Genomic DNA, 57,671 nt, shown 5'->3' on the forward strand with positions numbered 1-57,671 from the left:
GCCGGCGGTTGGGTTCAGCAGTTTGGCGCCGGTCAGGGTGCTGAGGTTGATCTGGTTCGAGTTCAGCGTCGTGATCGTCATGGTGGCGCCCTGCCAGCCCAGCGCGGTGGCGTAGAGGACCTTGTTGTCCTGGCTGCGGGTGAAGCGGACGTCGTGCGGTTTGCCGGCCACCGGCCCGCTGAACGCTCCTCCGCCCATCTTGGTGGGCCCCTCGCCATAACTGGTCCAGGAGCGGGTCGCGTAGACCGCCTCTCCGAACCGGCCGAGCCAGTCGCCCATGGCGAGCAGGATGGACTGCTGCCCGGAGGGGATGGTGCCGTCGGCCATCGGAGCGATGTTCAGCAGCATGCTGCCGCCCTTGCTGACCCGGTCGATCAGCGAGTGGAGCAGTGCCTGCGTCGAGTAGTAGCCGATGCCTTCCGTGTAGCACCAGCTGGAGGAGGAGATGCTGTCGTCGGTCAGCCAGTAGGGGGTGAGCAGCCCTGCCGGGCCGCCGCGCTCGAAGTCGAAGACCTCGCCTTTGTTGTCGAGGCCGTCCTTGTAGGTCGCGGCAACGTCCTTGTTCCACGAGACCGCCTGGTTGTAGTAGTGCGCGAGGAACTGGAGCCGGTAGGGCTCCTGCACCAAACTCAGGTCGAAGTCCTGCCAGACCAGGTCCGGCTGGTAGCCGTCGATGACCTCGACCAACTTGTCGTACCAGAGCTTGTTCTCCGCGGCCGGGCCCTGCTGGCCGAAGAGGACGCGCAGCGCCGGGTCCGACTGGTTCGGCACGTGGTCGTAGAAACCGTTGAAGTGGTAGGCGTGGTGCAGCGAGGCCATGAACTTCAGCCCCTGCCCGCGGATGGCCCGCGCGTGCAGCCCCACCAGGTCGAGTCTGGGACCGTGCTGGACCGAGTTCCACGGGTTGGCGCGGCTGTTCCACATGGAGAAACCGTCGTGGTGCTCGGCGACCGGCCCGGCGAACCTGGCGCCCGCGGCCTTGAACAGCCGCGCCCAGGCGTCCGGATCCCAATTGCCGCCCTGGGAGGCCGGTTTGGGGGCGAACTGGACGTGGTTGCCGGCCTTGTCGCGGGCACCGTCGATGAAGTTGTTGTACGGCCACACCGAGGGGTCGCCGTAGGTGGCGATGTGGTGCTTGTTCTCGTTCGAGCCGCCGATGTACATGTTGCGCGGATACCACTCGTTCCCGAACGCCGGAACGCTGAAGACGCCCCAGTGGTAGTAGATGCCGAACTTGGCGTCCTGGAACCAGGCCGGGGCCGGTGGGTGCTGGTCCACGGAGGACCAGCTCGCGCTGTAGCTCTTGGGGCCTTCGGTCGCGGCGGCCTCGGGGGCGAACCTCAGCAGCCCGAAAGCCGTGGCCGCGCCGGCCGCCGCCAGCAGTCGGCGCCTGCTGAGGGGCAGGGACGAGGAAGACATGTGGGGCCTCTCGGGGGAATTGACGGAGGTGGTACGGGAGTTGGTGACCGTCGGCCGGTCACCGGATCAGTCGCGCGTCCACTTCTGGTTGCTGCTGCCGTTGCAGGTCCACAGTTGTACGGGGGTGCCGTTGGCGGTCGCGGCGCCGGTGACGTCCAGGCACAGGCCGGACTGGGCGTTGGTGAGGGTGCCGTTGGAGTTGAGGTTCCACTGCTGGTTGCTCTGGCCGTTGCAGGGCCAGGTGATGACCTTGGTGCCGGGTGTGGTGCCCTGGTGGGAGGCGTCCAGGCACAGGCGGCTGTTGCCCTCGTACACGGTGAGCTGGTGGGAGGAGGTCTGGGACCATGCCTGGTTCGCCTGGCCATTGCAGTCCCAGATCTGAGTCTGCGTCCCCGCCGTCGTGGACGAGTTCGGCACATCCAGACACCGGCCCGCACCCGCCGCGCGCAACGCGCCCATCGTGCCACCTCCACTGCCCACCCCGTAACCGGCAGCGGTGATGGCTGCCTGGACGGCGCTCTCGGTGGCGTCGGAGGGGTAACCCGCTGTCATGGCGCCTTCGAAGAACTCGCCCACGCCATTGGGACTGTTGTCACCCCCGGTGCCGAGCAGGACCGAGCTGTCGACCTTCATCGGCGAGTAGCCGTTCGGCAAGGGGCCGGAGAAGGTGGTGGTCAGACCGCCGCTGGTTCCGTTGCCGTATTTGAGAGTGAAGTTGCTGGTGCCGTTGTTCTTCAGCCACGCGCTGACGAAGGGGGCGTGCACACCGGGGTTGTTGGGATCCTTGTTGGAGCCGGTGTTGGTGTGGAACATGCCGTTCTCCAGGTCGGCCTCGACCCATGGGCCGCTGCCGGTGCATCCGCCGAACCAGCAGGCGTTGCCCCAGTAGATGGCGTTCATGGTGGCGTTGCCGGTGTCGGTGTGGGAGTTCTCACCGCTGCCGTAGTCGAAGCAGCACCACTGGTTCGTGTAGTTCGACGACGTCACCATGTAGATGCCTTCGGGCTGGGAACCGGTGGCCACGCCGCTCGCGTGGTCGAGCCGGTAGCCGACGCCGGGGGTGACCTTGACCCCGAAGACCTGGTGGCCGGCCGCGGTCACCGGCAGGGCCATGGCGTCGGCCCCGATGTCAAAACCGTTGGGGCCGGGGCCCTTCCAGTAGCCGCCCCAGGAGATCGGCAGGTCGTTGTGCCTGGCGCTCTGGTCGTAGATCTTCGTGATCGTGCACGACGTGCCCGAACAGAACGAGACCTGGGACGCGGAGTCGGCGTACCCGCCCGCGCTGAGCACATCGATGTCGCGGTAGCCGCGATCGGAGGCTCGCTGGATCTGGTACAGCGCCCCGTTGTAGGACGCGAAGAGCGCCCTGGTGGTGGAATGCGCCGTCACACAGGGCGTGCCGCCCGCGGCATAGATGTCACACGGAAGCGACGCACCGGCCGCGGCGGCGTTCGCGGAGTGGGCCGCCGGGAGGTGGATGGCGGCCGAGTCGGTGTGCGCGGTCGTGGCGAACGCCGGTGTGCAGAACGCGGCCACGACCATCGCCAGGACGGCGAGGATCACGGCCGTGCATCGCCTTCGCCGGTGTCGCGTTGCAGGCTTGTGCATGAAGACCTCCTCTGTGGTGGTGCCGCCACGCGGCGACACCACATCTGCCGTTGGGCGACGGGAGGGGGCCCGGCTGTCCGCGGGTGGGGCCCACCGAGGCGGAGGATGGGCACTCATCGCAGGGCCCACTGCTGGTTGCCGCTGCCGTTGCAGGTCCACAGTTCGGCGAGGGTTCCGTCGGCGGTGGCCGCTCCGGTGACGTCCAGGCAGAGGCCGGACTGGGCGCCGGTGACCGTGCCGTTGGAATTCAGCGTCCACTGCTGGTTGCTCTGGCCGTTGCACGGCCAGATCTCCACCTTCGTCCCGGCGGTGGTCTGGTTGTTGTAGGCGTCCAGGCACATCTGGCCGCTTCCGGAGTAGACGGCGAGCTGGTTGGACGTGGAGCGCGTCCATGTCTGGTTGGCCCCGCCGTTGCAGCTCCAGATCTGCACCTGGGTGCCGGCGGTCGTGGTGGAGTTCGGTACGTCCAGGCACTTGTCCGCACCCACCGCGTGCAAAGCACCGGTCACGCTGGTGCCGCCGCCGCCGCTGGTGCCGCCCGCGACCCGGTACATCACCGTGCCGTGGGCCGGCACCGAGGCGCTGATCGTGGCCGAGGTGGTCGACGCCGCCCCCGACCACAGGTCGGTCAGCGTGTAGACGGACGCCCCGCTCTTTCCGATGGCGGCCGCGGTGGTGGTGATGGTCGCCGTCGAGCCCGTCTCGTTGAACAGCGCCACCGAGACGTCCCCGTTGGCGAGCGGCTTGGCCAGCACGTCCAGGCCGCCCGAGGACGACACCATGGTGCCCTGTCTGCCCAGGGCGTCCTGGTCGACCGCGATCACCCGGGAGTTGGTCAGCGTGGACAACGTGTCCGCACCGGCCGAGGCGATGTTGGTGCCGGCGATCAGCGGCGCGGCCATCTCCGCCCACAGGCTGAACTCACTGCGGCTCTCGGTGGCCGTCAGCGAGCCGTTGCCGACCTCCAGCATGTCCGGGTCGTTCCAGTGGCCGGGGCCCGCGTACGAGGCGAGTCCCACGTTGCTGTGGAAGATCGACAGCATGCTGGAGAAACTCGCACTGATGTCGCCGGTGGTACGCCAGCTGTTGCCCACGCCCGCGCCCCAGGTCCACACGTTCTCCTGCCCCCAGTTGCACAGGCTGTACAGGATCGGCCGGTTCGTGGCCGCCAGGGCGTCCCGCATCGTGGTGTACCGGCTCTGCGCCGGCACCCCGTTGTTGTTGCAGTTGTCGTACTTCAGGTAGTCCACGGCCCACGACGCGAACGACTTCGCGTCCGTGGCCTCGTGCCCCAGGCTGCCCGGATACCCCGCACAGGTCGCGGTGCCCGCGTCCTCGTAGATCCCCAGCTTCAGTCCCAGCGAGTGCACATAGTCCGCGGTGCCCTTGATGCCGTCGGGGAACTTGGCGGGATCCGGTACCAGGTGGCCACCGGAATCGCGGTTGTGCGTCATCCAGCAGTCGTCGATGTTGACGTACGCATAGCCCGCCGCCTGCATGCCGTTGGTGTGCATCGCCTGCGCGGTGGACTTGATCAGCGCCTCGGACACGTTGCAGCCGTACGCGTTCCAGTCGTTGAAGCCCATCTGCGGGGTCTGCGCCAGAGCGTTGTTCAACGCGGCGGCGGGCTGCGCCACGGCGGGGGAGAGGAACGGGGCGGTCACCGCGAGGAGCGCGACCGAGAAGGTGAGTGCCAGCGTCCTGCGTATGACCGGCCGCGACAGCGGGGGCAATAGGCGTCTTGCTCTCACGAAGATCATGGCCATGCCATCTACTCCCTGGACGGGTCTCGGGGCGGTCCTTCGGGTGTGTGGAGCCTGCCGGCGCTCGCGGTGGCGCCCCCGCCGGGCGGTGGCGGCGGACGCGGTGGCCGTTCTCGTCCTGCCGCAGCGATCCGGCGGGCGGCGCGCGCGTCGGCGCCGACTACCTCACTTGAGGTTCCAGTGCTGGTTGGCGCCGCCGCTGGAGTCCCAGACCTGGACCGGGGCCCCGTTGGCGCTCTGTCCGCCGGGGACCTCAAGCGCCCGGCCGGAAGCGACGTTGGTCAAGGTGTACGAACCATCGCCGTTCCGACTCGCCTGCCAGTGCTGGTTGGCACCACCGTTGGCGTCCCAGATCTCCATCCGAGTGCCGTTGCCCGTCTGGCCACCCGGCTCGTCCAGAACGCGTCCACTGGCGATGTTCGTGAACGTGTAGGAGCCGTCGCCGTTCTGACTCGCCCGCCACTGCTGATTCGCGGCACTGCCATTGGCGTCCCAGATCTGCAAGGACGTGCCGTTCGCCGTCTGTCCGGCCGGCGCGTCCAACACCCGCCCCGCGGCGACATCGCTCAGCGAGTACACGGTGCCCGAGACGATGCCGCCGGAGTTCCCCGTACTCCCGCCGAGCGCGGACAGGACCGCGCCATAGGCCGCCTTCTTGTTGCCGTTGTTGTCGAACAGCAACGGGTTCTCTCCCGTCCGCCATGAGTCGCTGTCCCTGATTCCCCACGCGGTGATGCCGGTGCAGCGGGCGACGTTCATGCATGCCTGGACGGTGTTGGCGTAGGCGGTCGGTGATGCCTGGGCGATGTCGAGTTCGGTGATCTGGACGTCGACGCCGAGGGCGGCGAAGTTGGCCAGGGTGGTGCGGAAGCTTGCGGGCGGGCCGCCGGCGCCGAAGTGGCTCTGGAATCCGACGCAGTCGATGGGTACGCCGCGCGACTTGAAGTCCTTGACCATGTTGTAGACGCCCTGGGTTTTGGCGTCCGACCAGTTCTCGATGTTGTAGTCGTTGTAGCAGAGTTTGGCCGAGGAGTCGGCGGAGCGGGCGGTGCGGAAGGATTCCTCGATGAAGCCGTTGCCCAGCACGTTCTGGAACACCGAGCTGCGGTGCTGGCCGCTGCCGTCGTCGGCGAAGGCCTCGTTGACGACGTCCCAGGCGTAGATCTTGCCCTTGTAGTGGGTCATCTCCGTGGTGATGTGGTTGTCCATCACACCGCGCAGGGTGTTCGCGTCGCCTATGGAACTGACCCAGGACGGAAGCTGCGAGTGCCACACCAGGGTGTGGCCGCGCATGCGCTGGCCGTGCGCCGTGGCGTGGTTGACGATCTGGTCGGCGGGGCCGAAGTTGAAGTTGCCGCGGGACGGTTCGGTGGTGTCCCACTTCATCTCGTTCTCCGGGGTGATCATGTTGAATTCCCGGTCGAGAATCGTCGAATACGTCGAGTCACCGAGCTTCCCGGCAGCCACGGCCGTGCCGAAATAGCGGCCGCTGCCGGCCGCTGCCGCGCCCAGCGTGCCGGATGCGGCGTGTGCGGCGGGGCTCGCCGGACCGGTCAGGGCGAGTACCGTGCCGGCCACCAAACCGGTGGACAAGCTCAGTGCCTTGTGGAGACGGGGCTCCTTGTTGGGCCAGGACATGAAGGATCGCTCTCCTCGTGTGTGTGGGGGATGGGGGCACCGGTCACGAGACGGTGCTGCGGTCGAGTCGTGTTACGGAGCTGACCGGCACATTGGTCCACTGTTGGTTGGTTCCGCCGTTGCAGTCCCACAGGACCAGTTGCGTACCGTCGGTGGTGGACGCACCGGGGTCGTCGAGGCAGCGGCCGGAGACCGGATTGCGGTAACCGCCGTTGTACGCCTGCCATTGCTGGTTGGTTCCGCCGTTGCAGTCCCAGATCTCGATCTTGGTGCCGTTGGCGGTACCACCGCCCGTGGCGTCGAGGCACTTGCCGAGCGCCCGCAGGGTGCCGTCGGAGCGCGCGGACCACCACTGCGCGTCGGCGCCGTTGCAGGACCAGATCTGCGCGGCTGTCCCGTTGGCGCTGTTGCCGCCGTTGACGTCCAGGCACTTCCCCGCGACCCCGGAATGCACAGGCCCGCCCGCGGAGACCGGCGGCTTGATCCAGCCTGCCGCGTCCGCGGCCTGGACCCCGGCGTTGAAGGCGTCCGCCATCTTGGTGTAGCCGCTGTCGTTGGGGTGCAAGGGGTCGGACAGGTCCGCGGTGGTCAGCGCGCTCATGTCCACCAGGCGTACGTGCTTGCCGGCAGCCTGCTCGGCCTGAACGATGCCGGGCAGCTTGGCGTTGAACGCGGGGCGGGTGGCCTCCTCGGTGCTGCTGGTGGAGACGATCACGGTGCCGACAAGGACGGTCGCGTCAGAGGCGTCGGCCGTGATCTGGTCGATGAGCGCGTGGAGCCGTTCGGCGGCGGGCTCAGCCTGAGAGCCGCCGTTCAGATCATTGGTGCCGATCTCCAGGGTGATCACGTTGGGCCGGTACCGGGCAAGCACGGAGTCCGCGATGCCTGCTATCTGGTCGATGCGCCAGCCGGAGTGGCCTTCGTTGTCCGGGTCGGACATGGTGCCGTTGCGGCCCGAGCCGACGAAGTCCAGGCCGTGTCCTTCGGACGTCAGTTGGTTCCACAGGAAGCCCCGGTAGCTGTTCCCGGACGGGCTGCCGACGCCCCAGGTGATCGAGTCACCCAACGGCATCAGCCGTAGGCTGGCGGGCGCGGCGGCGGCCCCGGTGGCGGACGGTGCCTTGCCGCCGGTCGCGGCTGCCGCGGGCAACGCGCCGCTCAGGCCGATCGCGGCCGTCAGCGCCGCGGCCAAGGGCATCCAGTACTTCTTCATCAGCGTTCCTCACTGGTGGGGGACAGTGGGTGTGGTGAACGAACCGTCAGTTGGTGCGGGCGCCCGCCGGTCAGCGCGGGGTGAAGTCCTGGTTGGTGCCGGCGGTGTTCTTGCAGGGCCATTGGTCGAGCTGCTGGCCGAGGTTGCCGCCGGCACCGTGGACGTCCAGGCACAACCCGCTGTTCAGGTTCTGGAAGGCGTATGAGCCGTCGGACTGTTGCACCGGCAGCCACAGGCTGGATGCGCCGCTGGACGCCTGCTGCACGATGTCGGGCGTACCGGCGGCCGTGGAGCCGCCCGACACCGTCACGAACTCCCCGGAGTTCTGCGCCTGCAACTGCCCATAACCGTCCGAGACGGGCACGAACTGGAACTGCTGGTTGCCCTGCCCGTTGCACGTCCACTGGTCGATCGCGGCGCCCGTGCTGCCCGAGTTGCCGTACACGTCCACGCACAGACCGTCGCTGCCGATCACCAACCGGTGGTAGCCGGTGGGGAAGCCGCCGCCGGCCGACGACTGGAGGCCTGCCTGCTGGATGACCCGCTGCGCGCCCTGCGGCCAGTTGGTACCGCTGACCTGGACGTTGCCGGTGAGGACGTTGTTGTGCGGAGAACCGGTGGCCACGTACGTGTTGCCGCCGTTGTACCAGTTTCCGGAGAACGTGCTGTCGTCGGTGTGGTTGTTCCCGTTGGCGTTGGTGAACGCCCAGGTACCGGCGTCCTGCACCACGTTGTTCGAGACGGTCAGATACCGGGAGCCCTCGTCTAGGTACAGCGCGGTGGTGTGACGGTTGTCGTACATGTAGTTGTCGGAGATCACCGAGCCGGGGTTCGCGGACAGGCTGTAGATGCTGCCGCCGTCGAACATCGAGTTCTTGGTGTTGAAGACCAGGTTGTAGGAGACGGTGTTGTTCTTCAGCGTCGTGGGAGTGCTGTAGACGGGCTGGTAGTTGTACGTGCCGCGGTTGACGTAGTCCTGGCTGCCGCCCGGGTCGTTGGCGCCCCAGCCCCAGCCGATGTCGATCCCGTCGTAAGGAAGGTGGTCGCACTGGTTGTGGGTGATCGTCGCGTTCGTGACGTAGGTGGAAAGGATGGCCGCGGTCTCTTTGTAGTCGGTGCCCACCCCGCTGACCCGGTTGTTGCTGATGATGATGTTCTGGTTGGTCATCTGCGAGTTGCTGGGGTGGTGCGCGTCCGGCTGGATCCCGCCGACCTGGATGCCGCTGCCGGCGTCGTCGGTGAACGTGTTGCCGGTGATGGTGATGCCGCTCGCGCCGAGCCCCGTACCGGAGGCCGTGGCGACGCCGTCGTTGCCCACCCCAAGGCCGGCCTGCCCGAGTTCGGAGAACGTGTCGCCGGAGAAGGTGATGCCCGCGGCGGCGGAGACCTGTACGGCAGCGGGCATCTGCGACCAGTGGTTACGCGTGGCCTCGAACTGCGGGCACCCCGACTTGCAGCTGCTCAGCCAGTCCGCCGGCATCGGGTAGGCGCCGGTGATGTGCGCGCCGCTCTGCTGGTCCGCGTAGCCGTCGGACCCGCTCGGGCCGAGCCAGGAGGTTCCGGTGAACCGGATGCCGGTGAACCGCAGACCGATCGCGGGTGCGCCGTAGCTGCCGCTGATGCCGAGCAGGCTTTGCAACCGGGGCAGTTCAATGTCGAGGCTGCCCGGATTCTGGCCCGGCTGGGCCCGGTAGTACAGGTCACCGGTCGAGGAGTTGAGGTACCACTGTCCGGCCTGCCTCAGGAACGAGTAGTTGTTCTCCAGATACATCGTCCCACCGGCGAACGGCGCGTTGATGGTGTCGTAGCCCCAGGAGTTGTTGTTCCATGCCGGCTGCTGCATGGTGATGGTGTTGCCGCTGATCGACTGGACCGGCGCGTAGCGGTCGGTGAAGGAGTTGAGGCTCTCGACTTCCATATGGTTCTGGTCCGAAAGGCCGGACAGGTAGTTGAGAGCGGAGTTGGTGATGGTCAGGCCGGTCTGGGTGAAGGCGAAGTCGGAGCGGGACACCTGGATCGCCGCCCGCGGTGCCTCCTTGCCGTTCACGTACAACTGGCGCGTGTTCACACCCGTGCCGACGTGGACCGACCAGATGTTGTTCGTCTGGTCCTGTACCCGCCAGCCGGTCACCTGCTGGGCGCCGGTCACGACCGGCTGCTGCCCGGACCCGGCCTGGTAGGAGATGGTGTGACCGTTCTGGCCGCCGTCCTCGGAGCCGAAGGCCAGCGGCTTGGACTGCCGGTAGGTGCCGCCGGCCAGGTTCACCACGACGTCCGAATCGGCCGAGAGCCGGTGCGCGGGCTGCCGCGCCTGGTCGATGGTGGCGAACGGCTGCTGGGCGCTGCCGTCCCCGCCCGGCGCCGCGCCCGGAGCCACGTACAGTGCGACGGCCGCTGCTTGGCGTTCGGCCGGTACCGCGCTCGCGGTCCCCGCTGTGGCGACGGCAGCGAGCAGGGCGAGCAGAGCTACCGGGACGGCCCAGCGGTCGCGGAGCACTCTGGGTCTGGGCATGGTCATCCTTGAGTAGGGGCGCCTCTGGCGCGCATGGCCTGTTGCCGGGCGTGCGGGCGCCCTGATCTGGTGGCGGGTACGGGCCGGGGCCGGGTATGTGGGCGCCTTGATCTGGTGGCGAGCGGGCATGCGGGCGCACGCGTCCGGTGGCCAGTGCGGCCCGCGGCCGACGGTGAGCCGGCCACGGGCGGGGGCCCTTCAGGTCAGTTGAGGCGCCACTGCTGGTTGGATCCGCCGTCGCACGGCCAGAGTTCAGCCAGGGCGCCGTTGGCCGTGGAGGCGCCGGTGACGTCGAGGCAGAGCCCGGACTGGATGCCGGTGACGGTGCCGTCTGAGTTCAGCTGCCATTGCTGGTTGGCGCCGCCGTTGCACGGCCAGGTCACCACCTTGGTGCCGGCGGTGGTCTGGTTGTCGAAGGCGTCCAGACACATCTGGCTGCTGCCGCTGTAGACCGTCAGCTGGTTGGAGGAGGTGCGGGTCCAGGTCTGGTTGGCGCTGCCGCTGCAATCCCAGATCTGCGGCTGTGTGCCGGCTGTGGTGGACGAGTTCGGTACGTCCAGGCACTTGTTCGCGCCCACCGCGTGCAGCGCGCCGGTACCCGTACTGCCGGCGGCGTTGCTGTATCCGGCCGCGGTGATGTTGGCCTGGACCGCGTTCTCGGTGGCGTCCGACGGATAGCCGGAGGTCATCACGCCCTCGTAGAAGGTGCCTTGGGCGCCCTTGCTGTTGTCGCCGCCGGTGCCCAGGATGATGGCACCCTGCTTGCGCATCGGGTTGTAGCCCGCGACGTTGGGACGCGGCCCGTCGTAGAAGGTGGACAGGCCGCCCGACTGGGCGTTGCCCCCGCGGATCGCCCAGTGGTTCGCGCCGCCCTTGATGATGGCGGTCGTATACCGGTAGTTGATGGTCGGGTCGTTGGCGTTGTAGTGCTGGTTCACCCCGGAGAACAGGCCGTTCTCCAGGTCGGCCATGATCCACGGACCGTTGCCCGAACCGTAGCCCCACACCTTGATGTTGCCGAAGTAGATGGCTTCCATGGTGCCGTTGCCGTCGTCGTTGCTGTTCGTCTCGGCGTTGCCGTAGTCGAAGCAACAGCCGCCGTTGTAGTGCGTGCCGTCGAAGATCGCGTACATGCCCTCGGGGTTGTCCCCGGTCGCGACGCCGTTGGTGTGGTTGTTGCGGTAACCCGTACCGGGCGCCACGAAGACGCCGTAGGCCTTGTGACCGCCCACCGTGGTGGGTGCGGCGGTCGCGTTCGCGAGGTTGTCGGGGCCGCCCGCGGCACCGCCTCCCGGTGCCTGGGTGAGGTGGTTACCCCGGCCCGACTGGTCGTAGACGATCGTGATCAGGCAGCTGGTCCCGGCGCAGAAGGAGTCCTGCGCGGCGGCGTTGGCATACCCGCCCGCGCTCAGGACGCCGATGTCCCGGGTGGTGTTGTCCGAGGAGCGCCGGACCTGGTAGAGCGGCCCGTTGTACGCGGCGTACAACGCGCGCGTCGTGCTGTGCGCCGCGACACAGGGTGTGGCGCCTGCCGCGTAGATGTCACACGGCCCTGATGTGGCCGCGCGGGCCGGGCCGGCCGTGGCCGTGGCACCGGCCAGCCCGCCGACGACCAGCGCGGCCGCGGCCCCCGCCAGGGCGAACGTCTTCAGCCGAGAGCGTGGCGAGCGCACCGGTGGAGGGACATGTGCCCGATCCGGCAGCTTGTCCGGGCCGCCACGGCGCCGTAACGCTGCGAGCAGCCGTTGGACGCCACCGCGCCCGGACAGCATGTGGTGACTTGTACGTGGGGTTCCCATCCCATCTCCCTACCGTGCAGGCGTGACCCAGTCAGGTTGTGCTGATGGCGCCATTGATGCGGCAGCGCATGAACGCGCCGTGATTGCAGTGGGATTGCAGAGAGGTTTCGGGAGGAGACGGTGCTCCCGATTCCGCGGAGCTGTCAAGGGTTTGGGAGCCCACTGTTGCGGACGTTCGCGGAATCGGTTCGATGGCTGATTCCCCCGGAACGGGGGCAATCGACGCACCATGCCGGTCCGGTACAGCGGCGGTCGAGCGGCGGCGTGGTGGGTCGCGCGGAGTGCGTTCGAGGGTCCCGCCCATGTCACCCCGGCGAACCTGTCGGCAGTACGCTGACCAGGTACGCAGCCTCCAAACACCGCTGATCTGAGACCAGTTCGGAGCACGTTCACCGAAGTGGCGTGCCTGGCCCGCTCGTTGGCGTCGTCTTCGCTCAGCGGTACGTCATTGACCCCGTACCCCGCCGGTCGTACCATCCAGTCGAAGCGCTTGCATGGAATCGGTTCGCTTCACACTTTGCGGTGGTGCGTGAGACGCGGAACTCATGACGCTGACCGTTGGTGTGACGTCGTTTCCCGCGCACTCATGACACCCGGTCACCTCTTGTCGGGTCGGGCGCACCACGGCCGGCGAGCAGGCCACCCCTCTGGCGCCGGTGAGTGCTGGAGCGCCGGCCCAGCGCCATTCGCGAAACAGGTGGCCGGCGTTCTGTGATGCCGTAGGCGCGGCCCGCCCCCGCGGACCTATCGACCGCACTGCCACAGCGAAGTGGAGCCGCGGCCGTCAGGAATCTCGCGGACATCAGCCAAAGACGCGCTGCTGAATTCTCTTGCGATAGTCCTCAAGGGTGTTGTCGATGTGGGTGGCGGCCGCGAGGACTGCGTCCTCGGGGCGGCCGTCCTTGATGGCGTGGAAGATCGCGTCGTGTTCCTCGATGGCGGCCGCCCCGTGCCCGCCCAGCGTGCCGCGCAGTGCGATGACGCCCGACTGGCTCTGCAATCGCCGCGCCTCCTGCACCGCCACGGACAGGAAGGCGTTGTGAGCCGCGGCGGCGATACCGGTGTGGAAGGCGTCGTCACCCTGCTCGAACAGCTCGACGTCGCCGGACTCGAAGGCGCGGCGGCAGGTGTCGGCCGCCTTCTCGATGGCGCGCAGCTCGACGGGGGTGGCCCGGACCGAGGCCAGTCGGCTCGCCTCGGTCTCCTGGACTCTGCGGAACTCGAAGAGCATGAAGAGATGGTCGAGGTTGGTCGGCAGGAAGAATCCGCCGAATCGCCCCGAACCCAGCATGCCGGGGTCGTCGGCGACGTAGAGCCCCCGGCCCTTCTGCGCGCGGACCCGGCCGAGCGCAGAAAGGATCTTGACGCCTTCACGGACCACGGTGCGGCTCGTTCCGAGCCGCCCGGCAAGCTCCAGCTCCGTGGGCAGACGGTCGCCAGGCCGCAGATCCATGGACGCGATGAGTTCGAGCAGTTGCTCCGCTGCCACCTCGTACCCGGGTCGGTACGGAGCCTCCTCCGCGCTGCCGCCCGCCGGTCCTCTCACTGTGCCCGTCACGGAAGCCTCGCTTCTCCGTTGTTCTCGCTCGCTATGGATCTGATACATCCTCCCGCCGAGTTCGACAACGAACAAGGGGCCGGGAAAATAAGCCTGTACATCTCCGAGAGGGCGAGGAGCGCGTGCGACGACGCGGGTGCCTTCGGCGGCTGCGACGCTGGGCCTTGAGGGTCGGCGTCACCCTGTCGCCTGTCGGCATAGAGCGAATAAATGGGGCGAAGTTTCGGCCGGGATCGCTGGATCCCGACGGAAATAGGTGTGCTCATCCTCTTGACCCGGCCAGTGGGTCGGGAGCCTAATTACCGCCGAGAGGCCCGTACTCCCGTCGTCGGCAAGGACGTTGACGGATCAGGCCATGTGTATGACTCATCCCAGGCTGCCCCTCACCTGCTGCCCCCTGCCGGTGGACACACAACGGAGCGGAGAAGGCTCATGGTGAAAACGGCCGGCACCGCCGGCGGCGCGAACGGACAGGGCAGCCGCCGTGTCCGGGGCGCCGTGGTGGCCTCCTGCACCGTGCTGACCCTGGTGACCGCCGCAGCCTGTACGAGCGGCAGCGCGATCAATGGAAAGACCACCACGAAGGACGGCTTCAGACAGGTCGCTCAGGACAGCGGCGGCGCGCTGACCGTGTGGGTGGACTCGACCCGGCTGGCCGCGGCGAAGCTGTACCAGAAGCAGAACCCCGGGGTGAAGATGGACATCGTCACCTACGACGGAGACGCCAACGGGTCCCATTACCTACAGACCAAGGTCCAGCTCTTCAACCGCACCGGCAAGGGCTGGCCCGACGTGGTCTTCAGCTCGCAGAACAACGAAGTCACCTGGGCGGTCCAGGCCGGCTTCACCGCCCCGCTCAACAAGGGCCTGGTCCCCGCCTCGACCCTTGGCAAGTTCGCCTCCGGTGCCAACGACGTGTGCACCGTCGGCGGCACGCTCTACTGCCTGCGCAACGACCTCTCGCAAGGCGTCCTCTGGTACAACAAAAAGCTGCTGGACAAGTTCGGCTACCAACTGCCCACCACCTGGGAGCAGTACGCCGCCCTCGGCAAGAAGGTCGCCTCCGAACACCCCGGCTACCTGGTGGGCGACGCGGGCGACTCCTTCGCACCGGAGATCTACCTGTGGGCGAGCAAGTGCGGTGCCAATCGGATCACCGGCCCCAAAGCCGTCTCCGTGAACACCACCAGCACCGACTGCACCAAGATGGCCGAGCTCATGGACGGCCTGATCACGAACAAGTCGATGTCGACCAGCGGCGTCTTCAGTACCGACTTCGGCAAGAACAAGGCCGACAAGGTGCTGCTCATGCCCGGCCCGGCCTGGTTCGGCGGCGCCCTGTTCAGGGACACCTTCAAGATTCCCGCCGGTCAGATCGCCGCAGCCCCGGCGCCGCAGTGGAAGGACGACTCCAGCCCGGCCACCGGCAACGTGGGCGGCGGTACCTGGCTGCTGTCCGCCCACTCGGCGCACATCAAGGCCGCCACCCACTTCCTGACCTGGGTCACCACCTCCGACGACTACCAGGGCAAGGTCGCTCCCGGGTATCCCGCCTACGCCCCGGCCGCCGCCACCTGGCTGGCCGCCCAGAAGTCCCAGGGCTACTACGCCGACGACATCACCAAGCCACTCCAGGACGCTGCCACGCAGGTCTGGCCGGGCTGGGGCTCCGGCCAGTTCAGCCAGGAGGCCATCTGGGCGTCCACCGTCAAGCCCGGTCTGACCGCCGGAAAGACGATCGTCTCCCTGCTCCCCGCCTGGCAGGACGCCATCGGGAAGTACGCCCAGGCCGACGGATACAAGGTCTCCAAGTGACGACGCCCACGCGCACAATCGGCTTCGCCGGAGACCGTGTGGGCAGCGCTCCCCGACGAAGCCGGACCACCTGCCTCTTCGTCGCCGGATACGTCGTCCTGCTGGCCGCGTTCGGGGTGGTTCCCACCGGCTACGCCATCTACTTCGCCTTCACCACCGCGGACGGCGCCTTCACCGGGTTCGACAACTTCGCCACCACCGCACAGGACTTCCGCTTCCTGCCTGCCGTCGAACACATCGCCCTCTACCTGGTGTTCTGGCTCGCCCTGCTCGTGATCCTGGTCGTCGCCCTGGCACTGCTGCTGCACCGGCTGGCCTCACACGGCACGCGCAGGGCTCTGCGGTTCCTCTTCTACGTCCCCGGCGCACTGGCGGGCGCGGCAAGCGTGATGATCTGGCTGTTCATGCTCGACCCCACCGTGAGCCCGGTCGCCTTCCTGCTGCGCCGGCTCGGCTACGCCACCTTCGGCGAGGTCATCGCACCCGGCCACCTGCCACTGCTCTTCGCCCTCATCGCCTTTTGGACCGGAGCGGGCGGCTGGATCGTGGTGATGTACGGGGCGCTCAACAACATCCCCACCGAGGTACTGGAAGCCGCCCGGATCGACGGCGCCGGTGCGTGGCACACCGCCTGGCACATCCAAGTGCCGATGCTGCGCAAGTGGATCGTCTACATGGTGATCCTGGCCTTCGCGGGCGGCACCCAGCTGTTCGTCGAGCCGCAGCTGTTGTCCCAGGCCAGCGTGGGCGTGGCCGGCCGGGACTACTCGCCCAACCAGCTCTCGTACGACTTCGCCTTCCAGATGAACAACGTCAACGGCGCCGCCGCCATCTCCGTCGAGCTCCTGGTCGTCGGGCTTGTGGTCGCCACGGTCTTCGTCGCACGGTCGGGGTTCTTCGATGCCGAATGACATCAGGCCGTACGCCACCGTCAGGCCCTCCGTCACCCCCGTACCAACACCTGAGTCGCGGGGCCCGATGACCCGCCGCCGAGCACGCCCGGTCCGCAGGCCGGCGGGTCCGCGGCTGCTCATCGCGGTGGTGCTCGCCCTGTTCCTGCTGTTCTTCGTGCTGCCGTTGCTGTGGCTCGTGCTGGCCGCCACCAAATCGGACGAGCAGCTGGTGCACGGCAATCCGCTGTCCTTCGGCTCCTGGCACGCGCTGCGCGCCAACTGGGCAGCGCTGACCGGCTTCCAGGACGATGTGCTCCTGCTGTGGTTGCGCAACTCCGCGCTCTACTCCGGCCTCGCCCTGGCCATCACCCTGTGCGTCGCCGTGCCCGCCGGCTACGCCATGGCGATGACCGAGTTCCGGGGCCGGCGCGTGCTGCTGATCGCCACGCTCATCGTGATGCTGATGCCGACCGCCACCCTGGTGGTGCCACTGTTCCTCGAAGTCAACGCGGTCCATCTGATCGGGTCCATGTGGTCGGTCATCCTGCCGTACTCGTTCTACCCGTTCGGCGTCTACCTGACCTTCATCTACTTCAGCACCGCCGTCCCCAAGGACCTGCTCGCCGCGGCACGCATCGACGGGTGCTCGGAGTTCGGGGTCTTCCGGCACGTCGCGCTGCCGCTCGCCACCCCGGTCGTGGCACTGGTCGGCTTCTTCAGCTTCGTCGCCAACTGGACCAACTACTTCCTGCCCTACGTGATGCTCCCCGAGAGCGACCAGATGCCCGTGCAGGTCGGCCTCGGCACCCTCCTCGACAGCGTGCCCTCCTTCAACCCGACCGTCGGCGCGCTCGCGGTCGAGCGTCCCCAACTGGCCCTGGCCACACTGGTGGCGATCATCCCGGTCCTGGTGGTGTTCCTCTTCTCCCAGCGCTTCCTGATCGCCGGAATGCTCGCCGGGTCCACGAAGTCCTGAGCCACCAGGTCGTGGTCCGCCCGGCCTCGTGCCCGCCGCCGTCTTCCCTGCCGCAGCGCCGCCGAAGGAGACCTCCGCATGTCCCACACCCCTGCCGAAACGGGGCCGCCACCGTCGATTCCCGCTGTCACGGCCTCGGTTCCGCTGCTGGAGCCACCGGGCTGGGCCATCGCGCAGCGAGACCTGTTCGACCTCCTCGACCACGCTTGGCGGCGGTTCGCGAAGGACTTCACCGGCGAGGACGGCCGGCTGAACTACAGCGGCGCGCTGACCTCGCGTGACGGCGTGGACGACTTCTACGAAGTCTTCTTCAACTGGCCGCAGCTCTACCTGCTCGGCGGCGCGGACGATCTGCTGGCGGCCGCCGAGCGCCACTGGGAAGGCGTCACCCGGCAGTTGACCGAGCTGGGCATGCTCCACGCCGAGTACGAACGGGGTTACGACTGGTTCCACCAGGGCGAGAGCCTGCTGCTGCTCTACTTCCTGTCGATGGCCGCCCCCGAGCGCTGGTCGGAGCGCGCCCTGCGGTTCGCCGACCTCTACGTCGATCCGGCCCACGGCAACTACGACCCCCAGCACCGCGTCATCCGACGCCCGCACAACGGAAGCGACCCCCAGCGGGAAGGCCTGTCCGACGGCGAGGCCTACCCGTGGCTGCCCGAGGAAGCCCGGATGTACGGATTCCCGCTCGACTGGACGCTCCCGGAAGGCACACCCGAACCCGAGCTGTCCCAGGACCCGCGTCTAGGCGAGGAGATGCGCCGCAGGATCGGCAGCGGCGACACCGCGGTCAACCTCGCCGCGGCCGGACTGGTCCTCAACGCCTGGATCCTGTCCGGCGAGGAGCGCTACCGCACTTGGATCATCGACTACGTCGGCGCCTGGCGGGAGCGTGCGGCAGCCAACGACGGGATCATTCCGGACAACGTCGGCACCGACGGCGAAGTCGGCAGCCAACTGGACGGCCGCTGGTACGGCGGGCACTACGGCTGGAGCTGGCCCCACGGCTGGTACAGCGTCGGCCAAGCCGCCCTGGTGGCGGCCCTGGCGGCCGTCGCCGCGACCGGCGACGAAGGCTTCCTCGACATGGTCCGTCCGGCCCTGGACACCGTCCTCGCCCACGGCAGGACCATGACCTTCAACGAGTCCGACTCCAGCCTGCGTTCGAGGTGGAGCGCCCAGCTCGCCGAAGACGTGGACACTCCCACCCTGCACGTGCCCTTCCGGCACAGCGACCGCGGCTGGTTCGACTTCAACCCGCCGCTGACCGCCGTCCCCACAGCGCTGTGGCACCACAGCGCGTCCGAGACGGACCGGCAGCGCCTGGAACGGATGCGCGAGGCCGGCGGCATCGACTGGCGTACGGTGCGCCCGTTCCGTACGAAGGAGGAGGCGGGGCACGAGGAGCCCTGGTTCGCCTTCCTGGCCGGCGACAACCCCGGCTACCCGGGACGGATCCTGGCCGCCGCGCAGGCCCAGGTGCGCCACCGCCTCGCGCGGATGGAGCGCTACCGCGACCTGGACGTCCCCGAGGAGGACATCCACCTGTGGCAGCAGTCCAACCCGGTGGTCACCGAGGCCCTGGTCCAGCTCACTTGGGGCGGACCACAGGTTATCTACAACGGCGGCCTCCAGCAGGCCCGCCTCCGTCACTACGACGCCCACACCGGTCGCCCCGGCCTCCCGCCGTCAGTAGCCGCACTGGTCACGGCCATCGACCCCGCCGCGACCACCGTCGAACTGGTCAACCTCGACCCCCGCACCGCACGCGCCGTCATCGTGCAAGCCGGTGCCTGTGCCGAACACACCATCAGGGACGTGCGGTACACCGTCTGTCAGGATCCCTCCTGGATCGGCGACCTGTACGACTACGGCCACCGCGAACCGACCGTCACCGAGGCCACGGTGACCGTCGACGGCACCTGGATCAGCGTCGAGCTCCCGCCGTCCACCAGGATCCGGCTGACCCTGGAACTGACGCTCCGCACCCGCACCCCCTCCTACCGCACCCCCTTCGACACCACCGAGGGCGACGCTTCGTGAGGAGCTGGGAAACCTCCGTCGAACCGGTTCGAGGAAGTTAGCACCGGGACAACCGGCCAGCAATACCCGCGGCGTGGGGTTCTCGCGCGTCGATTTCCGTGCTCGGGAAAGTGTGCGCGGGGTATTGACAGTCGTAGAGGTCGTTTCTACGTTCCTTCATGCGAACCGGTTCGACAGCCGGGCCTCGCTCGTCCCGCAAACCGCACCCTCACGACCGGTGGACGTTCCCTCCTTCGAGGTGTCGAACCGGTTCGAGCAAGGAGTCGTCGTGAACATCGGTGAGATCGCCCGGCGAGCCGGTGTCTCGCGCTCCACCGTCTCCTACGCGCTGAGCGGCAAGCGTCCGGTGTCGGACGACACGCGCCGGAAGATCCAGGAGGTCATCGACGAGTTGGGCTACCGCCCGAACGCCAGCGCGCGAGCCCTGGCCAACGGCCGGACCAGCACGATCGGCCTGGTGTTCCCGCCGGCCGGCAACCACTACACGGGCATGCAGTTGGACTTCATCGGCAGTGTGGTGGAGGCCGCCGCGGCATACGACTACGACGTACTGCTGTCACCGAGCGGTGTGGACACCGACCGCTCGTTTCAGCGGCTGCTGGGGGAGCGGCGCGTCGACGGGGCGATCTTGATGGAGATCAGGCTGGTGGACGACCGGGTGGATCACCTGGCCGCGCTCGACTTCCCCTCCGTCGCCATCGGCCGCACCGCCGATCCCGAAAGCGGCTGGTGGGTCGGCCTGGACCACACCGCGCTGGCGGCCGCGTGCGTCCACCACCTGGCGGATCTCGGCCACCGCAGGGTCGCCTTCGTCAACCGGCCCGAGCAGTTGCTGCAAGCCGGGTACGAATCCGCGCACCGGGGTCTTGACGGCTTCACCAAGGCCGCGGCCGAGCGCGGGCTGACGGTGCGCACGTACTGCTGCGGGGACGACGCCGCCTCCGGCCAGGCATGCCTGGAACGGATCCTGCACGACGACCCGGCCACCACGGCACTGGTCACCCTGAACGAGGCCGCGCTGGGCGGTCTCTACCGGGGGCTCGCCCAGGCCGGCCGCCATGTGCCGCGCGACTTCTCCGTCACCGGAGTCGTGGCCGCCCGATGGGCGGAGACGGTGACCCCCCAGCTCACCGCGGCGGACGTACCGGCGGCGGAGATGGGCAGGCACGCCGTCGACCTGCTCGTTGAGCGGCTCGGCCGCCCCGGCACGCCGCCCCGCCACCACCTCCTGGCGCCGCCGATCTCTCTGCGGGCGAGTACGGGACCCGCGGGAAACCCGCACATCGCGGGCGACGGGACCGACACCACGTCCTGACCGTATCCACGCGCACCTCCTCACATCACCGGTCGCACCGAACCGTGCGGCAGGGCCGTTCGCCACGCCGCCCTCTCCTCATCACCCATGCTCTCGGCACCCGTATGTCCAGAACACTCGGCACCCGTATGTCCAGAACAAAGGAACCTCGATGAACAGCTTCTCCAGGCAGCGCCGGCTGACCGCGGCCGCCCTGACCGCCCTGGCCGTGGCCGTCACCGCCACCGCTTGTTCCACCGGCTCGGGCAGCAGCGCCACCGTGGGCGCCGGCAGCGGCACGTACACGATCTGGGACCCCTATCCGCAGTTCGACAGGAACTCGGCCTGGGGCAAGTTGCTGGACCAGTGCGGCAGCAAGGCCGGGGTGACGGTCAAGCGGACCGGCTTCGACACCAGCGACCTGGGGAACAAGGCCCTGCTGGCGGCCCAGCAGGGCAACTCGCCGGATGTCCTCGTCGTCGACAACCCGGTGGTCTCGACGCTCGCCGAGGCGGGTGTGCTCACCACGACCGACGAGAACAAGCTGGACCCCTCGAAGGTCGACGCCAACCTGCTCGCGGCCGGCCAGTCCGGCGGCAAAACTTACGGCACTCCGATCGGTGCCAACACCCTCGCTCTCTACTACAACAAGAAGGTGCTGAAGCAGGCCGGGGTGGACATCTCCTCGGTCAAGGACTGGCCGTCGCTGACCGCGGCACTGGCGAAGGTCAAGGCGGCGGGCAAGAAGGGCATCACGTTCTCGGCGATCGGCACGGAGGAGGGCAACTTCCAGTTCCTGCCGTGGTTCTGGGGCGCCGGCGCCAAGCTGACCGCACTCGATTCCGCCCAGGCCGTGTCCGCCCTGTCCCTGTGGACGGACTGGCTGAAGAACGGCTACGCCCCGAACTCGGTGCTCAACAACACCCAGACGACCAGCTGGCAGGAGTTCGCCAGCGGCGACTACGCGTTCAGCGAGAACGGCACCTGGCAACTCGCAGCCGCCAAGAAGGCCGGCCTCGACTACGGCGTGCTGCCCGTTCCCGGCGCGAACGGAGGCAAAGCCGCCGCCGCGGTCGGCGGTGAGTTCGTGACCATACCGGTCCAGAAGGACACCGGCCGCTACGCCACTTCCCAGAAGCTGGCGACCTGCCTGACCAGCACCGACAACCTCTACAACACCGACACCACGCTGTCCTACGTTGCCCCCACCGGCGAGGTCCAGGCCAAGCAGGTGGCCGCGAACGCCGAACTCAAGCCGTGGGTGGACGCGGTCAAGGCGGCCAAGGGCCGCACCAGTGACGACCTGGGCACCAAGTACCCCAAGATCTCCGAGCAGATGTGGAAGGCCGTCCAGTCCGCCCTCAGCGGGTCCAAGTCGCCCAAGGTCGCGTTGTCCGCGGCCCAGTCCGCCGTCAAGTAGCCCGACCGCAAGGGCCGTTCATGAAACACACGACACAGCTGCCGGACCCCCGGTCCGTGCGCGTCCACGCCGGCGCGGTCACCGCCGACCCGCCCCCGGTTCGCGGAACGAAGCGCCGCCGCCCCACCTCCACACAGTGGGCCGCCTGGGGGTTCCTCGCCCCCGTGACCCTCTATCTCGCCCTCTTCTACGCCTATCCGCTGTACCGCAACATCGACCTGAGCCTGCGCAACTACACCGTCCGCTCCTTCGTTGAGGGCAACGCGCCGTTCACCGGCCTGAAGAACTACCACACCGTCTTCGCCGACCCGACCTTCGCCCCGGCCCTGTTCCACACCGCCGTGTTCACCGCCGTGTGCCTGATCTTCCAGTACGCCCTGGGGCTGGCCCTCGCCGTCTTCTTCAACCAGCACTTCCGACTGTCGGCCACCCTGCGGGCCCTGTTCCTGGTGCCCTGGCTGCTGCCGCTGATCGTGTCGGCCTCCACCTGGTCGTGGATGCTCAACAGCGACTCCGGTGTCGTCAACGCCGCCCTGCACGTCATCGGCGTCGGACCGGTGAACTGGCTGACGTCACCCACCTGGTCGCTGGCCTCGGTGATCATCGCCAACGTCTGGATCGGCATCCCGTTCAACCTGGTCGTGCTCTACAGCGGCCTGCAGTCCATCCCAGTCGGCCTGTACGAGGCCGCGGCGCTCGACGGGGCGGGTGCCTGGCGCCGGTTCTGGAACATCACCTTCCCGCTGCTGCGTCCGGTGTCCGCGATCACCCTGCTCCTGGGGCTGGTCTACACCCTCAAGGTCTTCGACATCATCTGGATCATGACCAAGGGCGGCCCGGCGGACTCGTCCACCACCTTCGCCACCTGGTCCTACCAGCTCGGATTCGGCAACCTGCTGCCCGCCTTCGGCCCCGGAGCGGCCGTCGGCAACCTGCTCGTCGTCGCGGCCCTGGTCTTCGGCCTGGTGTACCTGAGAGTCCAGCGAAAGCAGGCACTGTCATGAACCGAAGCCGTACGTGGTGGAAGACGGCCGTGGGCCTGGTGCTGACTGCGGTCATGCTCTTCCCGGTCTACTGGATGCTCAACGTCTCCCTCACCCGCGACCAGGACATGCGCAAGAGCCCCCCGGGCCTGCTGCCACTCCACGGCACCCTGGCCGGCTACCGAACCGTCCTGGACGAGCAGTTGCCCTACCTCGGCACCAGCTTCGTCATCGGCCTGGGCACCGTCGTGCTGACCGTGGTCCTGTCCGCGCCCGCCGGCTACGCGCTGGCCAAGCTGCGCCCGCGCGGCGGGGGCATCCTGAACTTCGTCCTGCTGGCCGCCCAGATGATCCCCGGCATCATCATGGCGATGGGCTTCTACGCCATCTACCTCCAACTCGGCCTCCTCCAGTCCGTCCCCGGCCTCATCGTCGCCGACTCCACCCTGGCCGTCCCCTTCGGCGTCCTGATCTTCACGGCGTTCATGTCGGGCATCCCCGGCGAACTGCTCCAGGCGGCACAGGTGGACGGCGCCAGTGTCCTGCGCACCTTCCGCTCCGTCGTTTTGCCGATGAGCCGCAACGCCGTCGTCACGGTGTCCCTGTTCGCGTTCCTGTGGTCCTGGTCCGACTTCGTCTTCGCCAGCACCCTCGTCAACGGCGGCGCCCAGGAGCCGATCACGCTCGGCATCTACCACTACATCGGCAACAACAACCAGCAGTGGAACGCCATCATGGCCACCGCCGTCGTGGCCTCGTTGCCCGCCGCGGTCATCCTCGTCCTCGCCCAGCGCTATGTCGCCGCCGGCGTGACCGCCGGCGCTGTCAAGGACTGAGACCGGCCCGACCCCGCGCCAGGAGGCTGAACCGCTCACGCGTCAGCCTGTTGCCGCCCCCTGCCCCAGAATCGAGTCACGACACATGACCGCCGCCCGATCCGGCCCGGCCTTCTCGGTCCACGACATCCCGTTCAGCACGTACGGATCCTGGTTCGACATATCGCCCGTGGTGGCCGAGAACTCGTACGCCGAGGACCTCCACCTCGTCTCGCACCAGAACGGCATGCACGCCGTGCTGCGCATGGTCCCCCTGAATGCGACGCGGGGCGACCGCGCCGAGACCCGTATCGAGGCGACACCGGGCCTGCTCAGCTGGGTCGGCGAAAGCGGGCGCGTCGACCTCGCCTACGAGTCGTCGGACACCGTACGCCTGCGGGGGAGCGGCCTGGGCATCGGCGTCTTCGCCGCCGCGCACGCCCTGACGCCGTTCAGCGGAACGTACTTCTTCCACGACCCGGCCGCGGACGCGTACGTGTTCACGTCGTACGAGACCGGCCGCCGCTACCGGGTCACCATGGTGTCCGGCTCCATCGCCGACACGGCCGGAGCCCAGGCGCTCGGCGGCGGCGACCGCGGTCTCACCGTCGTCGCGGAGCCGAACGGTGTCTGGGAGATCGCGATCGAGGAACTCGACACCGCCCGTACGCCCTACGCGGCCTCGGCGCCCTTCGACGACATCATGGCGTCCGCGCGGCGCGCCTTCGCCGACTTCGTGGACGCGGTGGCTCCCTGGCGCTCGTCCGCCACCCCGGCCGCCGAACTCGCGGCCTATGTCGTCTGGTCGGCGACCGTACGGCCGGCGGGCCTGGTCGGCCGACACGCCGTGCTGATGTCCAAGCACTGGATGGACAAGGTCTGGAGCTGGGACCATTGCTTCAACTCCCTTGCCCTGGCGCCCGCTTGTCCCGAACTGGCCCTGGACCAGTACCACCTCCCCTTCGACCACCAGGACGCCAGCGGCGCCCTGCCCGACTCGGTGACCCACTCCGAAATCCTGTACAACTTCGTCAAACCGCCCATCCACGGCTGGGCCTTCGGTCAGCTGCGCCGCCGGTTGCCGACACCGCCGAGCCAGGACGAACTTGCCCAGGTGTACGACCGGCTGGAGCGCTGGACCGACTTCTGGCTGACCGCGCGAAGAGCCCCGGGCGCCCAACTGCCCCACTACCAGCACGGCAACGACAGCGGCTGGGACAACGCCACCACCTTCGACCCCGAGCGGGTGATCGTCACCGCCGACCTCGCCGCCTTCCTCGTCCTCCAGCTACACCAACTGGCCTATTTGGCCCGTGAGTTGGACAAGCCGGAGGAGGCGATCCGGTGGACTGCGACAGCCGAGGAGACCCAGACGGCCCTGCTCGACCAGCTCTGGACCGGCGACAAGTTCCTCGCCCGGTCGGTCGCCACCGGGGACACCTGGAGCAGCGCCAGCCTCCTCGATCTGATGCCCATCGTGTTGGGCGAGCACCTGCCCGCCGAGCTCGGCAGCACGCTGGCCGATCGCATCAAAGCCCATCTGACGCCATATGGCCTCGCCACCGAACTGACCACGTCATCGCACTACCTCTCCGACGGCTACTGGCGCGGCCCGATCTGGGCCCCCGCCACCGTCCTCGTCGAAGACGGTCTGCGCCGCGCAGGACACCACCGGCTGGCGGACGACATCAGCGCCCGCTTCCGCGCCCTGTGCGAAACCCACGGTTTCGCCGAGAACTTCGACGCCCTCACCGGAACGGGCCTGCGCGACCGCGCCTACACCTGGACGGCGAGCAGCTACCTCCTCCTCGCCGAAGCGCACGCCCAACGCGACACCCGCTGACCGTGTGAGGGGAGGGGCGTCAGGCGGTTGTGCAGGGGGGCGCCGTTGAGGCTGAACAGGCGGGGGAGCGAGGTGTTGCCGGTGTGGGTGGCCTGGAATCCGAAGGAGCTGGCGGCGCCGGGAGCCGACGTTCCGTTGTAGCTGAGGTTTTTCGCGGCGACCTGGCCGGTGGCCGGGGCCAGTGAGGCGTTCCAGCCTCGGCTGCTACGCCTTCCCGGTGCACGTCGGCGGCCAGCACCCGCACGCGCCGCTCGGCATCGAACTCCCCACGCTGGGCGAGGCGTTGAATGCCGAGTTCGCCGGGAGCAAGGAGTGGTCGGTGCGCGGGGTGGCCGTCGACGGCGACGATGTCGGCGACATCCCGGAAGTGGTCCGTGCCGCTCGGCAGGCCGATGTGGTGGTGCTGGCCCTCGGTGACCGGGCGGGCCTGTTCGGGCGAGGCGCCAGCGGCGCGGGCTGCGACGTGGAATCGATCGAACTGCCCGGCGTGCAACGGCAGTTGCTCGGCGCCCGGCTGGACTGCGGCACTCCGGTCGTGGTCACCCTGCTGGCCGGGCGGCCGTACGCGCTGGGGCGCGCGGTGAGCGAGGCTGCGGCGATCCGCGGCAACGGCCCCCTCGCCGACCGCACCCCCGGCCCGGCGACCGTGAACGTCGCGCTGCCCGAGACGGCGTCGGCGTCCTGCGCGGCGGACATCGATACCTGCTGCGCGGTTGCCCAGTTGGCCGGTGTGAACACCAACGTCGCGCCCGTCGTCGCGGCCAGGTCCTCGTCGTCGGAGCTCCGGACCACGGTCACGCCGACGCTCTGCGCCGGCGCGGCCGAGAGCCGCACCTCGACCGCCGCCGAGCCGCCCTCCGGGATGGCCACCGCCGCCGGTGTCACCCGCACCTCGGGCACCGCCGGGGGTTTGGGCCGCTCCGCGGCGAAGGCCGCCAGCCATGCCAGCGAGGCGTTCCAGTTGATCGCCACCTCATTGGTGGAGTACGAGCCGATGTCGTCCACATAGCACGCCGCCGGCGCGCAGCCCGGGAGCTTGGCTTTGGCCACCGGATCCTCCAGACCCGCGTTCGGACCGCCCGCGAAGGAACCGGCCGGCGGGTGCGGCAGCGAGGCGTCGTTCTCGTGCGCCCAGAACCGGTGGTGCTGGTTCTCGGAGTAGCGCTCGCCGTAGCCGGTGACGTAGGAGAGGTCGAGGGCGTTGCGGCCGAGCAGGTAGTCCATCGATTCCAGAGCGCCGGCGCGGTACTTCTGCCGACCGGTCAGCTCGTAGGCGACGGCCAGAATCATCGCGTTGTTGGCGACGGCGCTGTTGGAGCCCCAGACGTAGCCGGTGGCGGGGATCGGCACCGCGTAGCCCTGGCCGGCCATGGTGGCGAGGTAGCCGTCGGCGGCCGAGGTCAGCAGGCCGCGCACCCGGGCGAGGTCGTCGGCCGGCAGGTCGACGCCGGGGACCGTGGCGAGGGTGATCCGGCCGAGCGTCGCGGTGCCGCCCCACCAGAACCCGTCGGCCGGTTCGGTGTGATGCGGGGAGGCGGTCACGGCGTTCCGGTACTGCGACTCGCCGGTGGTGGCGAGGAGTTCGGCCGCCGCCCAGTAGAACTCGTCCGAGACGTCGGCGTCCTCGTACGCGCCGCCGCCGGTGCTGTCGCTCGCCGGGGCGAGTACGTTCGGGTTGGCCTTCGCGGCCGCCCATGCGCGGCGGGCGGCGTCGAGGCAGCGCGCGGAGAAGGCCGCGTCGTACGGTGCGTACACCCGGGCGCACTGCGCGGCCGTGGCTGCCAGATTGAGCGTGGCCGCGGTGGACGGGCTGTGCAACTCGCGTTGTTTGTCGTCGAGTTCCGGGCGGGTCGGAAGTGCGGTCCACTCGGCGTCGTGCACCTTGTGGAAGGCCATTCCGGCCATCGGCCTGCCCGCCGGGACCTGCATCCGCAGCAGGGACTCCAGCTCCCAGCGCGCCTCGTCCAGTACGTCCGGTACCCCGTTGCCGCGCTCGGGCACCCGCAGCGTCGAGTCTCCGAGCGCCGCGTCACCGCCCGAACGCCGGGCACGTTCAAAGGAATTGACGAGCTCCCAGACGGATATGCCACCGTTGACCACGTACTTGCCCTGGTCGCCCGCGTCGTACCAGCCGCCGTGCACGTCAAGGCGGTAGTCGCACACCCCGGCCTGACAGGGGACGCTGGTGTCCCCCTTGTTCGGTGCGATGCCCAGGTGCCCGGCGGGCCGGGCGTAGGCGCTGCCCGCCAGGGCGGCGTCGATCGCGATGCCGCTGCGCTGCTGGTAGAAGAACGACATGCTGTCGGCGCGCAGCCCGTCGTACAGCGACGCGGAGATGTCGAACGGGTGGCTGGTCCGGCCGTCGACGGCCAAGGTGAAGCTGGTGCCGGTGGCGGTGTACGCGCCGAAGTCGACGAGGTGCGTGGACTGGCCGGACGCCTGGTCGGCGCCGTGCACGGTGGTGGTGCCCGAGGAGACCACCACGCCGGAGGAGTCGCGCAACTGCCAAGGGAGCGGCTCGGTCGCGGAGCTGACCACGGTGGCTCGCTTGGGGCCGTCGGGGAGGTAGCCGAGCTGGTTGACCCGGACCGGGACGTCGGCGGCCGCGACGATGGCCGCGTCGGCCGAGTGCGCCGGAAGCGCGGTGGCGGTCAGACCGCCGGTGGCCAGGACGAGGCCGGCGAGCGCGGCGACCGCATGGCGTAGCACGCCGCGGGCGGGGGTGGCAGGGGGCACGGATGGGGCCTTCCTGGGGTGGGGGGCTTGAGGGGGGTGAGGTATGGGAGCGCTCCCAATTCATCAAGCCAGCCCCGTGTGTTGCGCGTCAAGACCGCGTCCAGGACCGGCAGTTGACGCCCGTCGGTGGAGGGGGCCGGGGTCAACTGCCGGGCTCTGCCACGGCTGGGCGGGCCTTGGCGCTCGCGCGGGGTTGTTTCAGGCGGTGCCGCAGGGGGTGCCGTTGAGGCCGAAGCCCGTCGGCTTGGCGAAACCGCCGCCGTAGCTGCCCTGGAAGCCGAAGGAGACGTGGCCGCCGGGGGAGATCTGCGCGTCGTAGGGCGGGCCGCTTGCCGTGACCGTTCCCGACGACGGGGAGACGTCCGCGTTCCAGGAGCTGGTGATCCGCTGCCCGGCGGGCAGGCTGAACCCGAGCTTCCAGGAGTCGACAGGGGAGGAAGTGGAGTTGGTGACCGTGACGTCGGCGGTGAAGCCCCCCTGCCAGGTGTTCGTCGCGTAGGCCACCATGCAGGCCCCGGAGTTGCCGGGGCTGCCGACGGTGTTGACCGTGGAGGAGAACGAGGTCACGGCGAGGCCGGCGCCGTTTTGCCAGGGCTCGAAGCCCGCCTGAATGCTGGTGAGGTACCAGCTGTTCTGGGCCAGCCCGCGGGAGACGGCCTGGCGGGCGAAGTCCATGACGTCGAAGCCCCAGTCGGCGATCGCCGATGGTGCGACGAACGTCAGCACGTCGTTGGAGCCGTTGTTGCCGGACCACACCTGCCACTGGCGTCCGGCCACGGTCGCCGTGCCGACCTGCGAACCCACGGGCTGCACGGGGCCGACCTTGTTGAACCAGATCATGATCTCGGTCCGGTTGACGCCGTCGGTACGCGGTGTCGGATCGAGCCAGATGTCGTACGCCGCGTCATACACCGCGTTGCTCACATAGCTGTAGGAGACGCTGGTGGGGGACCCGGCGATGGTGCTGAGCCGGGCGGGCAGGCTGGTGCCGGGTGAACAGTTGGTGTAGTGGCAGCCGTTGAAGAGGGACGGGTAGGACTTCGGGGCGCCGGTCGTGGGGACCGACCCGTCGGCCCGGGTGATCCTGAATCCCGAGTCGGTAGTGGTGACGCACTGGGCCTGGCTGGTGCCCCAGCGGTTGTTCTGAACGACGTAACGGCCCTGGACGGTCGTCGACCCGAACTGTTCGCAGAGGGTGGTGTCGGCCTGTGCCACCGAGGCGGCGGTCAGCAGCGCGGCCAGCGAGATGAGCGCGGTGAGCAACGCGCCGAACAGGCCTCGCGCGCTACGGGCACGGTGTGGTGACGGTCGCATGTGGATCCTCTTCGAAGGTGGGGGGAGAGCGGGAGCGTCGGAGCGCCGGGGCCGGTTCGCGGGTAGGGACCGGCCCCGGCGGAGCCGGCCGGTTTACGGCAGCGGCGGGTAGGCGTTCTGCATCAACTGCTGGAACTGGGCGGAGAACCAGTGCCCGCCCAGCGGCGCGTTCGGCAGGGCGCCAGAGGGGTTGTTGTTGTTACGGGCGTTGCCGCCGTAGGTGGGGTCACACATCCGGTCGAAGCCCTTGCCCTCGTCGTTGGGGATGTCCGAGCTGGCTCCGTCCGACTCTCCCGGGGGCTTCACCCACACATAGGCGTCGATCCCGGCGGCCGGTGCGGCGGTGGGCCGTTCACCGAGTCCGGCGCCGCTCTGGTTGCACCAGTTGCCGACATGGATGCGCCGGTCGACGCGGCCGCCGTTGACGTAGTTGTCGACGGAGGTCTGCGGGCCGGGCCCGCTGGGCCGGGCCGAGCCGCCCCAGCCGTCGCGGGACGTGTCGATCAGCATGCCGGTGCCGGAGCTGAAGCCGGCCGCGATCACCTTGTCGCGTAGCCCCTGGGCATAGGCCTGCTCGTCCGCGTACTGGTTCCAGTCCAGCCACTTGGCCTGGCGCACCGTCTGCCCGTTCACGCTGTCGGTGATCTTGAAGTTCGGCTCCTTGGCGGGGCCGTAGTTCGCGGTGTTGACGATGAAGCCGGCCACGTCGTTCATGCTCGCGCCGTTGGTGGTGGCGACCTTGGCGAACTCCTGGGCGGCCGGGCCCAGGTTGGTGTCCCAGCCGAGCCAGCCGTGGTGGCCGGCGTCGAGGTAGTTGTAGACGTTCGGGATGGCGCCGAGCTTGGCCAGCGCGTAGCTGACGCCCTTCTCGTAGTTGCCGTTGCTCTTCATGGTCACGCAGGCGTCGGTGGTGGTGTTGGTGCCGCCGGCGTTGGTGACCAGGTTGGGCAGTGAGTCGGGTTCGATCACGGTGGCGATCCTGAGGCCCGCGTAGGCCGGGTCGGCGAGGATCGAGGCGATCGGGTCGATGTACTGGGACTTGTACTTGTCGATGTCGTTCGGGCCGAGCTCGCCGTTGGAGGCGAGGGCGGCGCAGTCGCGTCCGGGCAGGTCGTAGATGACCAGCTGGACGACCAGGTCGCCGGAACCCTTCTGCTTCAGAGCCTCGTTCAGGTGGGCGCGCAGACCCATGCCGCCGCTCACGCCGTTGATGGTGGCGATGCGGTCGAGCCAGACGGCTGTGGGCTGGTCGGCTACGCGGCTGCCACCCGGTTCGGCGGCGGCCTTCGCCGACCACTCCGGGTTGACATACATCTTGGCACCGGCGTACGGATTGTCGACCCGGCTGCCGCTGCTGCCGCCGCCGTTGTCGCCACCGCTGCCGCCGTCGTCGACGTTGCAGGTGACGCCGTCGAGTGTGAACGTGCTGGGAATGGCGTTGGTGCCACTGTAGGAGGCATTGAAGCCGAAGCTCACCGAACCGCCGGTCGCCAGCGCGCCGTTGTAGCTCTCGTTGGCGGCGGTGACCGCGGTGCCGCTCTGGCTGACGTTCGCGCTCCATCCGCTCGTGACCTGCTGGTTGCCGGCGTAGGACCACTTCACCGCCCAACTTGACTTCGCGGCAGCGTTGTTGGTGACGGTCACGGCGGCGGTGAAGCCGGTGCCCCACTGGTTCTGCACCTTGTAGTCGACCGTGCAGGGGGTGGTCGTGGCCGCGGCGTCGGCCGATGTGGCGCAGAGCGCGGTCGCGGAGGACCCGGCAACCAGCGTCAGGGCAGCGAGCAGCGACATTCTGGTGCGATTCATGAGTGTGGACTTCCTTCTGTTTCCGTGGGATCTACGGGGTGACAGCGCGCAGCGGCCGCGGGGCCCGCTGCCGTGCGCGGTGGGCGTGCGGGCGTGGGCGGCAATCAGGGTCGGCGGGTCGAGCCGGAGGAGGGGAGCCCGTCGGCAGTCACGGTGGTGCCGCACTGGTGCCACGGCGCGATCCAGCCTTGGGTATCCCGCCGGCCACTCGCGTGAGGCCCCAACTGCCGTGTGTCGCACGGCGGTTGATGGACTTCCCAGAAGTCCGGAAGCCGGTGTCCCGCCGGCCGGTGACCGAGCACGCCACCACGGCGGGCGGGGTGACCTTCGCGGCCGTCACCACGGGCAGGCCAAACCGCCCACGAGCACGAGCGCACCGGGCGGCTAAGAGTAATGAACACGGGGGGTGTCGCATGAGCGACTCCTTGCAGCTTGCCGCGCCGGTAACCGGCGCGTCGACTGAATGGAACCGCTCCCACTGGTGCGAAGGAACGTAGCGCCCGATGGCGCAAATGCCCAGAGGCGCGTCCTGACTTTGTCTCAATTGACCGAGCGAACTCTTTCGACTCTTCAAACGTCTTGACCGCACGCGGGGCCGTCCTCACTATGGGAGCGCTCCCACTGGGTTCAAGGCCTGAATTCTCCCTAGCCGCAAGCCGCAAGGAGGAACCAGTACATGGATCCCGGACACAGGCGCAGAGCCGCGCGGCGGTGGTGGACAGCTGCCCTTGCCGCGCTCGCCTTACCCCTGACGATGCTCGCCTCCGGCACCACCGCCGCGCACGCGGCGGCCGTCCGGTGCAGCGTCGACTACAAGACGAACGACTGGGGTTCCGGCTTCACCGCCGACCTCACCATCACCAACCGCGGTACCGACGCCATCGACGGCTGGACCCTGACGTACGCCTACGGTGGTGACCAGAAGCTCACGAACGGCTGGAACGGCACCTGGTCGCAGTCCGGCCGGACGGTCACCGTCAAGGATGCCGGGTACAACGCGAAGATCGCCGCGGGTGCCGCCGTCTCCACCGGTGCACAGTTCACCTACAGCGGCACCAACACCGCGCCCAGCAGCTTCACGGTCAACGGCACCACCTGTGCGGGCGCGCACCAGCCGCCCGTCACCGTGCTCACCAGTCCGAGCGTGGGGGCGACCTACACGCAGGGGGAAGCGATCCCGCTCGCGGCCACCGCGGCGGCCGCCGACGACGCGACGGTCAGCAAGGTGGAGTTCTACGACGACACCACCCTGCTGGGCACGGACACCAGTCCTCCCTTCACGTTCTCGGCCTCCAACTTGGCCGCCGGCAGTCATTCCCTGCTGGCGAAGGCGTACGACAGTCTTGGTGCCTCCGCGGAATCGACCCCGGTCGGCATCATGGTCGCCTCGGGTCCCGCGGTCGTGGCATCGCCCACTCAACTCAGCGTCCAGCAAGCCAAGTCGGGGACGTTCTCGGTGAAGCTGTCGAAGCAGCCGAGCGCGGACGTGACGGTGAGCGTCGCTCGCACGGACGGCAACGCGGGCCTGTCCGTTTCGAGCGGCTCGTCGCTCACCTTCACCCCGTCGAACTGGAGCACCGCGCAGCCGGTGACCATCGCGGCGGACTCCTCCGGCACGGGCAGCGCGACCTTCACGGCCTCGGCCGCCGGCCACAGCAAGGCGGCGGTCACCGTGACGGAGCTGCCGGCGGCCAAGACGTACGACGCCCGCTTCCTGGACCTCTACGGGAAGATCACCAACCCGGCGAACGGCTACTTCTCACCCCAGGGCATCCCCTACCACTCGGTCGAGACGCTGATCGTCGAGGCCCCGGACCAGGGCCACGAGACCACGTCGGAGGCCTACAGCTACCTCATCTGGCTGCAGGCGATGTACGGCAAGGTCACCGGTGACTGGTCGAAATTCAACGGCGCGTGGGCCCTCATGGAGAAGTACATGATCCCCACGCACGCGGACCAGCCCTCCAACTCCTCCTACAACGCCTCGAAGCCGGCGACGTACGCACCCGAGGAGGACACCCCGAACGAGTACCCGGCGAAACTGGACACGTCGGTGCCGGTGGGATCGGACCCGATCGCGGGCGAGCTGAAGTCCGCGTACGGCACGGACGACGTCTACGGCATGCACTGGCTCCAGGACGTCGACAACGTCTACGGCTACGGTGACACGTCCGGCGGCACCTGCGAGGGCGGACCGACGCAGACCGGGCCGTCGTACATCAACACCTTCCAGCGCGGCCCGCAGGAATCCGTGTGGGAGACGGTGCCCCAGCCGACCTGCGACGTTTTCAAGTACGGCGGCACCAACGGGTACCTGGACCTGTTCACCGGCGACAACTCCTACGCCAAGCAGTGGAAGTACACCGACGCCCCGGACGCCGACGCGCGTGCGGTGCAGGCCGCGTACTGGGCGGACGTGTGGGCCAAGGCGCAGGGCAAGGGCGGCGACGTCACCGCGACCGTCGGAAAGGCCGCGAAGATGGGCGACTACCTGCGCTACTCGATGTACGACAAGTACTTCAAGAAGGTGGGCAACTGCGTCGGGCCGTCCACCTGTCCTGCCGGGACCGGGAAGGATTCCTCGCAGTACCTGCTGTCCTGGTACTACGCATGGGGCGGCTCCACCGACACCAGCGGCGGCTGGGCCTGGCGCATCGGCTCCAGCCACGTGCACGGCGGATACCAGAACCCGCTGGCCGCCTACGCGCTCAGCTCCAACGCCGACCTGAAGCCCAAGTCGGCCACCGGGGCCGCGGATTGGGGCACTTCACTGACCCGGCAGCTGGAGTTCTACCGCTGGCTGCAGTCGGACGAGGGCGCCATCGCGGGCGGTGCGACCAACAGCTGGGCGGGCCGCTACGCGGCACCGCCGGCCGGGAAGTCGACGTTCTACGGCATGTACTACGACGAGCAGCCCGTCTACCACGACCCGCCGTCCAACCAGTGGTTCGGCTTCCAGGCGTGGTCGATGGAGCGCGTCGCCGAGTACTACCAGCAGACCGGGAACGCCAACGCCAAGGCGGTCCTCGACAAGTGGGTCGCGTGGGCGCTGTCCAAGACCACGATCAACCCGGACGGCACCTACCGGATCCCCGCCACACTCCAGTGGTCGGGTCAGCCCGACACCTGGAACGCCTCAAGTCCCGCTGCGAACAGCGGACTTCACGTCACCGTCGCCGACTACACCAACGACGTCGGCGTGGCGGCCGCATTCGCCAAGACCCTGACGTACTACGCCGCCAAGTCCGGTGACACGGCGGCGAAGACGACGGCCAAGGCGCTGCTTGACGGCATGTGGAACAACTACCAGGACGGCCTGGGCATCGCGGTCCCCGAAACCCGCGCCGACTACAGCCGCTTCGGCGACACGGTGTACGTGCCGAGCGGCTGGAGCGGCAAGATGCCGAACGGCGACGCGATCAACTCCTCGTCCACCTTCGCCTCGCTGCGGTCCTTCTACAAGAATGACCCGGCCTGGTCGAAGATCGAGGCGTATCTGGCGGGCGGAGCGGCGCCCTCCTTCACCTATCACCGGTTCTGGGCCCAGGCGGACATCGCCATGGCCATGGGCTCGTACGCGGAGCTGCTTGAGTAGCCCCGCCGAGTACGACGCGCACACGCCCTGTTCGTAGGGCGACGAAGTGACCGGGCCGGGCGGCACCCACCCGCACAGGGGCCGCCCGGCCCTCCCGCATGGATGCCGCGCCAGCCGTGCCCGGCCGTCCCTCCCTTCGTCTCAACGTGTCACGAAGACCCGTACGTCCCAGGCCCCCAGGGGGACCGGCCCGCCGGCGGGCACCGCGGTACCGTCCAGTACGTCGGTCAGGTCCACCGGGGCCTGGGCCTCGGCGGGCTGCCAGCTCCAGTTGTGGACCACGTGGACCCGGCGCCCGTCCGGGGACGTTCCGGTGCTCGCGGTGACGGAGACGGGCAGGTCGCGCCAGCCGCTCACAGGAACCGAGGAGAGCCAGCCGGTGAGCGCCCGCGCCAGGCCACGTCCGGGGACGGTGCCGACGCACGTCACCCGGCCGGTGCCGTGGGCCCGGGTCGTGACCGCCGCCCAGCGCCCGAAGTGCGGGTGGTCGTACCCGGCGAGCACCGTGGCGTCGGTGGCGGTGAGGCCCTCCGCCCAACGGGTCGCGGTGGCGTCGGCCGGCAGCTTCAGCGGGCTGTCGGGGATGGTGCGAACAGGGAGGTCCGAGGGCAGGTTGCTGAACTCGTCGTACCTCGCGCCCGCGGCGGCCGTGAGGCGCGGCGGGGCGGTCTCGTGGCGAGCTCGGGCCTCGTGGTCGGCGTAACCGGTGCGGGGGCCGAGCACCAGGTGGCCGCCGGCCTCGGCGTAGGCCGCGAACCAGTCGAGCAGTGAGTCGTCGGCGAGGTACAGCGCGGGGACGACCAGCACGGGGTGGCGCCTGGCGGCGAGTTCGGGCGCGATCCCCTCGCGCTCGCCCCGGGCGTCGTGCAGCTGGCGGGCGTGGAGGATCCGCGTCTGGCGGCCGGCCTCGAAGGCGCCGCGGTAGAAGGCGTCGAAGACGCGGTGGTAGGACGTCGGGCCGGGGCTGCCGTCCGCCTTCGCCAGCGGCGGGTACTTCTGCATGAGCCACTTGCTGGGCATCGAGTAGACCATCGCGATGTCGGCGTCGGGCTCGATGCCGGCGACGAGTGACCCGGCCGTCTCGAACTCCGCCCCCAGGCATACGAGTTCGGTGTGGATCCGGCCGGGCTTGCCGCTGTGCGGCAGGATGCCGCCCCCAGTACGTCTCGGTGCCGAAGTGCAGGGTGTGCCAGTGCCAGTACTCGATCATCCGCGCGCCGCGCGAGACGAGGGCCCACGCGGCCTGCCGTCACTGGCCGTCGAACGCGGGCTGGTTCTCCGAAGTGCCGCTGATGGCCTGGGCGTTGGTCTCGGTGACGAGGAACGGCTCCTGGCGGGAGGAGAAGATCCGGTCGGCGCTCTGGTACAGCGCCCACACCCCCGTGGTCTTCCACTGCTGCTCGTGGTCCTCGGGCGCGGGGTCGGGCAGCGTCAGGGCGTCCTGCATGTCGTAGTACGGGTTGCCCGCGGTGACGTCCAGGGCGTCGGTCAGCTCGTCGTCCTCCAACGCGGGATGGTTGTAGGCGAGGCAGGTGGTGACGAACTGGTCGGGGCGGGCGTACTCGCGCGCGATGGCGGCCTGCCAGGCGACGAACTCGGTGGTCTGGCGCGCCTGGAACGCCCGCCAGGCGACGTCGTACTGCGGCTGCTGGTTGTTGTCGGGCTGCCACAGGTCGGCCCAGGTGGTGAGCCGGTGCGACCAGTACACGAGGCCCCACTGGCGGTTGAGGGTCTCCACGTCGCCGTACGTCTGCCGCAGGTGGTCGACGAACCGCTGGAACACACCGCGGTTGTGCAGTAGGCGCAGGCCGGGCTCGTTGTCGACCTGGAAGCCGATGACGGCCGGGTGTCCCGCGTAGCGGGCGAGGATCGCCCGGGTGACGCGCTCGGCGTGGAAGCGGAAGGCGGGGTGGGAGAAGTCGGCCTCCTGGCGGGCGCCCCAGCCCATGGGCCGGCCGGTCCCCTGGTCGGTGACGATCTCCGGGTACTGCCGGGCCAGCCACGGCGGCACGGCGTAGGTGGGTGTGCCGAGGACGACCGCGATGCCGCGTTCGTGGGCGGCGTCGAGCACCGGGGCCAGCCAGTCCAGTTCGAGGTGGCCGTTCTCCGGCTCCCAGGTCGACCACACCGACTCGCCGACCCGGATGACGGTGAACTTCGCCTCCGCCATCAGGGCGAGGTCTTCCTTGAGCCGCTCGTACGGCTGGTACTCGTGGTAGTAGGCGGCGCCGAACAGCACGCGCGGGGGCAGCGGGACCATGGTTGCACCTCTGAACGTGAAGGAGCCCCGACCGCCACGGGTGGCGGCCGGGGCGGGGGCTGCGGTCAGGAGGCGGTGCCGGTGACCGTGTTGCCGGACTTGGTCACGTGGTACGTGACGGTGGCGCCGGTCCAGAAGCGGAAGGTGAGCGTCACCGGGGCGCCGTCCTTCAGCGACTTGAGGAAGTCGGCCTTGACGGTGGTGGTGTTGGCGCCGTAGCCGACGCGGTAGTTGTCGAACGACTGGTACGTGGTCCAGGAGGCCGGGCCGGCGGCAGTGCCGTCGGCGTAGGTGGACTCCACGTTGGCCATCAGGGACCCGTTGAACCGGGTCGGGATGGTGAGGCCGTCGGCCGTTCCGGTGGCGCCGGACAGCACCGCTTTGTCGTACGAGCGCACGAAGAGCTTCCAGGGGACTCCGCCGGAGTACCGGACCTGGAGGGTCGCGGTGACCCCGTGGGCACGGTCCCCGGCCAGCCGGGTGAGGGCGACTGCCGTCAGCGTGAGCTGGTCGCCGTTGAGGGTGTAGTCGCGGAACGGGATCAGCGGGACATTGCCCTGCCACAGCCCCGCGAACCGGAGCCCGTTGCGGTTCAGCGTGATGGTCTGCGCCGTGATGGGGCCGGAGGCCGGAAGGAAGACGTTGTCAGTGGAGGCGGTGCCCGAGCGAGTGGTCCAGGACGACTTGATCAGGGCCTCCATCTCGGGGACCTGCCACCGCATGGTGCTGCGGTTCAGGAAGTCGTTGGAGGCGTCCCAGACCGCGGTGGTCATCCCGTTGGTTCGGGCCACGTAGTTGACGTGCTCGAAGTACTTCAGCATCTCCCCACGCTCGACGACGCCGGAGTAGGGCGAAGTGAGCAGGCCGTATTCGCCGAGGTAGACGGGGATGCCCTTGGCGACGAAGGTGTCGTGCACCCGGGCGAAGCCTTCGGTCAGGTCCTTCTGGCTCGTGGCGTCGTAGGTCGTCCCGTTGGCGATGTTCACGCTGAATGGGTACCAGCTGTAGTAGTGCACGGTCGCCACGAGGTTGCGGTCGTGCAGCGATTTCATCGTCGTCGACAGGTCGTCGAGCCAGTGCTGGGCGGAGTTGGTCTCCTCGGAGGGCAGGACGAGCAGGCGGTCCTTGTTCCGCCCGCCGGAGTTGCGCACGATGCTGTGGAACGAGGTGTTGAGTTCCCGCAGGTACTGAGTCTTCTGGGCGTCGGTCGCGTTGGAGAACTGCGGCTCGTTGACGCTCTCCATGAGTAGCGTGCGCGGCTCGTTCTTGAAGGTGGTGGCGATCTGCTGCCAGGTCGAGTTGAACCTCGCCATGACGTTGGCGTGGTCGGTGGACATGTTCAAGATCCACTTCCACGAGTCGTGGTGGACGTTGATCTCGACGTAGAGGCCGTCCTCCAGGGCCCAGTCGACCACCTGCTTGACCCGCTTCATCCACGCCGGGTCGATGGTGTAGGGAGCGGTCTCGGACTGGTGGGGGTACCAGCTGACGGGGATGCGGACGCTGCGGAAGCCCTGCGACCGGAGGCCGTCGAACGTCGCCTTGGTGGTGAGGGGGTTGCCCCAGGAGGTCTCGTCGGGTAGCGCGTCCAAGGTGTTGCCGAGGTTCCAGCTCGGCTGCATCTGGGTCACGGCGGCCATCGGGTCGTGCGGGACCTTGGCCGCTGCCGCCTCGGCTGCCGGCTGGGGCTGGTCGAAGGGCGCGGCTATGGCGTTGCCGCAGGCGAGGCTGATCGCGGTGACCAGCGTCACCAGGATGCCGACCGTCCCGCCGGACCGCCGGCCGCGCGGGCGCGGGGCCTGTTGTGGGTCGTTCACGTGTCGTCCCTTTCGTGTGAACGGGTGGGCAGTTCCTGACGGGTGGTCAGGAATGCGGGAGAGGCTCATAGTCGAACCAATCGAAGTGGGCGGTACCGGTCGCGGCGTACATGCCGATGACCCGGCCGGTGAAGCCGCCGGCCACCTCGGTGGAGAGGTGGCGCCCGTCGAGCACGGCGAGGGTGGTGAACGTGCCGTCCGGCTCCTCGAAGCCGAAGGAGAGGGCGTCCGGCCCGGTCCGCGCGTCTCGCGGGGGCGCGATCTCGACGCCGAGCACCACCGCTCCCTCGGGCAACGGCCGGGAGGCGACCTCGGCGCGCAGCGAGCCGATGCGGGCGTACACCGTCACCTCGCCGGCGCCCGCCTCGATCTCGTAGTGGTGCTCCTCGTCCAGTCGGACGGCCAGGCCGCCGCGCCCGTCGGCGGGGTCGATCAGCGTGCGGGCGCGGCAGGCCAGGTGCTGCTGGCGTCGGCCGACGAACACGACGTCGTTGTCGTCGAGAGAGGCGCCGGCGGCGCGGAGGGTCAGCCAGCCGGATGGTTCCTTCGTGGTGCAGAGCCGCTCCGGCCGCTCGCGCAGCGAGATCCAGCGGGGGTGCAGCTCGGCGTGGTCGAAGTCGTCCCGGACCGGGGCGGTGGGACCGGGGTGCAACGGCCAGGCGGGGGTGGGCAGTTCGGGGGAAAGGTCGCCGACGACCGGCCAGCCGTCCACCCACTCGACCGGCGCGAGGAAGGTCTCCCGGCCCAGTACGTGCCAGCCGGGGGTGCCGCCGCGCGGCCGTACGCCGAGCAACACCATCCACCAGGAGCCGTCGGGCGCCTGGACGAGGTCGGCGTGCCCGGTGTTCTGGATCGGGCGGGGGGTGCCGCGATGGGTCAGGATCGGGTTGGCCGGGCACGGCTCGAACGGGCCGGAGGGCGTGCGGCCGCGGGCGATGGACACGCCGTGACCGCGTTCGGTGCCGCCCTCGGCGATGAGCAGGTACCAGTACCCGCCGATCCGGTACAGGTGCGGGGCCTCGGGTGCCAGGGCGCCGGGGGTGCCGGACCAGAGCGAGTGCGGCTCGCTGAAGGTCTCGCCGGTGTGTGGGTCGATGCGGACCTGTGAGACTCCGGCGACGGTGCACCAGCAGGTGCCATCCTCGTCCCAGGCGAGGTCCGGGTCGATGCCGGGGACTCCGGGCAGCCGGACCGGGTCGGACCACGGGCCGGCCGGGTCGGTGGCGGTGAAGAGCATGTTGCCGCTGTCGCTGACGTTGGTGACGATCAGCCAGAAGCGGTCGTCGTGGTGGCGCAGGGTGGGGGCGTAGATTCCGGCGGAGGAGGACATGCCGCGAGGGAGGTGCAGCTGGCTCGTCCGGTCAAGGGCGTTGCCGATCTGCGTCCAGTTCACCAGGTCGCGGCTGTGGAAGACGGGGATGCCGGGGAAGTACTCGAAGCTGGAGCAGACGAGGTAGTAGTCGTCGCCCGCGCGGCAGACGCTGGGGTCGGGATGGAAGCCGGGGATCACCGGGTTGGGGACGGTGGCGCCCTGCTGGGACTGATCTGACACGTGGTCAGTTCCTTTCCGTACGTGTTCGGGGGCGGTGCCCCGGACCGTTGGAGCGTCCGGGGCACCGCTTCGTGGTGGCTCAGCCGATCGCGCAGGACGCGCCGTTGACCCAGAAGGCGGATGGATTGGCGTCACTCCTGGGCCAGGTGGCCTTGAAGCCCCACTGGACGCTTCCGCCGGGCGGCACGGTGGCGTTGAAGGACGCAGTCCCCGGCGTTGATGCTCGGGCCGCTCTGCGACACCGAGGTGTTCCAGCTGTTGGTGATGGTGGTGTCGCCGGGGAAGTCGAAGCCGAGGTCCCAGCCGTTGACCTGACCGAGGTTGTTGGTGACGACGGTGACGGTGCCGATCAGGCCGCCGAGCCACTCGTTCTTGTTGTAGACGACCCGTCAGCTCGCGCTGGTCGGGTGCATCTGGACGACCGTGATGCCGTAGGCGGGCACGGTCTGGGTGGTCGGGCTGCCGCTCTGGGCCGTGCTGATCGAGTGGCCGTTCTTCAGGTAGGAGTGGACGGTCGGGGTGGTGGAGGACAGGGTGAACCCGGTGTAGGCGAGGTTCACCGTGGCGGCGTTGTTCGGGTCCTTGTTGATCAACATGACGTCCACGTCGCCGTTGGCGCGGCGGACGGCGTGCGAGGAGAGCAGTGAGGACGAGCTCCCCGCCTTGACCAGCGTGTCACCGGGCGCGCCGAGCTTGGTGATCATCTGGGTGCCGTAATAGGCGGGGAAGGGGGTGTTCAGGGCCGGCTCGCAGGAGGCGCCGCCGGAGAGCATTCCGTAGTCGTTGTACTCGGTGGCGCCCTCGACGGTGCTCAGGTTGGAGCAGTCGGTGCCGTTGCGCAGGGCCCACCAGTCCACGTTGAACGCGCCGTTCTCCATCCAGGTGAGGTACTCGTCCGGGGCGAACAGGCCATTCGGGGAGGTGGTCCGGTAGTTGGTGGCGTTGGCCTCGGTCACCGCGATGCCGACGTTGGGGGCGTTGGTCCCGGCGTACTGGTTGATCAGTGAGCGCACGGTGCCCGCGGTGCCCGGGACCTCGGCCGGCTTGGTGAGCAGGTCGGCCGGGCTGGTGCTGCCGGGGTAGGTGTGCACGATCGCGTAGTCGATCTTTGAGCCGGCGATCGACAGGACGGTGTGGTTCCAGTCCATCGTGTCGCCCGGCCCCACGATGCCGTCCGGCCAGCCGCCGGGGGTGGTCAGCACGGCGCCGATCTTGATGTTGGGGTCGACCGCCTTCATCGCCGAGATGTACTTCACCAGGTTGGTCGCGTAGGTCGTGGCGCTGTGGCTGCTGTGGTTGTCGGTCTCCCAGGCGCCGCCGTACTCGCCGTTGCCGTAGACCTCGTTGCCGACCTCCCAGTACTTGACGCCGTAGCCCTTGGTGACGTTCGCGTACCGCACCCAGTCGGCGGCCTCCTGGGGCGTGCCGGAGCCGTAGTTGGCGGTGATGACCGGCTGCGCGCCTGCGGTACGCATGGTGCCCATGAAGGCGTCGAAGCCGGTGTTCGGGGCGACGTAGCGGCCACCCTCGGCGGTGCCGGTCTGCCAGTGGTAGATGTCGGCGTAGCTGCCGCCGGGGTAGCGGACGGCGCCCATGCCGGCGGCGCCGAGCAGACCGGGGGTGGCGGAGGAGTTCATCGTGCCGTCATAGACCGCGACGTTGGCTCCGACGCCGGTGGCGGGGATGGTGGCGAGCTGCAGGGCGGCGTCCACCGACACCGACACGGAGCTTGCGGCGGCGGGCGCGCCGGTGAGCGCGAGCGACAGAGCCGCCACGGCGGCAATGACGCGTTCACGACAGGGAGAGGTTGACCATCTCATGCGTCCCTCCAGGGTGGGGGCGGGGGTGCTCGGGCGGGGATTCGAACTCCAACGATCTGGATGGCGGACCCGGCGCGGCTGCGTGGGGATCGGGCCCGGACATGAAGCGTGTCTGCGTACGGCTGACGGCCCGCGCGGCGGAGCACGCGCGGTCGCAGGGCGCATCGTCAACTCCCCTTTTGAGACCGGCTGTTGAGGTGTAGCAGGACGGCGGTCGGTGCCGCGGGGAGGGTCAGGGTGAGGTCGGCGGTGTCCGGGTGCCAGAGGGTGACGGCCTCGCTGGAGGCCGGGTAGAGCACGTCGGCGCGGACGTCGGAGCCGAGCAGATGGGGCAGCCGCAGGCTCGCCGTGGGCTCCGCGCCAGGGCGGCGCCAAGCGGTGACGTACGTCCCGCCCGGGGCTCGCAGGCCCAGCGCGATCCACGGGTCCTCCCAGCCGGGAAGGCCGAGCGGCCACACGGGCAGCGCCTCGGGAAGGTCGGCGCGGATGGACTTGTACACGGCCACGGCCTCGTGAACCAACTCCCTTGCCTCAGGGGCGAGTTCGGCGACCCGTCCGGAGAGGTGGATGCGGCCGAGGAGCGCGTTGGCCATGGTGAGGGCGACCTCGTCGAGGGTGTCCTCGGGCTGTGGATACGCCCACACGGCGCCCTGTTCGGGCGTGACGGCGGTGGGCGCCGCCGCGGCGATGGGCGGGTAGAGCAGCAGATCCTGCTGGTCGCTGGTGGACTGCAACTGGAGCCGGGAGAGCAGGGCGTGGTCCATCCGCATGCCGCCGGAGGCGCAGTTCTCGATCACGAGGTCCGGGTGCCGGTCCAGGATGCCGTCGAGCCAGTCGAGTTGGGCCCGGTTGTGGCCTAACAGGCCCGCGGCCGGGGCCTCTGTGGGGTGGCTGCTGGTGCCGGAGCCCGGGTCGGTGTTGTGGTCGAGCTTGAGGTAGCCGACGCCCCATTCATCGACCAGGCGGTCCACCACAGCGTCCAGGTGGGCGCGGGCGGCGGGATGGCGCAGGTCCAGGTGGTAGCGGCCGCCGCCCTCCTCGACGCGCGACCCGGCGCGGCAAAAGAACGCCTCCTTCGGCAGGGACTTGGCCACCGGACTGGACACCCCCACCGCCTCCGGCTCCAGCCACAGACCAGGCACCATCCCCAACTCCCGGATGTGGTGCAGGACTTCATGAATCCCGTCCGGCCCGGGGAAGCGCCAGGTGGAGGGTTCCCATGCTCCTACGGTGCTCCACCAGCCGCCGTCCGCGTCGTCGTACCAGCCGGCGTCGATGACGAAGTACTCCGCGCCGGCCTCGGCGGCGGCGTCGATCAGGGGCAGCAGCTTGGCCGTGGTGGGGTCGCCCATCAGGCAGTTCATGTAGTCGTTGAAGACGACCGGCAGCCGACGGTGGTCGGGATGCGGGCGTCGGGTGGCCCGGCGGTAGCGGGTGAGGGCGGCGAAAGCACCGTCCGGGCCGCCGTCCGCGGCGAGCGCGAGGGCCACGGGCACGGTGCGGAACTCGGCCCCGGGCTCCAAGGGTTGGCGCCAGCCGTGGTCGGCGTTGTTGGGTCCGTACAACGCCGTGTACGCCGTCTCGTCGCGGACACCACACTCCCAGCGCCAGCCTCCGCCGTTGTGTTCGATCTGCCAGAGCCAGGTACGGCCGGACACGCGGTCCGTCAGGCCGCCCATCGGCAGGTGACCGCAGCTGGACCACACGCCCTGTCCGGCCACGACGTGGGTATTCCGGCCGGCGAGGTAGTGGAAGCGGCCGTTGCGGGCGGGCGAGGACACCCGAAGTGGCCTGTGCTGCCAACGGCATTCGGCGAGCCAGTCGTTCTCCGCCCACAGCAGGTCGGCGCTGTCCAGAGCAGCCAGGTCACCCCCGGTGAGGCAGCCCGCCACGAGCGAGCCGACCGACTCCAGGTGGAGCGTCGCCGCCCCCTCGTTGCGCAGCACCACCTCGCTGCGCAGCACCGGCAGGCCGTCCGGGGACCGGTAGACCGCCTCGGCCGTCAGACCGGTCTCCGGCTCGTGGAGCTCGACGGTGAGCACGTGCCAGTCGCCGTCCCGGGTCGCGCGGTGGGAGCGGTGGCGCAGCCGCGAGCCGAGGGCGGTGTCGATGAGGTGCCGGCCCGACCAGTGGCGGCCGAGGCCTGCGGTCGTCACCTCCACCAGCGGCAGCGGTGCGCCGGGGCGCGGGTCGGTGCCCCTCTCGCCGGGCGTGCCGATGCGGACCAGGCGGGGGGTGCCGTGCTCGCCCAGGCCGATTTCCAGCTCCAGGGCGTGGTGGCCCCAGCGGATCGTCTCGTGTGGGTCGGGCATGGTGGCTTTCCTCGATGGGGGCGGGGAAGACGTGGGGGAGCGTTCAGTTCGAACGCAGTACCGCGCAGCCGCCGGGCGGCAGTTGGTGTACGGGCCGGTCCGTGAGCAGGTCGTGGCCGGACCGCGGCAGTGGTACGGCCTCGGAGCGGTGGTTGAGCAGCACCTGCCAGCCCCGGCCGTCCGGGGCGTGGCGGGTGACGGCTTCGACCCCCTGCGGCAGGCCCGGCAACTCCGGGGCCGCGCCGGACTCCGTGAGCAGTCGGCCGACCAGGGCGGCGTAACCGGCGTCGTCAAGACGGGTGGAGAGGTACCAGCCGTGGCCGGAGCCGAAGTCGTGGCGGGTGAGCGCCGGGCTGCCGGCGAGCATGCCGTGGGTGTACGCGGCGAGCGCCTCGGCGCCCTCGGTGCGCAGGGACTCGCTCCAGGAGGTCGCGGTCGAGCCGTCGGAGAGGACGACCTCCTCGTCCTTCCGCAAGGGGCGGTACTCCTCGACCCGGATGCCCAGCGCCTCCCGCAGCGCTGCGGCCGGGTAGCCGCCGAGCCGGGAGTGGAGGCGCTCGTCGGTCACGCCGCTGAAGGGCTGGACGAGCAGGGTGCCGACGGTGGCGACGTAGCGGCGCAGGTTCTCGGCACCCGCGTCGCTGAGCAGGAACAGGGCCGGAGCGAGGATCAGCCGGTAGCGGCTCAGGTCGTGTTCGGGGTGGGCGAAGTCGACCGTGGCACCGGCGTCCCACAGCGCCCGGTGGGCGCGGCGCAGCGTGGCGTGGTAGTCGAGTTCGGCCGAGGGGAGTCCGTCGAACTGCATCGCCCACCAGGCGTCGGAGTCGTGCAGGACGGCGACCTCCGCCCGGACGGTGGATCCGGCGAGTTCACCGAGTCGGGCGACGGCCTCTCCGGCCTCCGTGACCTCGCGGAAGGTGCGGCTGTCCGGCCCGGCGTGCGGGACCATCGCCGAGTGCCACTGCTCGGCGCCGGCCCGGGACTGGCGCCACTGGAAGAAGAGCGCGCCCTCCGAGCCGCGGGCGATGTGGCCGAGGGTGTGCCGCAGGATGTCGCCCGGCTCCTTGCCGAGGACGCGGTCACCGGCGTAGACGGTGTTGGTGCCCTGCTCCATCAGCAGCCAGGGCGCGCCGCCGCCGAAGGAGCGGGCCCGGTCGGCGCCGAAGGCGGTGTCGGCGGCGGCGTCGACGCCCGGCGCGGCGGGGTAGTGGTCGACGGCGACCAGGTCGACCTCGCGGCCGAATGCCCACAGGTCCAGGTTCTGGTAGGAGGGCAGCATGAGGTTGGTGGTCACCGGGCGGTCGCTGTGGGCGCGGATCGCGTCGCGCTGCTCGCGGTAGGCGGCGAGCGTCTCGTCGGACCAGTAGCGGCTGAAGTCCAGGGCCTGGCCGGGGTTGCGGTGCCACTGGCTGGCGCGGGGCGGCAGGATCTGCTCCCAGGAGGTGTAGCGCTGGCTCCAGAATGCCGTCCCCCAGGCCTCGTTGAGGGTGTCGAGCGAGCCGTGGCGGGCGCGCAGCCAGACCCGGAAGGCGGCCGCGGTGTGATCGCACCAGCAGAGGGTCGCGTACTCATTGTGTACGTGCCACAGGGCGAGCGCCGGATGGTCGCCGTAGCGTTCGGCGAGTGCGCCGGCGATGCGCCGGGCGGCCCGGCGGTAGGCGGGGGCGGCGAGGCAGTAGGTGTCCCGGCTGCCGTGGGTCAGTCGGACGCCGTCGCGGCCGACCGGCAGGGCGTCCGGGTGGGCCAGGGTGAACCAGGGGGGCGGGGAGGCGGTCGGGGTGGCCAGGTCGACGGCGACCCCGTTCGCGTGCAGGCGGTCGAGGTGGGAGTCGAGCCAGCCGAAGTCGTAGCGGCCTTCCTCGGGCTCCAGCAGGGCCCAGGAGAAGACACCGACGGTGGCGAGGTTGACCCGCGCCCGACGCATCAGTTCGTCGTCCTGCTTCCACACTTCCGCGTCCCACTGCTCGGGGTTGTAGTCCCCGCCGAAGGCGAGGCCGCCGAGGCGGTCGGTGAGCCGGCGCAAGTCCATCTGGGAACCGCCCTTCGGTCGTGGTGTCAACTGCGGCGCGGAGCCGGTGCGGTGCTTTCGCGGACCACCAGTTCCGGTGCCATCAGGACGAGTTGGTCCTGCGGCTCCTCGCCTGCGGCGGCCGCGCCGATCCTTGCCATGACCTGATCGACGGCGACCTGCCCGAGGTCCTTCTTCGGACCGGTCACGGAGGTGAGCCGGGGCGAGTGCTGCTCCGCGAGCGGATCGGGGCAGATGGCAATGACGGAGGCGTCCTCCGGCACGGTCCGTCCGCTGGCGCGCAGCAGGCTGAGCAGCGGGCCGATCGCGGTCTCGTTCTGCACGACGAACCCGGTGGTGTCCGGCCGGTCCGCGAGGATGCGGGCCAGGGTGCCGGCCGTGCTCTCGTAGGTACCCTCGCAGGGGCGGTGGAGGAAGCGCAGGTCCCGCTGCTCGGCGCGGCCGCGGAAGCCCTTCAGGGTGCGCTCGGCGTAGCCGGCGTGCCTGCGGTAGACGCCGCTGCTGTAGCCGATGAAGGCGATGTCGCGGTGACCGAGGTCGGCCAGGTGGTCGGCGCAGAGCGCGCCCGCAGTGGCGAAGTCGTGGTCGACGCACGAGAGTCCGGCTGGGGCGTCGGGCAGGCCGATGAGTGCGGCCGGGATCTCCTGGGCCCGCAGGACCGGGATGCGGTCGTCGTCCAGCCGGACGTCCATCAGGATGACTCCGTCCGCCAGTCCGGTGGCGGCGACCCGGCGGACCCCTTCGGGTCCTTCGTCGTTGGTGAGCAGCAGGACGTCGTAGCCGTGTTCGCGGGCGGCCACGGTGACGGCGATGGCGATCTCCATCATCGTGGGCACGTGGACCTCGGGGTGGAGCGGCACCACCAACGCGATGATGTGCGAACGCTTGCCGGCCAGAGCTCGGGCACCCGCGTTGGGGTGGTAGCCGAGGTCCGTGATGGCCCGTTCGATACGGACCCTGGTCTCGTCGGAGATCGATCGCTTGCCACTGAGGGCGTAGCTGACCGTGCTCGACGAGACGCCGGCGTGCCTGGCCACATCGGCGAGTGTCACCATCGCTCTTCTTCCTTCGTGTCGGTTTCGGTGGGGAGCGGTCCCGGTCGTGCAGCGGGGAGGTTTGCCCGGGACCGCTCCCGGTCCGTGGGGCCTCGGGTCCGGCGCGGAGGGCTCAGCCCTTGATCGCGCCGGTGAGAACGCCGGTGCGCAAGTGCTTCTGCACGAACGGGTACACGATCACCAGTGGTACCAGGGTGAGGACCACGACCGCCATCTGTAGCGACAGCGGTGCGGTCTGCGCGTGGGTGCTCCCGAAGCCCGAGTTGACGGAACCGGGCAGACCGTTGCCCCGGTTGACATATGTGAGCAACACGTACTGAAGCGGCCATTTCTGACTGTCCGTCGGCATGTAGAGCATGACGTTGAAGAACGAGTTCCAGTAGCCCACGGCGTAGAAGAGCGCGGTCACCGCGGTGACGGCGCGTGAGGTGGGCAGGACGACGGACCACAGGATGCGCCAGTCCCCGGCGCCGTCTATCCGGGCGGCGTCGATAAGTTCGGCCGAGGTCTGCTGGTAGAAGGCGCGCAGCACCAGGATGTTGAAGACGGAGACCGCGCTCGGCAGGATCAGCGCCCACCACTGGCCGTAGCCGCCGAGCCCATTGACCACCAGGAAGCTCGGGATCAGGCCGCCGCTGACGAACATCGTGACGATCAGCAGCATCAGGACGAAGCGGTGCCCGAGCGACCGGGGCCGCGAGAGCCCGTAGGCGCACAGGATCGAGACGGCCATGGAGATCGCGGTACCGACCACGGTGATGCCGAGGCTCACAAGGAGTGCGGTGCGGACGGTCGGGTCGCTGAGCATCTGACGGTAGGTCTCGGTGGTCAGGCCGTCCGGCCAGATCACCAGACCGCCGGCCCGGTTGACGGCGCCGGGCGTGGAGAAGCTGGTCAGCACGATGATCCAGAGCGGGCCCAGAATGACGGCGAGCGTCCCGCCGAGCGTGAGTCCCTTGGCGGCCTGGCCGACGGCGGTCGGCGGCTCCTCCCAGGGCGGGCGGGCGCTCCGTGCCCTGCGGCGGGAGGCGGCCGTGGCCTCGCGCTTGGCTCTGCGGGACGCGATGGTGAGTGTGGTGGTCATTTCCGGTACAACCCGTCCTCGCCGAAAGCGTGCGCCAGCCGGTTGGCACCCCAGATGAGCAGCAGCGAGACCCCGCTCTTGAAGAGCCCGGCCGCCGCACCGTAGCTGTAGCCGCCGCTGGCGATGCCGTAGTAGAAGGAGAAGGTGTCCAGGACGTCCGCGGCCTCGTGGCCGACCGCGTCCCGCTGGATCAGGAACTGCTCGAAGCCGACGGACAGCGCGTTGCCCAGGCGCAGCACCAGCATCAGCACGATCACCCCGCGCAGCCCCGGTAGCGTGATGTGCCACATCCGCCTGAACCGCCCGGCTCCGTCCGCCGCCGCGGCCTCGTACAGCTCGCTGTTGATCGCGCTGAGGGCGGCGAGGAAGACGATGATCCCCCAGCCCGCCTCCTTCCACACCACCTGCGAGGTGACCAGCAGTGCGAAGGTGTGCGGGTTGGTCATGATGTCCCAGGTGCCGAGGTCGTGCTGGCGCAGGAACTGGTTGAGCGCGCCGGCGCCGCCCAGCATCTGCTGGAAGATCGTGACCGCAAGGACCCACGAGAAGAAGTGTGGCAGGTAGACCACGGACTGGAAGAAGTTGCGGATCCGCTCGCTGAGCACCGAGTTGAGCAGCAGGGCCAGCACGATCGGGATCGGGAAGAACAGGACGAGCTGGACGAAGCTGAGGTACAGCGTGTTCTTCAGCGCGGCCCAGAACGCCGGGTCGTTGAAGAGCTGTTGGAACTGGTCGAATCCGACCCACTGGCTGTGCCAGACCCCGTCCAGCGGGTCGTACTCCTGGAAGGCGGTGACCACGCCGAACAGCGGGACGTAGTTGAACACCAGGAGCAAAACGACCGCGGGCACGGCCATCAGCAGGAGAGACTTGTCGCGGCGCAGCCTGATCCGCCAGTTGAGTCGCACCGGCCCTGCCGGGCGCTCCGACCGCGTGGTGCTCACTGACCGGTGCCGTTCTTGTTGAGGACGTTGTCGGTCATCCAGTGCTTGAGCCGCTCCCCGGGGCCGGACCTCCAGCTCGAGACGGCGGCCTGCACATCGGAGACCTTCTTCTTGCCGTGGTAGCAGTCCTTGATGGTGTCATTGACGCTCTGCGCGGCTTCGGCCGCCGCGATCGCCGGCGGCATGCTGTAGTTCGTGTTCCAGAAGCACGGTTTGGTGAGCGTCTTGACGTTGGCGGCCTGCCAGCCCGAGTAGTCCTTGGTGACGACGTCGCCGCCCGGGTTGCTGAGCACGGCCGAGGGAGCGGCCAGGAACGGGAAGGCCTGCGGCTGGACGTCCTTCTTGCCCTCGGTCGTGAAGGTCGGCACGCCGTTCACCCGGGTGTGGTGGACGCCCTCGACACCGAAGTTGATCAAGGTGTACTCGGCGGTGCCGTAGGGAGCGGCGAGGTAGTTCGCGACGGCGAGCAGCTCCTCGATCTGAGCCGGCTTCAGGCCGGCGTTGAGGTAGCTGATCATGCTGGTGGAGGCACCCATGTAGATCACGGGTGTGCTCTTGCCGTCGGCGGCCAGCGCGTTGAAGGCGCCCCGGCGGTACTTCGGGTCCGCCGCGACGCCGGACTGGTAGTCGGCCAGGTTCCAGGCGCCCCCTCCTCCGCCCTGGATGAGGGACTTCCCGCTGTAGAAGCGGGTGAGGCCGTCCTGGTCGCCCGCGAGAGCGGCGGGGTGCATATAGCCCGAGGTGGCCAGGCGGTAGTGCCAGTCCAGGGCCTCCAGGAACTCCTGGGTCTCGAAGAGGTGGACCAGCTTGCCGTTGTCGACCTTCCACTTCTGGGGACCGCCCCAGGCCGTGTACAGATAGGTCCACACGTCGTCGAAGGCCCACACGCCCCGCTTGGCGTCGGTCAGTTCCTTGCCGAGGTTCATCAGGTCGTCGGCGGACTTCACCTGGTCGGCGGTGATGCCCCGGGAATCGAGGATGTCCCGGCGGTAGTAGACGGGGCCGGTGATGGCGAAGTTGGTGGACATGCAGGGGATCCCGTAGAGCTTGTCGCCCCAGGCGCCGATCTGCCAGGCGGCGGTGGGGAGGGCGGCCAGGTTGGGATACTTCTTGATCTTGTCGCCGGACAGGTACGGGGTCAGGTCCGCGAGCTGTGTGCCGGCCAGCTTGCCGGTGTTGAAGTTGGCGTTCCACCAGGACGGCAGGTTGATCCAGTCCGGCAGCTTCTTCGCGGCGGTCATCGTCGGGACGATGGTGTTGTAGTTGTTCCCGTCCGCCGGCTTGACGGTGAGCTCGACTCCGAGGGCCTTGTTCATCGCCTGGTAGAAGGAGTTGCCGACCGGCGGGTTGGTGCCCCACAGCGGCGTGACCGCCGTGTAGCTGCCGCCCTTGCCCGGAATGCCGGAGACGCTCGTGGGCGGGGAGGCGGGGTAGCTGAGGTAGGCCGGGTCGGTCGCGGCGTCGGCACCACCCTGTACCGGGGCTATGTCCGCCTTGACCGCCTTGCTGTTCGGCACGAAGGTCGGCAGGGCCGCTTTGAGGCCCTCCTTGCTGTTCGCGCCGGACTTGCCGGTCGAGCCGCCGCAGGCGGACAGCAGGGGCGTCATCGCGGCAGCTCCCGCGATCGTGGCGGTGGTGCTCAGAAAGCTCCTGCGGTTCAACCCGGAACTCATGGTGGCGTGGCCCCTCTCCGTCGGTACGTCGAAGCGCTTGGATGTTTCGGCGAGACTAATGACGCGTTACCAGTTGGGCAAGAGGCTGGACTAATCCAAAGTCCTTTCTGTACTGGGTAGTTGACAGCTCTTTTCGAGCGTGGCAGCGTCGAAGCGCTTCGATGAACGGCCCATCGCCTCCAGCCCGCCGAGGGGTATTCCACGTGAGTTCCGTTCCCGTGTCCGCAGCTGACCTGCCTGCTTTCCGTGATCCCGCACTGCCGCTGCGAAAGCGCGTCGACGACCTGGTCGAACGGCTCACGCTCGACGAACGGCTCGCGATGCTCCACCAGTACGCGCCGGCCGTGCCGCGTCTTGGCCTTGCTCCCTTCCGCACCGGCAGCGAAGCCCTGCACGGCGTCTCCTGGCTCGGGGTGGCGACCGTCTTTCCCCAGGCCGTCGGCCTCGGCGCCAGCTGGGACGACGAACTGGTGCGCCGGGTCGCCGACGCGGTCTCGACCGAGCTGCGGGCCTTCCACTACCACCATCCGCCGACGATCAGCACGGCCGAGCGGGGCGCCAACTCACTACAGGCCTGGGCCCCCGTGCTAAACCTGCTGCGCGACCCGCGCTGGGGCCGCAACGAGGAGGCCTACTCCGAGGACCCGGTGCACACCGCCCGGATCGGAGAGGCGTTCTGCCGAGGCCTCACCGGCGACCACCCGACCTACCTGCGGGCCGCCCCGGTGCTCAAGCACTTCCTCGCCTACAACAACGAGGACGACCGCTGCACCACCTCCTCCGGGCTGCGTCCGCGCGTACTCCAGGAGTACGACCTGGCCGCCTTCCGTCCCGTCGTCGCCTCCGGCGCCGCGACCGGCGCGATGGCCGCCTACAACCTCGTCAACGGCCGCCCCTGCCATGTCAGTCCGCTGATCGAGGCGGAACTGCGCCGCTGGGCCGAACCGACCGGTCACGAACTGTTCGTGGTCAGCGACGCCGAAGCCCCCTCCAACCTGGTCGACCCGGAGCACTACTTCGACGACCACGTCGAGTCCCACGCGGCGGCGCTCAAGGCCGGCATCGACAGCTTCACCGACCACGGCGAGGACAGCGGTACGCCGGTCGGCCGGCTGCGCGAGGCGCTGGAGCGAGGTCTGATCGACGAGGCCGACGTGAACCGCGCGGTCCGGCGACAGCTTGAAGTGCGCTTCCGCGTCGGCGAGTTCGACCCCGAGCTGGACCCCTACGCCGGCACCGGCCCCGAGGTGATCGACAGTCCCGAGCACCGCGCCCTGGCCCGGCAGGCCGCGACCGAGTCGACGGTGCTGCTCAAGAACGACGGCCTGCTGCCGCTCGACCCGCTCCGTACCCCGAGGATCGCCGTCATCGGCCCGCTCGCCGGCACGCTGTGCGAGGACTGGTACAGCGGCACCATGCCGTACCAGGTGAGCATCGCCACCGGACTGACCGAGGCCGTCGGCGCCCACGGCGGCGAGGTGGTCCGCGTGGAGGGCTCCGACCGGATCACCCTGCGCTCGCGCACCACAGGTGACGTGCTCGGCAAGTGCGCCTTCGACGTGACCGACTGGGGCGGCGGCGCCTTCACCCTGCGCGCCGCGGACACCGGCCGCTTCCTGAGCCTCCAGGACGACGACGCGGTGGACGACGACCAGGAAGTGATCAAAAGCTGGTTCGTCAAGGAGACCTTCCGGCTGGAGCCGGCCGGTGCGGACACCGTGCTGCTCCGCTCCCTGTTCACCGGGCGCTACGCCGCCGTGGACCCGACCGACGGCAGGGTGAGGGTCACCGCCGAGACCGCGGCCGAGGCCGAGCGCTGGGAGAGGGAAGTGCTGCGCGACGGCGCGGCCGAGGCGCGGAAGGCCGCCGCCGCGGCCGATGTCGCGGTCGTGGTCCTCGGCAACCACCCGATGGTCAACGGCCGCGAGACGGAGGATCGCGCGGACATCGCCCTGCCCGAGGGGCAGCAGGCGCTGCTGCGCGCCGTCGCGGCCGTCCGACCGGAAACGGCGCTGGTCGTGATGAGCAGCTACCCGTACGCCCTCGACTGGGCCGACGAACACCTGCCCGCCGTGGTGTGGACCTCCCACGGCGGGCAGGAAACAGGACACGCGCTGGCCGCCGTCCTGCTCGGCGAGGCCGAGCCCGCGGGCCGGCTGCCGCAGACCTGGTACCGGGGTGACGACCCGCTGCCGGCCCCGCTCGACTACGACATCATCAAGGCGGGCTGGACCTACCAGTACCACCGGGCCGCCCCCCTCTACCCCTTCGGCCACGGCCTGTCCTACACCGAGTTCGCCCACCGCGACCTGCGCCTGTCGCAGCCGTCGATCAGCCAGGATGGTTCGGTCGACGTCACGGTGACCCTGGCCAACAGCGGACAGCGGCCCGGCAGCGAGGTCGTCCAGGTGTACGTCCGGCCCCTGGAGGCCCGCTACGAGGCACCCCGGCTGCGCCTTGCCGACTTCCGCAAGGTCCGGTTGGAGCCGGGGGAGAGCCGCGAGCTGACCTTCCGGCTGTCGGCCCAGCAGCTTGCCCACTGGGACGTCACCACCGCCACCTTCGCCGTCGACCCCGGCGGTTACGAGGTGATCGTCGCCCGCTGCGCCGACCACCCGGTCCTCAGTGCGCCGCTCACCGTGACCGGGGCCGCCGCCGCGCCCCGGGTCGGCGTTGGACGCCGCATCCCGGCGGTCGACTTCGACGACTACGAGGACGTCACCATCGTCGACGCCACCCGCTTGGACGGTGACGCCGTAACGCCCACCGATCCCACCCAGCCCGCCACGCTCCTCTTCCGCGACATCGACCTCTCCGGGGCGGCCAGGGTCGAGGCCGAGACCACCCGCGAGGGCGTCGGCACGGGCGGGGCGCGGCTCGAAGTCCGGCTGGGCGCCCAGGTCCTGACCCAGATCGACGTGCCCGTCACCGGCGACCGCCACGCGGGAACGGTCACCACCGCCGAGCTCGCCGCCCCGCTCGACGGCGTGCACGACCTCACCCTGACCCTGCACGGCGACTTCCGGCTCTCCGCCTTCCGCTTCGCCGCGGCTGACTGAGGCTCCTCGCCCCACACACCGGCGGCCCGCCCATCAAGGGCGGGCCGCCAACCGTTCCCGCCCGGCGCCCTGGTCCCGGCTCCGTTCCACCCCCGCCACCCGCCCGCCCGGAGGCGGGTCCCATGTCGCTGCTCACGTCCCATCACATCAGCTCGTCATCGCGCCACCCGGAGGAAGTCTCCATGCCGCTCACCGACTTCGCACTTGACGAACTCGTCCGCTACCAGCCCGAGTTGACCATCCCGCAGGACTTCGACGCGTTCTGGCGACGGACCCTCGCCGACGCCCGCTCGCACGGCACGGCGGTCAAGGCCGAACGCGTCACCTCGCAGTACGCGCTGCGCACCGTCGAGGTCGACGACGTACGGTTCCCCGGCTGGAACGGCGAGCCGGTGGCCGCCTGGCTGCTGCGCCCGCGCGGCGTGGAGGGGCCGCTGCCCGTCGTCGTCACCTACATCGGCTACTGCGGCGGCCGCGGGCTGCCCACCGAGCACCTGTTCTGGTCCGCTGCCGGATACGCCCAACTCGTGGTCGACAGCCGCGGACAGGGCCATGACACCCCGGACCGTGGCATGGGCGACGGCACCCAGTGGGTCGAGGGCTTCATGACCCGGGGCATCGACTCTCCCGAGAACTACTACTACCGGCGGCTGATCACCGACTGCGTGCGCGCCGTGGACGCAGTCGCGCAACTGCCCGGCCTCGACAGCAACCGGATCGTGGTGAGCGGCGGCAGCCAGGGCGGCGGTCTGGCCCTCGCCGTCGCCGGCCTCACCGGGGACCGGGTGGCGGCCGTGATGCCGGACGTCCCGTTCCTGTGCCACTTCCGCCACGCCGTGCAGATAGCCGGGGAGGGGCCGTACCCGGAGATCGCCAAGTACCTGCGCTGGCACAGCCGGCACCGGGTGGAGCCGACCTTCGACACCCTCGACTACTTCGACGGCGTCAACTTCGCCCAGCGCGCCACCGCGCCGGCCCTGTTCGGCGTCGGCCTGATGGACCCGGTGTGCCCGCCCTCCACCGTCTACGCCGCCTTCAACCACTACGCGGGCGAGAACCGGACCATGACGGTGTGGCCCTTCGCCGACCACGGCGGCGGCTGTGGCTCCACCCCGCCCGCCCAGCTCTCCTGGCTGCTCGACCTCGGACTGGCACCGGAGCTGTGACCGCCGTGCGCCGAATCCGGCCGCCCACCGGCCGGGCTCCGCGACGATCCCCGAAAGACCCGTGAGGTACCGCCGCATGAGCATCCCAGCCTTCCCGGAGCTGCCCGCCCATTTCCGCTTCGCCGCCACCGCCGCCTACCAGATCGAGGGCGCCCACGACGAGGACGGCCGCGGCCCGTCCGTCTGGGACACCTACAACCACACCCCGGGCCGTGCCGTCGGCGGCGCCACGGGAGACACCGCCTGCGACCACTATCACCGCTACCCCGAGGACATCGCCCTGCTCCGCGACCTCGGTGTCGACGACTACCGTTTCTCCATCTCCTGGCCGCGCCTGCTGCCGCGGGGAAGTGGCCCGGTCAACCCGAAGGGCCTGGACTTCTACGACCGGTTGATCGACGAACTGCTCGCCGCCGACATCGCGCCCGCCGTCACGCTGTACCACTGGGACCTGCCGCAGGCCCTGGAGGACCGGGGCGGCTGGCGCGTGCGGGAGAGCGCCGAAGCGTTCGCCGAGTACGCCGCCGTGGCCGCCGAGCGCTACGGAGACCGGGTCGAGCGCTGGATCACCCTCAACGAGCCGTTCTGCCCCGCCTTCGTGGGGTACGCCGAGGGCCGGCACGCGCCCGGCGCCCGCGAGGGCCGCGGGGCGCTGGCGACCGCCCACCACCTGCTGGTCGGCCACGGGCTCGCGGTCCGGGAGCTGCGCGCGGCCGGCGCCCGCGAGGTCGGCATCACCCTCAATCTCGACCGCCTGCACGCCGTCTCGGACAGCCCCGAGGACCTCGCCGCCCTGCGCCGGGCCGAGGTACTGCACAACGAGGTCTGGACCGAGCCGCTGTTCACCGGCCGCTACCCCGAGCACGAGGCCGAGACCTGGGAGGGGCTGGCCGACGGCCCCTGGCGGCGGCCGGGGGACCTGGAACTGATCGGCGCGCCGCTGGACTTCGTCGGCATCAACTTCTACCGGCCGATCACCGTCGCGGCTGCCCCACGCCGCGAGGACGTGCCCGCACTGCGCACCGCCGTGGACATCGGCGTCACCGAGCCGAACCCGTACGGCACCCGGCTCACCACCATGGGCTGGCCCGTCGTCCCGTCCGCGTTCACCGAGCTGCTCTGCGACCTCCACTCCCGCTACCCGCAGCTCCCGCCGCTGTGGATCACCGAGAACGGCTCCGCCGAGGCCGACAGCGTCACCCCCGACGGCCGCGTCCACGACGCGGAACGGATCGACTACCTGGCCGACCACCTCGCCGCCGTCGCCGACGCCGTGGCGGCCGGGGTCGACGTGCGCGGCTACTACGGGTGGTCCCTGCTGGACAACTTCGAATGGGCCCGCGGCTATGAACAGCGCTTCGGCCTGGTCCACGTCGACTACGACACCCTGACCCGAACCCCCAAGGACAGTTACCACTGGTACCGGGGTCTGATCACCGCGCACCGCGCGCGGACGGAGGAACCTGCCCGATGAAGTTCACCGACGGCTACTGGCTGATGCGCCCGGGTGTCACCGCGCGCTGCGCCGCCGAGGTCGCTGACGTCCGGACCGACGAGGACCGGATGACCCTCTACGCGCCCGTGAAGCACGTCCGCGGCCGCGGTGACACGCTCAACAGCCCACTGCTGACCATCGAGTGCTGGTCCCCGGCCGAGGGTGTGATCGGGGTGCGCACCACCCACCACGCCGGTTCGGTGCGGCACGGACCGGAGTTCGCGCTGCCCGGCTCCGAACCGGACGCCGGAAAGGTGCGCCGGGACGGCGACCTGGTGGAGCTCTGCGCCGGCGAACTGACGCTGCGCGTGGACACCGCCAAGCCGTGGCAGCTGGAGTTCACCGCCGGTGGCCGGGTGCTG

General features: G+C 69.5%; 35 protein-coding genes and 4 pseudogenes (2 of these 39 cut by a window edge). 15 read left to right on the forward strand and 24 right to left on the reverse strand.

All coding sequences use genetic code 11. The annotated features are described in order from the left end of the window. From OG522_RS34230 to OG522_RS34265, 8 genes and pseudogenes are all read right to left on the reverse strand, one after another. Positions 1–1,419: the 5' portion of an alpha-L-fucosidase gene (locus OG522_RS34230; RefSeq protein WP_329466930.1), read on the reverse strand. It extends 564 nt beyond the left edge of the window; 1,419 of the gene's 1,983 nt are visible here — the first part of the coding sequence; its start codon is at positions 1,417–1,419; the stop codon falls past the left edge of the window. 66 nt (positions 1,420–1,485) lie between these two features. Then, the gene (locus OG522_RS34235) at positions 1,486–3,027 is read right to left on the reverse strand and encodes an arabinofuranosidase catalytic domain-containing protein (protein ID WP_329466931.1); all 1,542 of its coding nucleotides are present in this window, start codon (positions 3,025–3,027) and stop codon (positions 1,486–1,488) included. A gap of 113 nt (positions 3,028–3,140) precedes the next feature. After that, positions 3,141–4,787, reverse strand: coding sequence for a glycoside hydrolase family 27 protein (locus tag OG522_RS34240; protein WP_329467845.1), 1,647 nt, complete (start codon positions 4,785–4,787; stop codon positions 3,141–3,143). A gap of 171 nt (positions 4,788–4,958) precedes the next feature. Beyond that, positions 4,959–6,428 (reverse strand): annotated as a pseudogene (locus OG522_RS34245) (endo-1,4-beta-xylanase); the annotation flags it as partial. A 43-nt stretch (positions 6,429–6,471) separates the two neighbouring features. Continuing rightward, positions 6,472–7,641: a ricin-type beta-trefoil lectin domain protein gene (locus OG522_RS34250; RefSeq protein WP_329466932.1), complete on the reverse strand. Its 1,170-nt coding sequence runs from the start codon at positions 7,639–7,641 to the stop codon at positions 6,472–6,474. 70 nt (positions 7,642–7,711) lie between these two features. Beyond that, positions 7,712–10,153 carry an RICIN domain-containing protein gene (locus OG522_RS34255; protein WP_329466933.1) on the reverse strand — a complete coding sequence of 814 codons (2,442 nt, stop codon included), beginning with the start codon at positions 10,151–10,153 and terminating at the stop codon, positions 7,712–7,714. A gap of 203 nt (positions 10,154–10,356) precedes the next feature. Beyond that, entirely contained in the window at positions 10,357–11,952 is a 1,596-nt protein-coding gene (locus tag OG522_RS34260; protein WP_443074783.1) for an arabinofuranosidase catalytic domain-containing protein, read from the reverse strand. A gap of 802 nt (positions 11,953–12,754) precedes the next feature. Then, positions 12,755–13,510 (reverse strand): FadR/GntR family transcriptional regulator, encoded by a 756-nt coding sequence (locus tag OG522_RS34265; protein ID WP_329466935.1) that lies wholly within the window; start codon positions 13,508–13,510, stop codon positions 12,755–12,757. 432 nt (positions 13,511–13,942) lie between these two features. On the opposite strand from OG522_RS34265, the gene OG522_RS34270 reads away from it, so the two are divergent. The 9 genes from OG522_RS34270 (at position 13,943) to OG522_RS34310 (ending at position 25,592) form a co-directional block, all read left to right on the forward strand. Continuing rightward, positions 13,943–15,325, forward strand: a complete 1,383-nt coding sequence (locus tag OG522_RS34270) for an ABC transporter substrate-binding protein (protein WP_329466936.1) — start codon at positions 13,943–13,945, stop codon at positions 15,323–15,325. A gap of 17 nt (positions 15,326–15,342) precedes the next feature. Then, positions 15,343–16,236, forward strand: coding sequence for a carbohydrate ABC transporter permease (locus tag OG522_RS34275; RefSeq protein ID WP_329467846.1), 894 nt, complete (start codon positions 15,343–15,345; stop codon positions 16,234–16,236). 67 nt (positions 16,237–16,303) lie between these two features. Continuing rightward, entirely contained in the window at positions 16,304–17,194 is an 891-nt protein-coding gene (locus OG522_RS34280) for a carbohydrate ABC transporter permease (protein WP_329466937.1), read from the forward strand. A 78-nt stretch (positions 17,195–17,272) separates the two neighbouring features. Continuing rightward, positions 17,273–19,237 carry a hypothetical protein gene (locus OG522_RS34285; protein WP_329466938.1) on the forward strand — a complete coding sequence of 655 codons (1,965 nt, stop codon included), beginning with the start codon at positions 17,273–17,275 and terminating at the stop codon, positions 19,235–19,237. 268 nt (positions 19,238–19,505) lie between these two features. Further along, positions 19,506–20,552 carry a LacI family DNA-binding transcriptional regulator gene (locus OG522_RS34290; protein WP_329467847.1) on the forward strand — a complete coding sequence of 349 codons (1,047 nt, stop codon included), beginning with the start codon at positions 19,506–19,508 and terminating at the stop codon, positions 20,550–20,552. Positions 20,553–20,703: 151 nt separating this feature from the next. After that, positions 20,704–21,951 (forward strand): sugar ABC transporter substrate-binding protein, encoded by a 1,248-nt coding sequence (locus tag OG522_RS34295; protein WP_329466939.1) that lies wholly within the window; start codon positions 20,704–20,706, stop codon positions 21,949–21,951. A 20-nt stretch (positions 21,952–21,971) separates the two neighbouring features. After that, positions 21,972–22,955 (forward strand): carbohydrate ABC transporter permease, encoded by a 984-nt coding sequence (locus OG522_RS34300; RefSeq protein ID WP_329466940.1) that lies wholly within the window; start codon positions 21,972–21,974, stop codon positions 22,953–22,955. Then, entirely contained in the window at positions 22,952–23,770 is an 819-nt protein-coding gene (locus OG522_RS34305; protein ID WP_329466941.1) for a carbohydrate ABC transporter permease, read from the forward strand. The genes OG522_RS34300 and OG522_RS34305 overlap by 4 nt, the downstream gene beginning before the upstream one ends. Positions 23,771–23,855: 85 nt before the next feature. Beyond that, positions 23,856–25,592, forward strand: a complete 1,737-nt coding sequence (locus tag OG522_RS34310; RefSeq protein ID WP_329466942.1) for an amylo-alpha-1,6-glucosidase — start codon at positions 23,856–23,858, stop codon at positions 25,590–25,592. Here the strand turns inward: OG522_RS34310 and OG522_RS41315 are convergent. After that, positions 25,547–25,774 carry a cellulose binding domain-containing protein gene (locus OG522_RS41315; RefSeq protein ID WP_443074854.1) on the reverse strand — a complete coding sequence of 76 codons (228 nt, stop codon included), beginning with the start codon at positions 25,772–25,774 and terminating at the stop codon, positions 25,547–25,549. The genes OG522_RS34310 and OG522_RS41315 overlap by 46 nt on opposite strands. A gap of 146 nt (positions 25,775–25,920) precedes the next feature. Between OG522_RS41315 and OG522_RS34315 the strand changes: the two genes are divergently transcribed. Next, positions 25,921–26,601: a glycoside hydrolase family 3 C-terminal domain-containing protein gene (locus tag OG522_RS34315; RefSeq protein WP_329467848.1), complete on the forward strand. Its 681-nt coding sequence runs from the start codon at positions 25,921–25,923 to the stop codon at positions 26,599–26,601. Here the strand turns inward: OG522_RS34315 and OG522_RS34320 are convergent. From OG522_RS34320 to OG522_RS34330, 3 genes and pseudogenes are all read right to left on the reverse strand, one after another. Next, a pseudogene (locus OG522_RS34320) lies at positions 26,520–28,328 on the reverse strand (glycoside hydrolase family 9 protein); the annotation flags it as partial. The gene OG522_RS34315 and the pseudogene OG522_RS34320 overlap by 82 nt on opposite strands. 198 nt (positions 28,329–28,526) lie before the next feature. Beyond that, positions 28,527–29,642 (reverse strand): GH12 family glycosyl hydrolase domain-containing protein, encoded by a 1,116-nt coding sequence (locus OG522_RS34325; RefSeq protein ID WP_329466943.1) that lies wholly within the window; start codon positions 29,640–29,642, stop codon positions 28,527–28,529. A 93-nt stretch (positions 29,643–29,735) separates the two neighbouring features. Further along, on the reverse strand, positions 29,736–31,448 hold the full coding sequence (locus OG522_RS34330) for a glycoside hydrolase family 6 protein (protein WP_329466944.1): 1,713 nt from the start codon (positions 31,446–31,448) through the stop codon (positions 29,736–29,738). Between the two features lie 676 nt (positions 31,449–32,124). Between OG522_RS34330 and OG522_RS34335 the strand changes: the two genes are divergently transcribed. Beyond that, positions 32,125–35,043, forward strand: coding sequence for a glycoside hydrolase family 48 protein (locus tag OG522_RS34335; protein WP_329466945.1), 2,919 nt, complete (start codon positions 32,125–32,127; stop codon positions 35,041–35,043). A gap of 141 nt (positions 35,044–35,184) precedes the next feature. On the opposite strand, the pseudogene OG522_RS34340 reads toward OG522_RS34335, so the two are convergent. The 12 genes and pseudogenes from OG522_RS34340 to OG522_RS34390 all read right to left on the reverse strand — a co-directional run bounded on the left by OG522_RS34340 (position 35,185) and on the right by OG522_RS34390 (position 51,589). Then, positions 35,185–37,303, reverse strand: a pseudogene (locus OG522_RS34340) (beta-galactosidase). 65 nt (positions 37,304–37,368) lie between these two features. Further along, positions 37,369–39,120 (reverse strand): cellulase family glycosylhydrolase, encoded by a 1,752-nt coding sequence (locus OG522_RS34345; RefSeq protein ID WP_329466946.1) that lies wholly within the window; start codon positions 39,118–39,120, stop codon positions 37,369–37,371. A 46-nt stretch (positions 39,121–39,166) separates the two neighbouring features. Beyond that, positions 39,167–40,672 (reverse strand): glycoside hydrolase family 43 protein, encoded by a 1,506-nt coding sequence (locus tag OG522_RS34350; RefSeq protein ID WP_329466947.1) that lies wholly within the window; start codon positions 40,670–40,672, stop codon positions 39,167–39,169. 79 nt (positions 40,673–40,751) lie between these two features. After that, entirely contained in the window at positions 40,752–40,859 is a 108-nt protein-coding gene (locus OG522_RS34355) for a hypothetical protein (RefSeq protein ID WP_329466948.1), read from the reverse strand. Further along, positions 40,831–41,040: pseudogene (locus tag OG522_RS41320) on the reverse strand (cellulose binding domain-containing protein); the annotation flags it as partial. The gene OG522_RS34355 and the pseudogene OG522_RS41320, both read right to left, overlap by 29 nt. Before the next feature lie 21 nt (positions 41,041–41,061). Then, positions 41,062–42,447 carry a cellulose-binding protein gene (locus tag OG522_RS34360; protein WP_329466949.1) on the reverse strand — a complete coding sequence of 462 codons (1,386 nt, stop codon included), beginning with the start codon at positions 42,445–42,447 and terminating at the stop codon, positions 41,062–41,064. A gap of 212 nt (positions 42,448–42,659) precedes the next feature. After that, a complete protein-coding gene (locus OG522_RS34365) occupies positions 42,660–44,804 on the reverse strand; it encodes a glycoside hydrolase family 36 protein (RefSeq protein WP_329466950.1) in 2,145 nt (714 codons plus the stop codon). Between the two features lie 43 nt (positions 44,805–44,847). After that, positions 44,848–46,833, reverse strand: coding sequence for a beta-galactosidase (locus tag OG522_RS34370; RefSeq protein WP_329466951.1), 1,986 nt, complete (start codon positions 46,831–46,833; stop codon positions 44,848–44,850). Between the two features lie 26 nt (positions 46,834–46,859). Beyond that, positions 46,860–47,888 carry a LacI family DNA-binding transcriptional regulator gene (locus OG522_RS34375; RefSeq protein ID WP_329466952.1) on the reverse strand — a complete coding sequence of 343 codons (1,029 nt, stop codon included), beginning with the start codon at positions 47,886–47,888 and terminating at the stop codon, positions 46,860–46,862. A 112-nt stretch (positions 47,889–48,000) separates the two neighbouring features. Then, the gene (locus OG522_RS34380) at positions 48,001–48,972 is read right to left on the reverse strand and encodes a carbohydrate ABC transporter permease (protein ID WP_329466953.1); all 972 of its coding nucleotides are present in this window, start codon (positions 48,970–48,972) and stop codon (positions 48,001–48,003) included. Then, positions 48,969–49,916 carry an ABC transporter permease gene (locus tag OG522_RS34385; RefSeq protein WP_329466954.1) on the reverse strand — a complete coding sequence of 316 codons (948 nt, stop codon included), beginning with the start codon at positions 49,914–49,916 and terminating at the stop codon, positions 48,969–48,971. Before OG522_RS34385 ends, OG522_RS34380 begins: the two co-directional genes overlap by 4 nt. Further along, complete coding sequence (locus OG522_RS34390; protein WP_329466955.1) at positions 49,913–51,589, reverse strand: ABC transporter substrate-binding protein; 1,677 nt, start codon at positions 51,587–51,589, stop codon at positions 49,913–49,915. Before OG522_RS34390 ends, OG522_RS34385 begins: the two co-directional genes overlap by 4 nt. Positions 51,590–51,750: 161 nt before the next feature. On the opposite strand from OG522_RS34390, the gene OG522_RS34395 reads away from it, so the two are divergent. The 4 genes from OG522_RS34395 to yicI all read left to right on the forward strand — a co-directional run. Continuing rightward, positions 51,751–54,648, forward strand: coding sequence for a glycoside hydrolase family 3 C-terminal domain-containing protein (locus OG522_RS34395; RefSeq protein WP_443074784.1), 2,898 nt, complete (start codon positions 51,751–51,753; stop codon positions 54,646–54,648). A gap of 182 nt (positions 54,649–54,830) precedes the next feature. Continuing rightward, positions 54,831–55,814: an acetylxylan esterase gene (locus OG522_RS34400; protein ID WP_329466957.1), complete on the forward strand. Its 984-nt coding sequence runs from the start codon at positions 54,831–54,833 to the stop codon at positions 55,812–55,814. 76 nt (positions 55,815–55,890) lie between these two features. After that, entirely contained in the window at positions 55,891–57,288 is a 1,398-nt protein-coding gene (locus tag OG522_RS34405; protein WP_329466958.1) for a GH1 family beta-glucosidase, read from the forward strand. After that, positions 57,285–57,671 carry the start of an alpha-xylosidase gene (gene yicI / locus OG522_RS34410; protein WP_329466959.1) on the forward strand. 1,896 nt of this gene lie beyond the right edge of the window, so only the first 387 of its 2,283 coding nucleotides appear in the window; the start codon lies at positions 57,285–57,287; its stop codon lies beyond the right edge, outside the window. The genes OG522_RS34405 and yicI overlap by 4 nt, the downstream gene beginning before the upstream one ends.

This window comes from Streptomyces sp. NBC_01431, assembly GCF_036231355.1.
In the GTDB taxonomy this organism is placed as follows: Bacteria; Actinomycetota; Actinomycetes; order Streptomycetales; family Streptomycetaceae; genus Streptomyces.

What these genes read in the sequence shown, in the direction of transcription:
- OG522_RS34370 (WP_329466951.1), bottom strand. Translation starts at nt 46,833, where the DNA reads ATGGACTTGCGCCGGCTCACCGACCGCCTCGGCGGCCTCGCCTTCGGC.
- OG522_RS34305 (WP_329466941.1), top strand. Translation starts at nt 22,952, where the DNA reads ATGAACCGAAGCCGTACGTGGTGGAAGACGGCCGTGGGCCTGGTGCTG.
- OG522_RS34250 (WP_329466932.1), bottom strand. Translation starts at nt 7,641, where the DNA reads ATGAAGAAGTACTGGATGCCCTTGGCCGCGGCGCTGACGGCCGCGATC.
- OG522_RS34295 (WP_329466939.1), top strand. Translation starts at nt 20,704, where the DNA reads ATGAACAGCTTCTCCAGGCAGCGCCGGCTGACCGCGGCCGCCCTGACC.
- OG522_RS34240 (WP_329467845.1), bottom strand. Translation starts at nt 4,787, where the DNA reads ATGATCTTCGTGAGAGCAAGACGCCTATTGCCCCCGCTGTCGCGGCCG.
- OG522_RS34280 (WP_329466937.1), top strand. Translation starts at nt 16,304, where the DNA reads ATGACCCGCCGCCGAGCACGCCCGGTCCGCAGGCCGGCGGGTCCGCGG.
- OG522_RS34235 (WP_329466931.1), bottom strand. Translation starts at nt 3,027, where the DNA reads ATGCACAAGCCTGCAACGCGACACCGGCGAAGGCGATGCACGGCCGTG.
- OG522_RS34260 (WP_443074783.1), bottom strand. Translation starts at nt 11,952, where the DNA reads ATGGGAACCCCACGTACAAGTCACCACATGCTGTCCGGGCGCGGTGGC.
- OG522_RS34405 (WP_329466958.1), top strand. Translation starts at nt 55,891, where the DNA reads ATGAGCATCCCAGCCTTCCCGGAGCTGCCCGCCCATTTCCGCTTCGCC.
- OG522_RS34330 (WP_329466944.1), bottom strand. Translation starts at nt 31,448, where the DNA reads ATGAATCGCACCAGAATGTCGCTGCTCGCTGCCCTGACGCTGGTTGCC.
- OG522_RS34365 (WP_329466950.1), bottom strand. Translation starts at nt 44,804, where the DNA reads ATGCCCGACCCACACGAGACGATCCGCTGGGGCCACCACGCCCTGGAG.
- OG522_RS34325 (WP_329466943.1), bottom strand. Translation starts at nt 29,642, where the DNA reads ATGCGACCGTCACCACACCGTGCCCGTAGCGCGCGAGGCCTGTTCGGC.
- OG522_RS34255 (WP_329466933.1), bottom strand. Translation starts at nt 10,153, where the DNA reads ATGCCCAGACCCAGAGTGCTCCGCGACCGCTGGGCCGTCCCGGTAGCT.
- OG522_RS34300 (WP_329466940.1), top strand. Translation starts at nt 21,972, where the DNA reads ATGAAACACACGACACAGCTGCCGGACCCCCGGTCCGTGCGCGTCCAC.
- OG522_RS34335 (WP_329466945.1), top strand. Translation starts at nt 32,125, where the DNA reads ATGGATCCCGGACACAGGCGCAGAGCCGCGCGGCGGTGGTGGACAGCT.
- OG522_RS34380 (WP_329466953.1), bottom strand. Translation starts at nt 48,972, where the DNA reads ATGACCACCACACTCACCATCGCGTCCCGCAGAGCCAAGCGCGAGGCC.
- OG522_RS34310 (WP_329466942.1), top strand. Translation starts at nt 23,856, where the DNA reads ATGACCGCCGCCCGATCCGGCCCGGCCTTCTCGGTCCACGACATCCCG.
- OG522_RS34400 (WP_329466957.1), top strand. Translation starts at nt 54,831, where the DNA reads ATGCCGCTCACCGACTTCGCACTTGACGAACTCGTCCGCTACCAGCCC.
- OG522_RS34375 (WP_329466952.1), bottom strand. Translation starts at nt 47,888, where the DNA reads ATGGTGACACTCGCCGATGTGGCCAGGCACGCCGGCGTCTCGTCGAGC.
- OG522_RS34395 (WP_443074784.1), top strand. Translation starts at nt 51,751, where the DNA reads ATGAACGGCCCATCGCCTCCAGCCCGCCGAGGGGTATTCCACGTGAGT.
- OG522_RS34390 (WP_329466955.1), bottom strand. Translation starts at nt 51,589, where the DNA reads ATGAGTTCCGGGTTGAACCGCAGGAGCTTTCTGAGCACCACCGCCACG.
- OG522_RS34285 (WP_329466938.1), top strand. Translation starts at nt 17,273, where the DNA reads ATGTCCCACACCCCTGCCGAAACGGGGCCGCCACCGTCGATTCCCGCT.
- OG522_RS34270 (WP_329466936.1), top strand. Translation starts at nt 13,943, where the DNA reads ATGGTGAAAACGGCCGGCACCGCCGGCGGCGCGAACGGACAGGGCAGC.